The sequence below is a fragment of the Microbacterium sp. Marseille-Q6648 genome (assembly GCF_943181415.1).
In the GTDB taxonomy this organism is placed as follows: domain Bacteria; phylum Actinomycetota; class Actinomycetes; order Actinomycetales; family Microbacteriaceae; genus Microbacterium.
Genome location: NZ_CALPBZ010000006.1, coordinates 56,729 through 111,949, shown reverse-complemented (window position 1 = coordinate 111,949; position 55,221 = coordinate 56,729). Strand labels below are relative to the sequence as shown.

The following is a 55,221-nucleotide window of genomic DNA, read 5'->3' as shown; positions in this document are numbered from 1 at the left end:
GCGCCATCGCCGATCGCGACGACGCACTTGCCGTTCTCGCCCGCACCCTGATGCTGGGGATGCCGCAACCCCCGGCATCCGTCGATCGCGCCCTTCCCCGCACGCGCACCGCGGGCCTGGTCCGCCTGGGACTCGCGCGACGGGAGCACGACGAGTGCGTTCCCACCGCGCTCCTTCGGCCGCAGTCGTTCGCCGACGAGCGGGGCGCCGGACAGTGGTGGATCGCGAGCGACCTCGATGAGGCCGCGCTCGGCGGGCCGATCGCCGAGGACCATGTGCTCGGAGTGGGAGGGGCGTCGTTGACGCTCGCGGGGCTCCAACTGCCGACGGCGGCGCACCGCGCGCTGGATCTCGGCGCCGGCTGCGGCATCCAATCGCTGCGGGCGCGGCGCGACGTCGACGAGGTGATCGCCACCGACATCTCACGGCGCGCGCTGCGCTTCACGCGGCTGAACGCCCTGCTGAACGGTGTGGACGACATCGACGTGCGCGAGGGCAGTCTGTTCGAGCCGGTGGCGGGCGAGGTGTTCGACCGGATCGTGTCGAATCCGCCGTTCGTGATCACCCCGCGCGTGGCCGGCGTGCCGAGGTACGAATACCGTGACGGCGGCATGGACGGCGACGACCTGGTGGCCGCGGTCGTCCGCGGCGTCGGGGCGCACCTCGCGCCGGGCGGGGTGGCGCAGCTGCTCGGCAACTGGGAGTCGCGCGACGGGCGGGCCGGGCTCGACCGGGTGCGTGCGTGGGTCGAGTCCTCGGACGTGCCGCTGGACGCGTGGATCGTCGAGCGCGAGTCACTCGACCCGCTCGCGTACGCGCAGCTGTGGGTGCGCGACGGAGGCACCGTACCCGGCACGCCCGAACACGCCCGGATGCTGGATGCCTGGCTCGTGGATTTCGAGGAGCGCGGCGTCACCGCCATCGGCTTCGGCTACCTGCTGCTGCGCCGACCGGTGTCGGGTGTGCCGACGCTCGCGCGGTACGAGGCTCTGTCGCATCCCGTCGCCGACGGACTCGGCGCGCACCTCGCGGCTGCGCTGGCCGCACACGACCGGGCGGCGGCGATGTCGGACGAGGCGCTCGCCGCGGCGGTGCTGGCGGTCGCGCCCGAGGTGACCGAGGCGCGGCACCACATGCCCGGAGAGGCCGACCCCACCGTCATCGAACTCCGGCAGGGCGGCGGCTTCGCACGTACCCTGTCGGTCGACCCGGGTCTGGCCGCACTCGTCGGCGCCTGCGACGGCGACCTCGCTCTGGGCGTGCTGATCGACGCCATCGCGCAGCTGCTCGACGCCGATGCGCCGAGGCTGCGCCGCGAGCTGCTGCCACGCGTGCGCGACCTGCTGGTGACCGGCATCCTCACCTTCGCGCAGGACTGACCGCCCCGGCATCGGCAGGAGCCCTGCGCGGCGCCTCGGTAGGCTGGAAGCCATGCTCAACATGGCCGAGGGTGTCGCGCGCCTCGGCGCGCTCGCCGAGTCGCCGATCGTCGCGACGGTCGCTGCGGCCTTCGCCGATGCCGGCTTCGATCTTGCGATCGTCGGAGGACCGGTGCGTGACGCGCTGCTGGGCCGCGAGACGCACGACCTCGATTTCACCACCGACGCCCGCCCCGACGACATCCTGCGGATCGTCACGCCGATCTCGACCGCCCAGTGGGACATCGGCCGCGCGTTCGGAACGATCGGCGCTCGCGTGCGCTCGACCGGCGGACGCACCGAGCAGGTCGAGATCACGACGTTCCGCGCCGACAGCTACGACGGCACCACGCGCAAGCCGACCGTCGAGTTCGGCGACACCCTCGAGGGCGACCTCGTGCGGCGCGACTTCACCGTCAACGCGATGGCGCTGCGCGTGCCCGCCAAGGCGCTCGTCGACCCGACCGGCGGTGTCGAGGATCTCATCGCCCGACGGCTGCGGACCCCCGCCGACCCCGGCGTGAGCTTCGGCGACGACCCCCTGCGGATGCTGCGGGCCGCGCGTTTCGCGTCGCAGCTCGAGTTCGACGTCGACGATGCCACCGTCGAGGCCATGGCGCGGCTGCGTCAGACACTGTCGATCGTCAGCCCCGAGCGCATCCAGGGCGAGCTCGTGCGACTGCTGCAGACGGCCGATCCGGTCCGCGGCATCCGGCTCATGGTCGACACCGGCCTCATGGACGAGTTCCTCCCCGAGATCCCCGCGCTGCGGCTCGAGGTCGACGAGCACCACCACCACAAAGACGTGTACGATCACTCGCTCACGGTGCTGCGTCAGGCGATCGCGCTCGAGCAGACCCGGCATCCGGATGCCGCGCCCGACGTCCCCCTGCGCCTGGCGGCCCTGCTGCACGACATCGGCAAGCCGGCGACGCGGCGGCTCGAACCCGGGGGTGGGGTCACCTTCCACCACCACGACATCAAGGGCGCCCGGCTGGCGAAGAAGCGGCTGAACGCGCTGCGCTTCGACTCCGAGACGATCCGCGCCGTGTCGCACCTGATCGAGCTGCACCTGCGCTTCTTCGGCTACGCCGAGGGCGCGTGGACCGATTCGGCCGTGCGGCGCTACGTGCGGGATGCGGAGGGCGACCTGGAGCGCCTGCACATCCTCACGCGCGCCGACGTCACCACGCGCAACAAGCGCAAGGCGACCCGGTTGCGCACGGCTTACGACGACATCGAGCGCCGCATCGACGAGCTCGCCGCGCAGGAGGAGCTCGAGGCCATGCGGCCCGAGCTGGACGGCAACCGCATCCAGGAGGTGCTGGGCATCCGCCCCGGCCGCGAGGTCGGTGAGGCATACCGGTACCTGCTCGACATCCGGCTGGACGAGGGCATCATCGGGCCCGAGGCCGCCGAGGAGCGGCTGCGCGCCTGGTGGGCGGGCCGGAGCTCCGGGGACTGAGCGCGTTTCGTCTCGGTCGCTCCGCTCCCTCGCTCAACGTCCGGAACCCGCGCTGAGCGGGAAGCCGCCCCTCTTCGGAGCGGCCGCCGCCCTCGGACGTTGAGCGAGCGAAGCGAGACGAAATGCCGGCACGGCACGATGGCCGCCACCCCCGGGCGTTGAGCGAGCGAAGCGAGACGAAACGCGGTTACGGCACGATCACCGCGCGGCCGCGGACCGTTCCGTCGTGCAGCTTGCCGTACGCGGCGACGGCGTCGTCGATGCCGAACTGTTCCACGTGCACCGACACGGCACCCGACCGGGCGAGGTCGAGCACTTCCATCAGCTCCGAGCGCGTGCCCCAGTAGGGTGCGCGGGCCGAGGCCCCGAACGGCGTCGAGAAGAACCCGGTCGGCAGCAGTCCGCCGCCGATGCCGACGATCTCGATGTGTCCGTCCACCGCGACGACGGCGCGAGCAGTGTCGAGGGTGGGCTGTGCGCCCACGAAGTCGAACACGACGTCGGCGCCGAGGCCGTTCGTGAGGTCGCGCACCCGTTCCGCGGCATCCGGCCCCGACACGACGATGTCGTGGGCGCCGACTTCGCGGGCCAGGGCGAGCTTCTCGTCGCTGAGGTCCAGCGCGATCACGCGCGCCTGGCTGATGGCGCGGATGATCTGCACGCCGACGTGGCCGAGCCCGCCGACCCCGATCACGACGGCGGTGGATCCGGGGACGAGTTTCGGGAGCGCGTTCTTGATGGCGTGGTACGGCGTCAGTCCGGCATCCGTCAGCGACACCGTCTCGACCGGATCGAGGTCTCCTAGGGGGATGAGGTGGCGCTTGTCGTCGACGATCAGGTACTCGGCCATGGCTCCCGGCGCGCCGAGTCCCGGAGGGGCGATGCCCAGCTCCGCCGCGTGCGGGCAGTAGTTCTCGGCGCCGCGCGAGCAGGCGTGGCAGAGTCCGCAGCCCCAGGGTCCGTAGACGGCGTAGGAGCCGCCGACCTCGATGCCCTCGACGCCCTCGCCGAGCTTGTCGACGATGCCGGCGCCCTCGTGGCCGAGGGTGAGCGGCAGGCCGTAGATGTACTGCTCCTCGGGGAGGTCCATGACGAACCAGTCGGAGTGGCAGAGCCCTGCGGCGGTCACCTTGAGTCGGATCTGTCCCGGACCGGGTTCGGGCACGTCGACCTCGACGACCTCGGGTCCCTTGCCGATCTCTCGGTACTGCACAGCCTTCATGGCGACTCCTTTCGTGGGTGATCTCAGACTCACATTCCGCAGCCGGCGCGGACAGGGTCTTCCGTCCCGTCGTCCGGCCGCCTACCCTGCGGCATCCGCCCCCTACACTTGACGCACGCTCCACCGACGCCGATCGGAGCCGCATGTCATCGCCGTGGTCGCCCCGACGCGAGGTGTCGCCCGAGACCTCCCGTCTGCTCATCGAGCGTGCGCACGAAGAGATCCTCGCCGGCAACGACGCCGACCGGCGTCTGCTCGACGTCCGGCCCCTCGTGCGGGATTCGTGGCGTCGCGCGCTCGCGCAGCTGGTCGGCGCCGAGGCCCTTCCGCCGCTCGACCTCTCGGCCGACGAACTCGACGAGTACCGGCGGGCTCACCCGCTGGCCGGCGTGATCGACATGGTGCGCGGGCTGCTGCTGCCGGGCGAGGCGAGCCGGTCCGGCGTCGTGGTGGCCGTCGGCGACGCGGCCGGCCGGCTGCTGTGGGTCGAGGGCGACCACTCCATCCGCGCACTCACCGGGGACATGGGCTTCGTCGAGGGTGCCAACTGGTCGGAAGACGCCGTGGGCACCGCGGCTCCGGGCACCGCCCTGCGGCTCGACCGGTCGGTGCAGATCCACGGCGCCGAACACTTCAACCGGCTGGTCCAGCCCTGGTCGTGCACCGCGGCTCCCGTCCATGATCCCGAGACGCGCCGCATCCTCGGGGTCATCGATGTCACGGGCGGCACCGAGGCGGTCAGCCCCCAGGCGCAGCTGCTCGTCGACGCCACCGCTCGGGCGATCGAAGGGGAGCTCATGGTCGCCCGGCTGCGCGAACGTGCCCAGAGCCGCTCCCGCCCGCGCCGAAACGCACCGCGGGTCGAGACCGACCGTGCGACGCTGCGCGTGCTCGGGCGCGACCGGGGTCTGCTCGAACTCGCCGGCGCCGCCGACGGATCCCCCGCCACCACCATTGAACTGACCACCCGGCACGCCGAGATCCTGCTCATGCTCGCCACACATCGCCAGGGCCTGTCCGCCGAACGGCTCGGCGAGCTCGTCTACGGCGATCCGGATGCCGCGGACACGCTCCGCCCCGAGATGGTGCGGCTGCGCCGGGCACTGGCGAAGTCCGCGCCCGCGCTCGTCCCGGCATCCCGCCCCTACCGCCTCACCGCCGACCTCGAGACCGACGCGCAGCAGGTGCTGTCGCTGCTGGACCGCGGGGCCCATCGCGTCGCGCTCGCGGCCTACCGCGGCGACGTGCTGCCCGACTCGATCGCACCCGGGGTTGACGAGCTGCGCGACACCATGCGAACGACCCTGCGCGAGGCGCTGATGTCCGAGGCGTCGGTCGAGGTCCTCCTGGCGTATGCCGAGACGGATGCCGCGGCCGAGGACCCCGATCTCTGGCGGCTGTGCCTGCAGATGCTCCCGCCTCGGTCGCCGAGGCGCGCCGCTATCGTGGCGCGGCTCGAGCGGTGGGAAGCCGACGAGTCCGGCTGACGCGTCGTCTCCTCCGGGTCCGCACCGCCGCGGAGGGCGCAACGTTCTGCAACGTTGCGCCCTCTACCTTCGACCACACGCGACGAGGACCGTCGCGAGCACGTCGAAGGAGACAGCACATGACCATCGTCGAAGAAGGCGTCTCGAGCGTCTACGCAGCCCCGGGCCAGCGCGGATCGGTCGCGGACTACCGCCCCCGCTACGGCCACTACATCGGCGGCGAGTTCGTCGAGCCGATCAAAGGCCAGTACTTCGAGAACATCTCGCCGGTCAACGGCAAGCCGTTCTGCGAGGTCGGCCGCGGCACCGTCGAAGACGTCGACCGGGCCGTCGAGGTCGCATGGCAGGCGTTCGCGTCGTGGAAGCGGACGACCCCTGCCGAGCGCGCCGTCATCCTCAACAGGATCGCCGACCGCATCGAGCAGAACCTCGAGAAGATCGCGGTCGCCGAGACCTGGGAGAACGGCAAGCCGGTCCGCGAGACGCTCGCCGCCGACATCCCTCTGGCCGTCGACCACTTCCGGTACTTCGCCGGGGTGCTGCGGGCGCAGGAGGGCTCGCTCAGCCAGCTCGACGACGACACCGTCGCGTACCACTTCCACGAGCCGCTCGGCGTGGTCGGCCAGATCATCCCGTGGAACTTCCCGATCCTCATGGCCACATGGAAGCTCGCCCCGGCCCTCGCCGCCGGCAACTGCGTCGTTCTCAAGCCCGCAGAGCAGACGCCCGCGTCGATCCTGTTCCTCTTCGAGATCATCGGCGACCTGCTGCCGGCCGGTGTGGTGAACATCGTCAACGGGTTCGGCATCGAGGCCGGTGCCCCGCTCGCTCAGCACAAGCGCATCCGCAAGGTCGCGTTCACCGGCGAGACCACCACGGGCCGCCTCATCATGCAGTACGCCTCGCAGAACCTCATCCCCGTCACGCTCGAACTCGGCGGGAAGAGCGCCAACGTGTTCTTCGACGACGTCGCCCGTGACACGTCGGATGCGTACTACGACAAGGCGCTCGAGGGCTTCAGCTTCTTCGCGCTCAACCAGGGCGAGGTCTGCACGTGCCCGTCGCGCGCGCTCATCCAGCGCTCGATCTACGACCGGTTCCTCGGCGACGGCCTCGAGCGGGTGTCGAAGATCCGGCAGGGCAACCCGCTCGACCCCGAGACGATGATCGGCGCCCAGGCGTCCAACGACCAGCTCGAGAAGATCCTCAGCTACATCGACATCGGCAAGGCAGGCGGGGCGAAGCTGCTCACCGGAGGCGAGCGGGTCGACCTCGGCGGCGACCTGTCGGACGGCTTCTACGTCGCGCCCACGGTGTTCGAGGGCACGAACGACATGCGCATCTTCCAGGAGGAGATCTTCGGGCCGGTCGTCTCGGTGACGTCGTTCCAGGACTTCGACGACGGCATCTCGATCGCCAACGACACCCTCTACGGTCTGGGCGCGGGCGTCTGGAGCCGCTCCGGCGACACCGCCTACCGCGCCGGACGCGCCATCGAAGCCGGACGCGTGTGGACGAACACGTACCACCAGTACCCCGCGCATGCGGCGTTCGGCGGGTACAAGCAGTCGGGCATCGGCCGCGAGAATCACCTGAAGATGCTCGATCACTACCAGCAGACCAAGAACCTCCTGGTGTCGTACGCCGAGGGTTCGATGGGCTTCTTCTGATCCCCGATGTCCCACACCACGACGTACAGCAGGGTGGCCGTGACCGACGCTGCGGCCGCCCTGCTGCGCGACCTCGCCGCGCAGCACGGCCCGCTGATGTTCCACCAGTCGGGCGGATGCTGCGACGGCAGCGCGCCGATGTGCTTCCCCGTCGGCATGTTCCAGACCGGGCCCGGCGACGTCCACCTCGGCGTCGTCGACGCGGGCCTGCCCGAGCCGATCGACGTGTGGATGTCGGCAGCCCAGTTCGATTACTGGAAGTACACGCACCTCACCATCGACGTCGTCCCGGGCCGCGGCGCCGGGTTCAGTGTCGAGTCGCCGACGGGCCTGCGCTTCCTCATCCGCTCCCGGATGCTGGACGAGTCCGAGCTCGCGCACTTCGGTCTCGCGGCATCCCCCTGACAAATCCCTCCGCACCGTCGTCTGCATTTGCATCGCCCCCGGGCCCCCGACCTAGCGTGGAGGGCGACCGCAGTCGGTGAACGGAAGGGGCGCGGTGCAGACGGACGCGTGGGAGCAGTGGGGCGCATGGGCGATGGTGCTGGGGATCCTGCTGGGGGTCGTGGTGGCCGTCGCGGTCGTCGCCACCGTCGCGACCTCGCTGGTCGGCCGCCGCAAGCGCTGGCCGCAGACGCTGAGCGCCCGTACCCGGTGGCCCTTCCGGGTGACGCTGCTGCTGCTGGCGCTGCTGGGTTCGACCGGCGCGCTGCCGGTCGACGAGTCGTGGCGCGGCGGCATCCGGCATTCACTCGTCATCGCGGTCATCATCGCCGGCGCCTGGCTGCTGGCGAACCTGTTCCTCTTCTTCGTCGACACCGGCACACAGCGGTACCGCCTCGTCGAGAGCGACAGTTTCTCGGCGCGCAAGGTGCGCACGCAGCTGCAGATCGTCCGGCGGCTGGTGGTGGTGGTGATCGTGGTCATCGCCGCGGGCACGATCCTCATGACCTTCGACGGCGTCCGCGCGGTCGGCGCGAGCGTGCTCGCCTCAGCCGGCATCGCGTCGATCGTCGCCGGTCTCGCCGCGCAGTCGGTGCTCAGCAACCTGTTCGCGGGGGTGCAGCTGGCCTTCAGTGAGGCCATCCGGGTGGGCGACGTCGTGGTCGTGCAGGGCGAGTTCGGCCGCATCAACGAGATCACCTTGAGCTACGTCGTCCTCGAGCTGTGGGATCAGCGGACCCTCGTGCTGCCGTGCACGTACTTCACGACCAACCCCTTCGAGAACTGGACCAAGCTCGGCCGCGAGTTGCTGGGCACGGTGTACTTCGACCTGGACTGGCGGGTGCCCGTCGACGGGCTGCGCGGCGAACTGGCACGTGTGCTCGAGGGCACCGACCTGTGGGACGGGCAGACGCAGGGCGTGCAGGTCACCGACGCCGTCGGCGGCGTGCTGCAGGTGCGTGTGCTGGTGAGCGCGGCGGACTCGGGTCGCATGTGGGATCTGCGGTGCCTGGTGCGCGAGCAGCTCGCCGATTGGATTCGCCGCGAGCACCCCGAAGCGCTGCCGCTGCGACGCGTGCGCATCGACGGCCCGGTCGGCGAGCCGCCGGTAACGGACGGCGGGGCGGCCGCGGCGGCGGACCGCGCTGCCATCGGCTGACGTCCGCAGCAGATTGCCCCCACAGCAAGGCCGGGTTCGATGGCCTGACGCGCGTCCGTCCGAGCGTGGGAGCTCAGCGATTGAAGAGCATCCCGGCGAACCCGCCGAAGAACTGCAGCAGCCACACGCCCACCACCACGGCGCCGATGATGATCGCGACCCACGGGACGCCCTTCTGCAGGCGGCGTCCCTGCGGGGCGACGCCCGGCGGGGGCCGCAGCTGCTCGAGCGGCGGTGAGAAGGGCACCGACTCGTGCGCGGGTGCGGCTCCGGCGGACGCCGGGTTCGCGGTGCCGGATGCTGCGTCCACAGCCGGAGCGGCAGCGGCGGCATCCGTCGATCGGGCTTGCGCACGCAGGCGGTCGTCGCGCCAGCGCGCCCACTGGGCGAGCTTGTCGAGGAGGGCGCCGACTACCGAGAACAGCCACGCCCAGGTGCGCGGGTCGAGGGTCGAGAAGTCGCGTTTGGCGTAGAGGAACAGCCAGTCGTCGACGATCTCGACATCGAGGGCGGCGGCGTTGTCGATGAAGCGCGCCATGATGTCGGGGGTGAAGAGGTAGAGCGCGTCGCGTTCGTAGCCGGCGGGGCAGTACAGCGCGAAGTAGCGGTCGAAGTCGCCCTCGAGGCTGAGGCGCTGATCCTTGTCGAACCCGGTCGGCAGGTTCGAGCCGAAGAGGCCGTTGTTGCCCGTGGCGTCCAGGACGATGTGCGGCAGGGGCGCGTCGAGCTTGACCGCGACGTATCCCCACTTGTGGGTCGTGCGGTTCTTGCCCGACCCGGTCGTGTACTGATAGTTGCCGAACTCGACGAAGCGCGGGCGCTCGCCGCGGACGAGGTCCGACGAGCGGCGGCTGCTGCCGATGCTGAAGATCATGCCCGGCAGGCCGGGGTTCGTGAACGCCGGCACATACGACATCGCGTTCGCCCGCGCGAAGCGGTCCAGGCGGTACCAGCGCTCGCGCTGCCCGCCGAAGCCGCGCACGATCGCGACGACGACCATGGCGATGACGGCGAGGATGAGCACGAACGGGATGATCGCGAACATCGCGCGGGGTCCGCTGTCGCCGGCGACGAGGAACGCGCCGAAGATGGAACTGAAGACCGTCCCGAACACCGACAGGAAGAACAGTCCTGCGATCGAGATGATGACGATCGACAGCGGGCTGGTCGACGGCGCACGGCCGGATTGCTTCAGCTGGCGGGCGAAGGCGCGCACCGTCTCCTTGTCGACCGGCTCGGTCAGCGGGCGCGCGTCGAACGGTGCAGATGCAGCAGCCATGCCGCCAACCTACCTGCGGCCCGCGTGTGGTCTCTCGACCGGCGGCGCGGGTGTCGGGGATCCCCCAGAGCCTCGGATTCGGCGGCTGACCTGGCGTCCGGTACCATAGGAGGGTTGTCCGCACGCGCCCATGCGCGCGAGAAGTCGGATGACGTGCACCACACCCTCCTGCTTCCGGGAAATGCCCGGGAGCCGTTCTAGTCCGAAGGAGGTGGGTTAGTGACGCACCAGTACGAACTCATGGTCATTCTGAGCCCCGAGATCGACGAGCGCCAGGTCGCCCCGAACCTCGACAAGTTCTTGAAGGTCATCACGAATGATGGTGGCTCGATCGACAACGTCGACATCTGGGGTCGCCGCCGTCTCGCCTACGAGATCCAGAAGAAGACCGAGGGCATCTACGCCGTCGTCAACTTCACCGCGACCGCCGAGGCCACGCAGGAGCTCGACCGCCAGCTGAAGCTGAGCGAGCAGATCATGCGCACCAAGGTCCTCCGTGCCGAAGAGGCGCAGGCGATGGTCGCTGCTGAGGCGAAGCGCTCGGAAGAGAAGGCTGCTCGCAAGTCCGCCAAGGCTGCGAAGGCTTGAGCTGATGGCAGGCGAAACGATCATCACCGTCGTGGGCAACCTCACGGCTGATCCCGAACTGCGTTACACGCAGAACGGCCTGCCCGTCGCGAACTTCACGATCGCGTCGACGCCGCGCAACTTCGACCGTCAGGCGAACGAGTGGAAGGACGGCGAAGCGCTGTTCCTCCGCGCGAGCGTGTGGCGCGAGTTCGCCGAGCACGTGGCGGGTTCGCTGACCAAGGGCATGCGGGTCGTCGCGACCGGCCGCCTGAAGCAGCGCTCCTACCAGGACCGCGAGGGCAACAACCGCACCGCGATCGAGCTCGAGGTCGACGAGATCGGCCCGTCGCTGCGTTACGCGACCGCGCAGGTCACCCGTGCAGCGGGTGGCGGCGGCGGTGGCGGAGCGCCCCGTCAGCAGGCGCAGGTCGCCGACGAGCCGTGGTCGACCCCCGGTTCCTCGAACGCCAACGCCAACGCCGACGCGTGGAGCGCCCCCGGCGCCTACGGCGACGACACCCCGTTCTGAACACATCTTTTTAAGGAATCACCATGGCTGGAAAGTCGAGCGGCGACCGCCGCAAGCCGCGGAAGGGTGGCAAGCCCACCGCTCCCGCGAAGTCGATCCGGGTCGGCGTCATTGATTACAAGGACGTCGCCACGCTTCGCAAGTTCATCTCGGAGCGCGGGAAGATCCGCGCCCGTCGTATCACCGGAGTTTCGGTTCAGGAGCAGCGTCTGATCGCCAAGGCGATCAAGAACGCACGCGAGATGGCGCTCCTGCCCTACGCCGGCGCTGGCCGCTAAGGAGCACCGGAATGGCAAAGCTGATCCTCACGAACGAGGTCACCGGGCTCGGTAGCGCCGGTGACGTGGTCGAGGTCAAGAACGGGTACGCCCGTAACTACCTCATCCCCCAGGGCTTCGCAGTGGCGTGGAGCCGCGGCGGCGAGAAGCAGGTGGCGTCCATCCGCGCCGCTCGCGAGTCGCGCGCGATCCACGACCACGAAGAGGCCGTGGCCCTCAAGAACAAGCTCGAGTCGAACACCGTTCGTCTGTCGGTCAAGGCCGGCAACGAAGGACGCCTCTTCGGTTCGGTCAAGACCGTCGATGTGGCCGACGCCGTCAAGGCTGCCGGTCTGGGCGAGCTCGACAAGCGCAAGATCCACATCACGTCGCCGATCAAGTCGGTCGGCGAGCACGAGGCGACGGTCCGTCTGCGCGACGACCTCACCGCTGTGATCAACCTTCAGGTCGTCGCCGCCAAGTAAGGCCCGACACCCGCGGATGCCGCGTCCTCTGCTCCCTCGGGAGTAGGGGGCGCGGCATCCGTCGTTTCGGGTGGGTTCTCGGGCGACCGGACTCGGGTGCTCGAGTAGCCTCGCAGCGAGCGACTCGAGCGGTCGAGTGGCTCGCAATCACGAAGATGCCGACTTCCCCGCGCAGCGGCGGCACGGGTACGAGTTCCGCGCGGCGCCCGCGAACTTGACGCTGTCTGCGCTCATCATCCTCGGTCACCGCACATGGCGCCAACCGAGCCGCCGTTGCTCGCGCGAGCTCGTCGCAGTCTGCTGCTACCCGCGCAGATACCCGCATCCAGCGCCAAACAGGCATGCCGGATGCCGCGACCTCCCCTCCGGTGGAGCGGAAGGCCGCGGCATCCGTGAGTTCCCTCACGTGGTGGTCGGGCGTCCAGGCACGGTACGCCCGACGTCACGCGTCAGGCGGTGCGGCGGCGCGCGAAGAGCAGGCCTCCGATTCCCGCGAGGAGCATCAGCACACCGCTGAAGAGCGCTGCGAGACCGTCGTTGCCGCCGGTCATCGCCAGAGCCGTGGCGGTGGTGGCAGCCGGCGCACCGGTCATACCGTCAGTACCGGTGAAGCTGCCGCCGTTCGAGCCCGGTGTGGCGGGAATCGTAGGGTCGGTCGGGTTCACCGGGGTGGTGGGTTGGTCGGGTCCGTCGGGTTCACCGGGGTGGGGGGGTCCGTCGGGTCCGTGGGGTCGACCGGGTCCGTCGGGTCGACCGGGTCCGTCGGGTCGACCGGGTCCGTGGGGTCGACCGGGTCCGTGGGGTCGACCGGGTCGGTCGGGTCCGTCGGGACGGTGGGGTCGGTCGGCGTCACGATGACCGTCGAGTTCTCGGTCGTGCTGTCGCCGATCACCGAGATGGCGTTGCCGCCGATGGTGATCGGTGCCGTGATGGGGGCGAGGATCTGCGTGCCGCCGAGGATCCCGTCCTCGCCGTTCGTCGATCCGGTGGTGCCGCCGTTGCCGGTGGACACGACCGTGGTGGAGCCGGTGCTCGTGCTGTCGCCGATACCCGAGATGGCGTTGCCGCCGACGGTGACGGGTGCCTCCACGGGTGCGACGACCTGGGTGCCGCCGAGGATCCCGTCCTCGCCGGTGGTGGATCCGCTGGCGCCGTCGCCGTTGCCGGTGATGACGCCGGTCGTCGAGCCCTCGGTGTGGCTGTCGCCGATACCCGAGATGGCGTTGCCGCCGATGGTGATCGGTGCCGTGATGGGCGCCAAAACCTGGGTGCCGCCGAGAACGCCGTCCTCGCCGGTGGTGGATCCGCTGGCGCCGTCACCGTTGCCGGTGATGACGCCGGTCGTCGAGCCCTCGGTGTGGCTGTCGCCGATACCCGAGATGGCGTTGCCGCCGACGGTGACCGGTGCCTCCACGGGTGCGAGGACCTGGGTGCCGCCGAGGATCCCGTCCTCGCCCGTGGTGGATCCGCTGGCGCCGTCGCCGTTGCCGGTGATGACGCCGGTCGTCGAGCCCTCGGTGCGGCTGTCGCCGATGACCGAGACGGCGTTGCCGCCGACGGTGACCGGTGCCTCCACGGGTGCGATGATCTGGCTGCCGCCGAGGATCCCGTCCTCGCCGGTGGTCGAGCCCGAGGTCTCCCCCTCGCCGCTGCCGGAGGCTACCGCGGTGTCGGAGCCCTCGCTGTGGCTGTCGCCGACAACCGAGACGGCATTGCCGCTGACCGTCACCGGTGCGTTGACCGAGACGATGCCCTGGGTTCCGGAGAGGATCCCGTCCTCGCCGGAGGTCTCTGCCTGGCCGGCGTCGCCCGAGTCCGCCGGAGCGGTCTCGACGTGCGTCGCGCTGTCGGATGACGAGCTGTCGCCGACGACCGAGACGGAGTTGCCGCTGACGGTGACCGGCGCCTCGACGGTGACGATGGCCTGCGAGCCTGAGCCCGCGGCATCCTCACCGCTTGTCGTCGCGACTGGCTCGGCTACCGGAGCAGGAGCAGGAGCAGGAGCGGGCTGCGCCGCGGGTGCCACCTCGACAGTGGACGACTCGCTGCTCGAGTCGCCGATGCCCGACACGGCGTTGCCGCCGACGGTCACGGGCAGATCGACTTCGATGAGGGCCTGGGTGCCCGAGAGCAGACCGTCCTCCCCCGTGGTTTCGGCCGCGTTGGCGGCCGTTGCGCCGAACAGCGTTATGCCGCCGGCGACGAGCGTGCCCAACAGGGCTCGCGTGATGAACGTACGCATGATTGGTTCTCCCCAATGAATTGACTGATCGAAGGACGCGCGAGTGCGCGTCGATAAGCTTCTGTCGCCGAAGATCGGCGACGCAGCTGTCGTCAGTCGGGAGAGACGTCGGTGCCGAAGAAGGGCGCCGGCGGCACGTCGTCGTCCCCTGCCCCGTGTCGGCGCACCCAGGCACGGTGTGCGGCGAACGGGAAGAGGGCGAGGAACGCCCAGGCGCCGGGACCCGCACCGTTGGATCCCGCGGAAAGCTGTGCAGGGCAGAGCTCACCCATAGAAGGCAGGGTGAGCGTCGTACCGAGAAGGACCGAGAAGCCCGAGATCACGGCGGTGGCGCCGTTGACGGCTACGCCCGGCACCCCGGTGAAGCCTGAAAAGGATGCCTCATCGGCGGTCGCAGAAAGCTCCGCCGTACCGGCTTGCGAACTCAGGTCGGCGACCGCGTGGTTGACGGCGCCGACGTCGATGCCGGCGCCCTCACCGGTCACCGCGTCCACATCGAGGTCGGGGACGGTGGGAATGACGGGCGTCGACGGCGCTGCGGGTGCTGTCGGGAGGGGCGGAACATCGATGGTTCCGTCGATCACCTCGACGACCTCGGTGGTCGAGTCGGACACCGAGCCCAGTGCCTTGTCGGTGGATTCGGCGACGTCCTTCACGGCGTCGCCCGCGCCGGTCTGCTCGACGATTCCGCCGACGACCGGGACGCTCTCTACGACGTCGACGACAGGCGTGACGACGGCGGAGACGACGTCGTTCGACACGATCTCGTCCACCGGTGCGGTCACGGTCTCGGCGACCGTCTCGACGACCTTCACGACGTCCTTCACAGGCTCGGCCACCGGGGCCGGAGCCGTAGTCTTCACGGTCTCGACGACCTTCGCGACGGGCTCGGTCACGGTTGCGACGGCCGAGGTCACGGCATCCGTGGTCGTCGACACGGTCTCGTCGACGACCGACGTCACGCCGCCGAGAAGTCCGCCGGCACCCTCATCGTCATTCGCGAGGGCGTCCGATGATCCCAGTCCGAAGAAGACCGAGACCGCGACCCAGGCGAACGCGATGCCGACGCCCGTCAGGGCCAGAGTGCGCAGCCGCTCGATCGGGCTGTCTGCTGTCGATACCACGTTCACCTCCCACGACGAAGAGCGTCTTTCGATCCGCGAGGATCGTCCTTGAGGGTGCCTGGAACAGTGACGCTAGCGTACTGGTATATCGGGTGTCTACCCCTCGATCCGAAATGCCCGGGATTTCTTCGAGTTGCGCGGCGGGCTCATCTGTGCACAACTCGACCCCTCGTGCACAACCTTCAATGGGCACTTCAAGCCCGTGTTTGTCCACAGAGTGTGGAAACACAAAGAGCCGATCAAGTGCTATTTATGTGACGAAAACTCGCCGAACTAGGAAAGTTCTCCACAGGGGTTCTCCACATGCGCCACGGCGTTTCACGCAATCTCTCCACACACTTATCCACAGGCCGTGTTGCAGGTGTCGGAGGCCCTTCATAGCGTGTACTTCGTCTCATCGGGGGGATGAGGACTTCGTCTTGTCAGGAGGCTCCGTACGTCATGTCGATCGCTGACATCTCGCAAGAACGACTTGGCCCACCCCGCGAGCACGAGCGCACCCCTCCGCACGACATCCTCGCCGAGCAGAGCGCCCTCGGTGGAATGCTGCTGTCGAAGGATGCCGTCGCCGACGTCATCGAAGGCTTGCGCGGCTCGGACTTCTACATCCCCAAGCACGAGCTCATCTTCGAGGCGATCCTCTCGCTCTACTCGCACGGTGAGCCGACCGATGTCGTCGCCGTCACCGACGAGCTGATCAAGACCGGCGAGCTGCAGCGCGCCGGCGGCGCCGACTACCTGCACTCGCTCACGTCGATCGTGCCGACCGCTGCCAACGCCGGCTACTACGGGTCGATCGTCGCCGAGCGGGCGCTGCTTCGTCGCCTGGTCGACGCGGGAACGCGCATCGTGCAGATGGGGTACGCCGGTCAGGGTGACGCGGTCGACCTGGTCAACAACGCCCAGGCCGAGATCTACGGCGTCACCGGGGCCGAGACCGTCGAGGACTACGTCCCGCTCGAGGTCGCCGTCGGCGCCGCGATCGACGAGATCGAGGCAGCCCGCGGCCGCGACGGTCAGATGACCGGCATCCCCACCGGCTTCCAGCAGTTCGACGAACTCACCAACGGTCTGCACCCCGGTCAGATGATCGTCGTCGCCGCACGACCCGCGATGGGTAAGTCGACGCTCGCGCTCGACTTCGCCCGCGCCGCCGCCATCAAGCACAAGATGCCCACCATCTTCTTCTCGCTGGAGATGGGGCGCAGCGAGATCGCGATGCGCCTCATGAGCGCCGAGGGGTCCGTGCCGCTGCAGAACATGCGCAAGGGCACGCTCGACTCGCGCGACTGGACGACGATCGCGTCGACGCGCGGCCGCATCAACGACGCACCTCTCTATATCGACGACAGCCCGAACATGACGCTGGTCGAGATCCGGGCGAAGTGCCGTCGGCTCAAGCAGCGCGCCGGGCTGAAGATGGTCATCATCGACTACCTGCAGCTGATGACGAGCGGCAAGAAGGTCGAGTCTCGCCAGCAGGAGGTCAGCGAGTTCTCGCGTGCCCTCAAGCTGCTGGCGAAGGAACTGCAGGTGCCGGTCATCGCGCTGTCGCAGCTGAACCGTGGTCCTGAGCAGCGCACCGACAAGCGCCCCGCAGTCAGCGACCTGCGTGAGTCGGGCTCGATCGAGCAGGACGCCGACATGGTCGTGCTGCTGCACCGCGATTCGGTCTACGACAAGGACGTCCGCCCCGGCGAGGCCGACCTCATCGTGGCGAAGCACCGTAACGGTCCGACCGCGACGCTCGAGATCGCGTTCCAGGGCCACTTCTCGCGCTTCGCCGACATGGCCGTCGGCCTCTGATCCCACATGTAGGTTTTTCTTGAAGTTGTCCATTTCGCAGATGAAATGTCCACGGTGTGTCCATCTGGACATTTCGATCTCGCGGGCCGGCAAGAGCAACGAGGGCGGTCGTGCTGTTGCGGGGCCGAAAACGAAGCCGCTTCAATGCGTCATCGGAGCAGTCAGTTGTTACTCGCCCACTCGAAGGGTCGAGTGTGTCGTCCGCGGCGGGGCCGTGAGGTTTGAAAGGACTTTTCTGAAATGTCCTTTTCGCGGGTGAGATGTCCACGCGATGTCCATCCGGACATTTCTTGATGCGCCCGGTTGGTCGGGTCCTCGAGCGCCGCGACGAAACGAAACCGGCCGCTCGACTGGGGTCGAGCGGCCGGTGTGACGGAGGTCGCTCAGTCATGGACGCACGCGGTGCGCCGGAGCGGGCTTGGGTATTCGGGTTGTCAGCGGGGTGTGCGGTCGGGCGCCGCGGGGAGTTGCGGGAACGCCTTGTTGATATCCGTCTGGTACCAGTAGGCCGTGGTCGAGATGTCGTCGGATCGCTCAAAGAGTCCGTGCTGCCAGGTGCCGATCTGCTGGACGGTGACGCGGAGTCGTTCCTGGAAGTAGATGGGGTCGGGCAGGTGCCACCGGTAGAGGCCGTGCATGGGCATCATGGCGGTGGAGAATTCGGACGCCTTTGTGGTGTCGGTGGCGCTCGCGAACGGGTATCCGAAGTAGGGGGCGCTGAAGGTGAGGATGTTGGGTTCGGGGTCTGCGCGGAGCGCGTCTTGGAATGCCCACGCGCCGCCGGCATAGTCCTCGAGGCCGGTGCTGCAGAGTGTGGGCAGGGTGGTGTCGTCGTCGATGTAGAACTTCACTTCCCCTTCTCCCCACCAGTAGCGGTGCAGGGAGGCGAGAGCGACGTAGGTGCCGATGTATGTGCCGGAGCCTTCGACGCCGTCGAGGATGAGGTGGTCTTTTCCGAGCGCGGTGGTGCCGTTGCTGCGCCGCCATTGGGCGTGGAAGTAGCCGGGCCACTGGTCGAAGTCGTCACCGGTGGTGTAGTCGATCTGGAAGAACACGTGGCCGAGGTCGCCGCCGTGTTCGCTGGTGAGTTCGATGCGGGCGCCGGTGCGGAACGGCATGGGGAAGTAGGAGTTCATGCCGCCGGTGGGCGCGACCACGATCGGTTCTGAGGTGACGAGGGTGCGTTCGCCGAAGCCGTTGCAGAAGAAGTCGCCGAGGGGGACTTCGACGGATGGGTGCGGCGAGTTGTCCCAGTAGGCGCGGAGTACGAGGTCGCGGAGGACGAAGGGTCCGGCGGGGGTCTTGTCGGTGACGGTAATCCAGATGTGGCGGATCACGCCAGGGCCGGTGATCTCCGCGAGGGTGAGGGTCTCTCCGGCGGGAAGCTCGTACCAGGCGCTTCCTTTTCGGCCGGGGCCGAGGTGGGAGCTCGCGGTGCCGGCGGATCCGGGCGCGCCGGTGGGGTTCTCGGCGTTGATGGCGCGGCTGCGGAGGGTTCCGTTGTTGCGGAGGGTGTTCCACTGGGTGGGCATTGCGATTCTTTCGGTTCGGCGGAATGACTTACTTGACGGCGCCGGCGGTGACGCCGCGGCTGATGGTGCGCTGGAAGATGAGGAAGAACACCAGCGTGGGGATGAGGGACAGGAGCGAGCCGGCGTTGATGACCGTTATGTCGATGGAGTGCTGCCCGCGCAGTGTGGACAAGGCGATGGGCACGGTCTGGGAGGCGGGGTCGCCGAGCAGGATGAGCGGGATATAGAACTCATTCCATGACCAGATGAAGATGAACACGACGAGCACAGAGAGGGTGGGGCGGACGATGGGGAAGACGACCTGCCAAAGGATCCGCCATCGTCCGGCTCCGTCGATCGCAGCGGCTTCCAGCACTTCTCGCGGGAACGTGGACATCACGCTGGAGAGGATGTAGGTGCCGTACGCGGCCCAGAGGATGGTGAAGACGATGATGATGGACCAGATCGAGTTCAGCAGTCCGGTTGCCTGGGCGCCGTAGAACATCGGGTAGATCAGCGCCTCGTGCGGCACCATGGTGGCGATCAGGAGAAGCGCGGTGATCGCGGTGTTGGCCCGGATCCTGCCGATCCCGATCGCGTAGGAAGCGAGCAGTGCGAGGGCGGTCCCGGCGAACGCGATGATGGTGGAGCTGAGGATGGAGTTCCACAGCGCGCGGGGGAAGTCGACGCGGTTGAGGTAGCTCACGAACGCGTCGAGTGTGAAGGTTGTGGGCCAGGCGAGGGGTCCGTTAGTGGAGTAGTCCGCACCGGTCTTGAAGGCGTTGAGCACGAGCAGCAGGAACGGTGCGGCCATCACGACGGCGACGAGAATGGCCAGCCCGAGCATGAGCCAGTTCAGCGGGGTGCGCCTCGTCTTGTTGAGGGGCAGCGTGTGGGTGAGCGTTGCGGTCATCAGCGGTGCTCCTTCCGGGTCTCGCGGTGCTGCCAGGCGAGCATCACAGCGGCGACGACGAAGATGACGATGGACATCACGGTCGCGATGGTTGAGCCGTAGCCGACACGGGACAGCTCGAAGAAGTTGCGGTATGCGTAGTACGACGGCACCACGGTCGAGTTCTCCGGCCCGCCGCCGGTGAGGATCAGGATCGGAGCGAACACCTTCAGCGCAGCGATTGTCGCGGTGAGGACGACCACGAAGATCTCGGGCCGGATCTGGGGGATGGTGATTGCCTGGAATCGGCGCCACCATCCGGCGCCATCGAGTTCTGCGGCCTCGTACAGCTCCGGATCGACCCTCTGCAGCGCGGACATGAAGATCACGACCGGATACCCGATCTGGAGCCAGACCAGCATCAGCATGACCGAGTAGATGGCGATGTTCGGATCGCCCAGCCAGTCGGGTGGGGACTGGATCCCGATGCTCTTGAGCATCAAGGTGAGCGAGCCCTGCTGCGTGTTGAGGATGGTGGACCAGATGAACCCGGCGACAGCGATCGGCAGGATCTGCGGCAAGTAATAGGTCGCCCGGAGGGTGGCGATCGCCTTGTCGCCATAGCGGCGGCCGAGGTAGTCGAACAGGAGCGCGGCGAGAAGGATCCCGATGATGGTGGGGATGACGGTGATCGCGACGATCATCGCGATGCTGTTCTGGAAGGACCGCCAGAAGGTCTCATCGGTGAACAGCGTCAGGTAGTTCTCCAGCCCGGCCCACCGCATGGGTGCTTGCCCACCTTTCCAGTGGAACAGACTCGTGTAGACGTTCATCGCGAACGGCACGGCGACGACGGCGACGAATCCCGCGGCGAGCGGCAGCAGGTAGAGCCAGTAGGTGCCCCGACGTTCGAGGGTGCGACGGGTGGTTTTCAGAGGTATAGCCATGGTGGTTTCTCCGGGAGGTGGGGGCCCGCCCTAGGCGGGCCCCCACGGGTTTAGCCGGCGAGGGCGATCTCGCGGCCCTCGTCATAGAACTCTTGAAGGTCCGCGGTCCACTCCTCTGCGGTCATGTTGCCGTTGGACATGGCCTGCATGCCGGACTGGATGAAGTCCAAGAACCCTGGGACGGGGTAGTCGGGGTAGAAGCTCAGCGTGTCCGCCTCGAGCAGCTCGTTGAACCGTTCGGTGTACTCCCGGGTGAGGTCGTCCTCGATGGTGGACGCGTCACCGGCGAGGGGGAGGCCGCCGAGCTGACCGATCTTGTTCTGCACTTCTTCGCTCAGCGTGATGTCGATCCAGTCGTACGCGAGCTCCTTGTTGGTCGCGTTGGCGGGCACGCCCCACAGGTGGCCGCTGGAGCCCATCTGCATGTTGGCGCCGGGAAGGGTGAAGTAGCCCCACTCGAAAGGTGCCTGCTCGCGGATACGGGCGAACTCGCCCTGGTTCCAGATCAGCATCGCCTTCTCGCCGCTGAGGAAGTTCACGGTGGCCTGCTCGAAGTTCAGGCCACCGAGCTCGGTGCCGACGTAACCCTTGTCGATCCATTCCTGGAACTTCTCAGCGCCGTCTCCCCACGGGCTCGCCGAGAAGTCCACCGGTTCGCGCAGGAACATGAAGTCGTCGATCGATTCCCGGTTGGCACCGGCTGAGACCAGGGAGTACCACACCCACATCTGGTTGAACCCCTGGCTGGTCGCTGCGGACGACGAGATCGGGGTGATGCCCGCGGCTAGGAGTTTGTCCATCGCCGCTTCGAACTCGGCCAGATCTGTCGGCTCTTCGGTGATGCCCGCCTGCCCGAAGAGGTCCTTGTTGTAGTAGAACATCACGTACTCGCCGATGTTCGGGATCCCGTACCAGTCGCCGGAGCCCGCGAGGCCCTGCTCGTCGTACTTCGCGAAGGCTTGCATGCTGCCGGTGATCTTCTCGTCCCAGCCGTACTCTTCGACGGCGTCGGTGAGCGGGGCGAGCAAGCCCTGCGCGGCGAGCTGACCGCCGTCGGCGTTGCCCTTGTTGAACTCGATCACGTCCGGCACGTCATTGCCGGTGAGGGTGATCTTGGCGTTCTGGCGCATCGCGTCGAAGCTGGTGGTCTGGAAGTCAACTTCGACGTCCGGGTGCTTCTCTTTGAAGATCTCCAGGGCCAGCTGCCAGCCCTGACCCTGCGCGGTGTCGGGATTCTCGTACTGCAGGATGGTGAAGGTGTTGTCTCCTTCGGCGTCGCCGCCGGAGCCGGCGCAGCCGGCCAGGGAGATTGCCACGGTGGTTACGGCAGCGGCGCCGAAGGCCGTGCGCATGATGCTGCGCTTAGTCGATCTCATCTTTCTTCTCCTCGGTGGATGGGTGGCGCAGGAGCGCGCCGGGCACCGGTCTCTCGTGCTGTGAGACCGGACGATTCGGATGCTGTTGTCGTGCGCTAGGTGCTGGGTGGCGGTGCAACCGATGCGCGAACCACCAACGGGCAGGGGATCTTCTGGGTCTGCGGGGCGCCGGTCTCGTCTCCGTGAATGCGGTCGGTGACTCGTTTGGCCGCCCACGCGCCCAGGTCGTGATGGGGCAGCCGCACCGTGGTGAGCCCCGGTCGCAGCGCGTCTGCGATGAAGCGCTGATCGTCGAAGCCGATCACGGAGAGGTCTTCGGGGATGCGCAACCCGAGGTCATTGGCTGCCTGGTAGACGGCGAACGCGATCTGATCTGAGAAGCAGAACACCGCGGTGGGACGATCCGGACGCTCCAGCAGTGCCTTCATCGGTCCGTAGGCGGTAGCGGTCGCGGTGTCGTCAAGGAACAGGTGGAGGCCAGGGTCGGGCTCCACGCCGTGGTCTCGAAGCGCCGCCTCGTAACCGGCGTGGCGCAGCTTGGACGCCACGAACACGTCGCCGCCGATGTTGCAGAAGGCGATGCGGCGATGCCCTGCCTGGGCGAGGTGGTGTGTCGCGTCGTATGCGCCGCCCTGTTCGTCGGGGACGACACCGTCTGCGATGGCGTCGCCAGCGGGGAATCCGTCGAGGATCATCACAGGGATGGTGGGGGGGACGGCGGGGACTTCCACAGCGCGGTGATACTCCGCAGCGATGATGAGCGCGTCGATGTCGCGCTGGAGCAGAGACCGGGAAGACTGGTCGAGAAGCTCCGTTCGATTGGTGGTGTCGATGATCATCGCGAGGTACCCGGATTTCCAGGCCACGCTCTGAACGCCCTCGAGCATGCGGCCCGCAAACGGCACGCTGGCGACCTGATCGGTGAGGACGCCGATTGTGTGGGTCCGCTTCGTCTTCAGGCCCCGCGCGAGCTGATTGGGGATGTACCCCATGTCCTCCGCCGCGTGGCGGATCCGCTCGGCGGTCTCCACGTTCACACGACCGGTGTGGCGGTCATTAAGGACCAGTGACACCGCAGAGGGTGAAACCCCTACTGCGGCGGCGAGGTCCTTCAACGTGATCACAATGACTCCCTTGGCATCAATCGTTTAACTTGCGGTGCGGATGCCCGCGTCAAACGTTTGATGTGACGGTAAGGACGTCAAACGCGTTGACGCAAAAACCCGTTACTTAACCGTTACCTTTTGGTTGCGCCTAGGTCGCTCGTGCCGGGCGCTGTCCGCCCCCGTTGCGCCGGCGGCCCGAACCATTTGAATTCGAACGCGGGAGGAACTCAGGGCACGCGGCGGAGGAAGGTCAGTTCGCTGGCTGGTTCGACGATCAGGGGCGTCAGTTCAGTGTTGAACGCCTGTCCGGCGGGGGGCGTGGAGGTGCTCACGGAATGCTTCTTCGTCGAGGTAGGCCTCATAAACGAAGAAGCGCTCGGGAGTATCCCGCACCAGGTTGACTTCGAACATAAGGTTCCCGGGCTCTTGCTGGACAACCCGGGCATATTGACTGATGAGGCGTGCGACGCGATGCTCCTCGCCCGCTCGAGCGGTGAAGGTCGCGTGCAAGATGACGGGTTCGCTCATCGCAGGGTCTCCTTCGCCGTAACTCCTGATTGCGCTTGGAGCGCGGCGTGCACGTCCTTCGTCGTAGGGAGATCAGCTCCTGCTCGTTGCACGGTGATGGACGCTGCGATGACTGCAAAGTGAACCGCGCGGATCAACTCGGACTCAGACGTGCTGTGCAGGAGGTCTGGTTGGGTGACGAGACGGTGGATGAGCGCAGCCATGAACGTGTCGCCTGCACCCACGGTGTGCCTGTGCAAGGCGACAGACCGTCGACACAAGAGAGGCACTTCAATGAAGAGTGGAAAGTACGTAGCCGTCGGCGCCACCGTCGCCGTTGGTGCACTGCTGCTCGCCGGTTGCGCAGGCGGCAACAACGATGCGGCCGGCAACGGTGACGGTGATGTCGAACTTCGGTGGATCATGTCGGCCGAATCCCAGAAGGAGGTCGACGTGTGGAACCACCTCGCGGAGATGGTCCACGAGGAATACCCGAACATCACGGTGAAGTTCGAGAGCACGCCGTTCAAGGATCACTACAACAAGCTCACCGCGCAGGCCGCCAGCAACGATCTCGCCTGCATCGCGGGACTGCAGGCGCAGCGCGTGCCCGACGTCGGATCGCTGTTCACTGACCTAACCTCCTCGTTCGAGTCCACCGACGTCAACATCGACGACTACGCCCCCTCGATCGTGGAAGGTCTCCAAGAGGACGGGAAGCAGCTGGCGGTGCCAAACCCTGATGCTTAAAGACCCCGGCGGACGCCGTGAAGCTCGGGTGATCGGGTCGATCCTCGAGTACGTCTTCGCTCCGGCAGATCGTCGCGAGGCCGTGGAGCGTCTGACCGACCCGAACATCAGAATCGTGTCGCTGACCGTGACCGAGGGCGGGTACAACGTCGATCATGCCACCGGGACCTTCCTCGAAGGTCATCCCGGAGTGCAGCACGACGTCGCCCACCCGAACGAGCCCGAGAGCGTGTTCGGCCTCGTCGTGGAGACGCTGCGGCTGCGTCGCGAACGCGGCGTGGAGCCCTCCACGGTTATGAGCTGCGACAACATCCCGAGTAACGGCGAGATCACGCGTATCGCGTTCACGTCGTTCGCACGCCTGCGCAGCGCCGAGCTGGCCGATTGGATCGAGCGGTCCGTCGCCTTCCCGAGCTCCATGGTCGATCGCATCACTCCGGTCACCACCCCCGAGGACATCACCGAGGTTCGGGAACGCTTCGGCATCGACGACAGATGGCCGGTGGTCTCGGAGAGGTTCGAGCAGTGGGTCCTCGAAGATCGCTTTCCCACGGGGAGACCGCCTTTCGAGCAGGCCGGCGTCCAGATGGTCGACGACGTGGTGCCGTATGAGCTGATGAAGCTCCGCCTGCTCAATTGCACCCACCAAGCTATGTGCTACTTCGGAGCCTTGTCCGGATACACCTACGTGCACGAGGCGGTCGGCGATCCGCTGATCCGCGGGCTCATCCGCCGATACATGGACGATGAGGCCACGCCGACACTGCCGCCTCTTCCCGGTGTCGACTTGGACGTCTATAAGGACACGCTGTTGGAGAGGTACGCGAACCCCGACGTCAAAGACACGCTCGCCCGCCTGTGCGCCGACTCATCGAACCGCATCCCCAACTGGCTGGCGCCCGTCATCCGCGAGCAGCTCGCGGCGGGTCGTGACATCGGAATGAGCGCCGCGATCGTGGCCAGTTGGGCGCGGTACGCCGAGGGCGTCGACGAGCAGGGGGCTGCGATCGACGTGGTCGATCAGGATCGCGATCGGATGATGGGCGCGGCCCAGCGGGATCGTGATGAGCCGGGCACGTTCCTGACCGAGTCCGGCGTCTTCGGCGATCTCGCGCAGCATCCGGTGTTCGCGGAGGCCTATCGCGAAGCGGTCACCCTGTTGCGCGAAGGCGGCGCTCAGGGCGCGCTGCGGGGGATCATCCTCGGCGGCGCGCCCGACAACGTGGACATTTCTATTCGCTGACGGATCGTCGTCTCGTGGACATTTCGTCGTGGCACCCCCCAGGACGGCAGGAACGCGGCGGACATCTCTGAGCGATTCCTACACCACCACAGGCGCTCCAGCCGGAGGGGTGGATCGGCAAGGCGTGGCTAGCGCGTCCGCGGCGCGATAGAAACGCAACCGGACCTCACCGGAAGAAGACACCGTGATCGATCGCGCAGGGCTGGCCGCTTTCCTTCGACATCGACGAGAGTCGCTGCAACCCGAAGACGTGGGCATGCCCCGCGGCCCGCGGCGCCGCACGCAAGGCCTCCGCCGCGAAGAGGTGGCGGCGCTGTGCCACATGTCGACGGACTATTACGCCCGCCTCGAGCGCGGGACGGGGCCGCATCCTTCCGAGCAGATGATCGCCTCGATCGCCCAAGGGCTTCATCTCTCACTCGACGAACGCGATCACGTGTTTCGGCTCGCCGGTCAGCAGCCGCCCGTGCGGGGCGCCGCCAGCGACTTCATCAGTCCAGGACTCCTGCGCATCCTCGACCGCCTCGACGACACTCCGGCGGAGATCGTCACCGAGCTGGGCGAGACGCTCCGGCAGAGCCCGCTGGGCGTGGCGTTGACCGGCGACGCGTCCGTGCGCACGGGGCCGGAGCGCTGCGTGGGCTACCGCTGGTTCACCGACCCGGCCGTGCGGGAGCCCTACTCGGCCGCGGAGCGTGAAGAGCTGTCGCGCGTGTACGCGTCGGGACTGCGCCAACTGATGGCCCTGCGCGGACCCGAGTCGCGGGCTGCCCAGCTGGCGGCCCTCCTGCAGGAGAACGACGACTTCCGCCGGGTGTGGGACACCCAGGAGGTCGGGGTGCGTCCGACGAACCTCAAGCGCTTCCTGCATCCGTCGGTCGGCTCGCTGGAGCTGCACTGCCAGTCGCTGCTCGACCCCGATCAGTCGCACCGTCTGCTGGTCTACACCGCCGTGCCGGGCAGCGACAGCCACGAGAAGCTCCGGCTGCTCGCCGTCATCGGCGCGCAGCCCGTCGCGCCCTGAGCTGCGGAGCCAGGACCTCGCAAGCCGTGGATCAGCGGGCCCTGGATGTCATCCGGCTGCCCCTCGAGCATGGGTCGTACACCGACCACGACAACCGCAGCTCGCAGAAGGAGCCCCATGCCCCGCGCATCTTTCACCGTCCCCGACCTCACCGGCAAGCTCGCCGTCGTCACCGGCGCGAGCGACGGCATCGGCAGCGTCATCGCCACCCGACTGGCCGAGGCCGGAGCTGAGGTCATCATGCCCGTCCGCTCGCAGGCGAAGGGCGACCAGGCTGCCCAGCGCATCCGCGATGCCGTTCCCGGAGCCGCCGTCAGCACCCGCTCGCTCGACCTGTCGTCCCTCGGGTCCGTCTCGGCGCTCGTCGAGCAGCTCAGCGGCGAGGAGCGCCCGATCCACATCCTGATCAACAACGCCGGCGTCATGCGCCCGCCGCACCGTCAAGAGACCAAGGATGGGTTCGAGCTGCAGCTGGGCACCAACCACCTCGGCCACTTCGCCCTCACCCTCGGACTACTGCCGCTGCTCCGGGCCGGCCGAGCGCGGGTCACGCACCAGACCAGCGTCGCCGCACGCAGTGGCGAGGTCGACTTCGATGACATCAACGGCGAGAAGGACTACGACGTCATGGCTGCGTACTCCGCGTCAAAGATCGCCATCGCGCTGTTCGCCCGCGAGCTCGACCGCCGCAGCCGCGCCGAAGGATGGGGCATCACCAGCAACATCTCGCACCCCGGCATCTCGCCGACCAACCTGCTGGCTGCGCAGCCCGGCATGGGCCGCGCGACCGTCTCGCCCGCGCGTCGGGTCATCGGCTTCCTCTCGCGGATCGGCATCGCCGGCACCCCGCAGACAGCCGCCCTGCCCGCGCTGATGGCCGCCACCGCGCCGGACTCCGCAGGCGACGAGTTCTACGGCCCCAAGCGGATGGCCGCCGGCCCGCCGGCGAAGCAGGCGCTGTGGTCACCGATGACCGACATGGATGCCGCACGCCGAGTCTGGGAGGAGTCAGAGCGACTCGTTCGCGCCCGAACCTCCGCCTGAGAGCAAGGCCTACCTTCATCTGGCGCTGGCCACGAGGGACCTGGGCGGTGGCTGAGCGGTCGGAGTGACCCGCATTCTGCACCGAACGCAGTGACAAGCAGGCCAGCGTGGCGGCTGGTGTCAGCGGGTGGGTCTACGGTGCGAAGATGGTCGCCGCATCCGCCAAGCCCGAGCTGCATGTCGACACCGTCGGGGAGTGGGAGAGCTGGCTGGAGTCCGATCCCGATCCCGTCGGGGTGAGGCTGCGGCTTCGCAAGGCGCCGTCGAAGCGGCCCGGCATCACCTATGCGGATGCGTTGGACGTCGCCCTGTGCTTCGGATGGATCGACGGGCAGAGACTGTCGTTGGATGCCGACTATTTCCTGCAGGTGTTCACGCCGCGCCGGCCTCGCGGGCTGTGGTCGAAGGTCAACCGGGAGCACGTGGCCCGTCTCATCGAGGCGGGTCGGATGCGGCCCGCCGGACTTCGCGAGGTCGAACGGGCGAAAGCGGACGGGCGGTGGGATGCCGCATATCGTCAAAGCGACGGCGAGGTCCCGCCCGAACTGCAGGCGGCACTCGACGCCGACCCGGAACTCGCCGCCGCGTTCGCTGCGCAATCGGCGCAGAACCGCTTCGCAATGGCATTCCGGGTGAGCAGCTTGAAGCGACCGGAAACGCGTGCCGCGCGCGTCGACCAGTATGTCGCCATGCTTCGGCGCGGTGAAACGCTCCACTGAGCCGATTAGCGAAGGCCGCCTCTTCGCCAGACCACCGCGGAGCGTATCGGTGCCGCGCCCCGCGACGACTCCGTCACGCGTCGACGGCGGCCTGACTACCCGCCCCCGCGGGGTGCGACTGCCGCCTGCGCACCACGCTGACGACGGCGACACCCAGAAGAGCACCGAGCGCGTTGGCGACCAGGTCGCGCGGATGGGAGATTCGATCCAGAGGGATCTGCGCGAGCTCAATCATCAGGGTGAGTGCGATGGGCGCGAGGACTCGGCCTGGCCCGCGCAGGAAGTATCCCGTGATCATGCCGACAGGCAGGAACATCGCGACGTTGAACGCCACCTCGAGTGGCCGCCCTTCGGTCCAGGACGCCGCCTCGAGCCAAGCTGCCGGATCGAGGATCCCCCACTGCTCCTGATCGCCCTCGGTCGCCCACGGCAACGGGCGCAGCGTCACCCACAAGACGGCGCTGATGTAGAGCGCACCGGCGACGATCGCCCACGTCCTGGTGCCGCCACGCGGCGCGGAGCTCCCGCGTTCCGAAACAGTCATGTCCTGATGCAAGCCTTTTTGTGACGGAGTGTCAAATGCGATCTGACGCCTGTTTGCTTATCTCTCCCAACCCATCAAGCGCGTAAGCACGAACCCCTTGCCCAATCCGGAGAGCTCACGGACCCTCTGAGTTGGCTGTGAGGAGGACACAAGATGACAGCCTGTCGCCATAATTTAAACGACAACCTGTCAACTAACGTCAGAAGGGCACGCCATGACACACACGATCTCCGAGCCGCCAACTCAGACTTCTCCGCCACGCGGGGTCGGCAGCGGACGTATCCGCTGGTGGCTGGGATGGATCGCCGTCACTGCGGCGGCGCTGATCGCCGTGGTCTTCCCGCTTGCCGGCTTCGTCGGCGGGTCGCAGATCCTCGCTCAGTGCGCGGTCGCCCTCGCCTTCATCCAGGGGTCGCGGCGGTACGGGTGGCGGCTCCTGATCGCCTTCTTCGTGATCTGCTACGTCATCAGCAGCTTCTGGGAGAACTTGAGCGTGATGACCGGCTTTCCGTTCGGCAACTACACCTACACGTTGATGCCACAGCTGTTCAATGTGCCGGTCATCATCGGGGTGACATACTTCGGTATCGGCTGGGTGAGCTGGATGGTCACCAATGCGATCCTCGACCGACCTGACGAGCGGCTCGACTTGCGCACCCGCGCCGGCAGGATCAACGTCTTCGCGCTTCCGCTGCTGTCGGGCGCCCTGATGAGCATGTGGGATGTGGGGGCCGACTCCCTCATCTCGACCGTGCGCGGCGTGTGGATCTGGGAGGACGGCGGCGGGGTCTTCGGCGTTCCCTTCACCAACTACATCGGCTGGTGGTTCGTCACGTGGAGCTTCTTCCAGGTCTTCACCCTGGTGCTCGCTGCCCGCCAGACACGGCGCCCCGCCGGTGCGCTTCAGCCGCTCCCGCGAGTGTCGTATGTGCAGCCGGTGCTGGCGTACATGATGTTCGCCGTCTGCTCGGTGACGACCTTTATCGCAGCTCGCGGACCCGAGACCGCGACCGATCCGACCGGAGTGGTGTGGGATGCCGGCGCGATCAACGAGACGCTCATGGTGATCAATCTCTTCACCATCCTCCCGGTGGCATTCTTCGCGCTGACCAAGATCGCCCGCGGCGACGGCGTTCGCGCGTGAGGCCTGGCGAGCGGGCGGGTGCCGAGCCCGTCCGCTCCCCCGCGTCCGTATCATTCAGGGGGAGGGGATGCTGTGCCGAAGATCACTGCCGCGACCGTCGCCGAGCACAAGGTGCGCACGCGCGATCTCCTTCTCGACGCCGTCGAGTCACTCGTGATCGAGCGCCCGTTCGCGTCGGTCTCGATGCGCGACATCGCCGAGCGCGCCTCGGTGAGCCGCACCGTCATCTACAACTACGCGTCCGATCCGATCTCGCTTCTGGTCGAGGCAACCCACCGCGGCAGCGCCGAGGTGAGGGCGGCCGTCGCCGAACAGGCCGATCAGGTGACGGTGTCGCCCAGCATCCGGCTGCGGGAAATTGTGACCGTCCTGCTGCGGGACTACGCCCGATCGACCCACACGATGCTGACCGTCCTGGGTATGGAACGGCACTCGACGAACGAGCAGCTCACCGAAGCGCTGGTGTACTTTCGGACGCGGATCGGCCGCTCGATCATGGATGTCGTCCGCGACGGGGTCGAGGCCGGCGAATTCGCTCCTGTGGCTGACCCGCAACTGACCCTCGCCTTCATGGTGGGCGTGATGCAGTCGGCGGTTCACAAGATCATGGACCTGCCCGACGACCGCCGCGACAGCGTCGCCGATGCGGCCGCGGACTTTCTCCTCAACGCCCTCAGCGGGACGAGCACGCGCGGTCGAGAATGATGCCTCCCGCCCCGGCACCACTGTGGCGCCCTAGTGTTGCCCCTGTGCGAGAAAGCGACGCGGTCCGGCGAACAGCGACGCCACGTCGAAATCGGCCCAGCCCAGCGAGCGCAGCCCCTCGAGATGCTCGACGAGGGTGGAGCTGTCGCCGGGAAAACCGAGGATGGCGTCGATGACCACCACGATCCGGGAGTCCGCGATCGGCTTGCCGAGCAGATCGACGAGCGCATCGTGGATGAGGGGGTTCGCGATCCCGTTGGACGTGAGCAGCATCCGCATCGGCCAAGGCTAGAGGAGGCAGGCCCCTCTCGGCAGTCGGTCCACTTGATCGCATGCAGCCTTGTCGGCGGCCGATCCGTGGCTGGTTGGATCAGGGGCATGGTCCAGGATCTGATCTTCTCCGCCGACGCATCGGCCATGGATGTCGAGCGCGTGCATCGCTGGCTCGCAGAGGAGTCGTACTGGGCCCGCGGACGGACGCGCGAGGCCCATGAGGCTGCCATGGCCGGCTCTCGCAACTACGGCGTCTTCGACGCGTTCACCGGGCAGCAGCTCGCGTACGCCCGCGCCATCACCGACGGCGCGACGTTCGCGTGGATCGCCGATGTCTTCGTCGATCCGACTGCGCGGGGTCGAGGCGTCGGCAAGCGCATCATGGCGGGCATCATGGACGACCTCGAGCCGCTCGGGCTCAAGCGGACAGCCCTGTTCACCGAGGACGCCCACGGACTGTACGAGCAGTACGGCTTCGAGCGGCTGAAGGACCCGGATTCATGGATGCTGCGATGGGGCAAGGGCTACGCGCCGAACCCCTCTTCGCGTCTGACTAGCCAGCGCGTCATCCCCGGCGCTGCCGCGCTCGCGGCATCCGCTCTATAAACCCTGCCGAACTCGCGCACCAGCCTCTCGCACCAAACGGGTGGGGACCCTAGCGTTGAGGGATGGCGCGCGACGAGCAACCGGAAGATCTGTACACCGGCCCCATCGACCTGGCCGGCATCGAAGCGATCGAAGGTGAAGAGCCCGATCACGAGCTGCCCGAGATCAGCTACGACGAACAGCGCTATCCCGCGCGGCCGAGGCGCCTTCGCCCGCGAGACCACCTGCGCGGCAGCAGCGTGCGGCGCATCCGCACCGACCCGCGCACCGCCAACGGCACCAATCCCTCGTACGTCGAGTGGCTCGTGCGGCAATCGATGCTCAAAGACGCCGACGTGCTCGCGCGCCAGCTCTCGGGTCAGCCCACGATGTGGCGGAACGCCTACGCGCGACCCGACGCGCGCCGCGCGATCGCGACGAGCGACGTGTGGTTCACCGCCTATCCGATCTCGCTCATCACCCGACCCGGGCAGTCGTTCCTGGCGGCGCTCGGCGACGACGAGCTGTGGGCGGCGTTCGAGCGCATCGGCATCAGCGCGGTGCACACGGGTCCGGTCAAGCGCGCGGGCGGCATCGCCGGGTGGCTCGACACCCCGAGCGTCGACGGCCACTTCGACCGCATCAGCACCCAGATCGACCCCGCGTTCGGCACCGAGGACGAGTTCCGCGCCCTGTGCGACGTCGCCGACAACCATGGCGGCAGCATCATCGACGACATCGTGCCGGGTCACACCGGCAAGGGGGCCGACTTCCGGCTCGCCGAGATGGGGTTCAAGGACTACCCCGGCATCTATCACATGGTCGAGATCCCGCCCGAGGACTGGGCACTTCTGCCCGACGTGCCCGAGGGCGTCGACAGCATCAATCTCGACCCGACCACCGAGCACGAGCTCATGGAACGCGGGTACATCATCGGCGCCCTGCAGCGCGTCATCTTCTACACACCCGGGGTGAAAGAGACCAACTGGAGCGCGACCGCCCCCGTGCTCGGCCCCGACGGGGTCACGCGTCGTTGGGTTTACCTGCACTACTTCAAGCAGGGGCAGCCCTCGATCAACTGGCTCGACCCCACGTTCGCGGGCATGCGCCTGGTGATCGGCGACGCCCTGCACTCGCTCGGCGAGCTCGGCACCAGCGCCCTGCGCCTCGACGCGAACGGTTTCCTCGGGGTGGAGAAGAGCGCTGAGGGCCTGCCCGCCTGGTCAGAGGGGCATCCGCTCTCGCACGCGGCCAACCACATCATCGCCGGCATGGTGCGCAAGGTCGGCGGCTTCACCTTCCAAGAGCTCAACCTGACGATCGAAGACATCCGCGACACCGGCGCCGTCGGAGCCGACCTGTCGTACGACTTCATCGGCCGCCCGGGCTACCATCACGCGCTCGCCACCGGCCAGACCGAGTTCCTTCGACTCGCGCTCACCACGTCGCTGCGTCTCGGCGTCGAACCCGTGCACCTCGTCCACGGCCTGCAGAACCACGATGAGCTCACCTACGAGCTCGTCCACTGGGCGACGCGGCACGGCGACGAGACCTTCCGCTTCCGCGGCCGCGAGATCTCGGGCGGCCAGCTCGCCGAGGAGATCCGCGCCGACCTCACCGAGAGCCTCACCGGCACCGCCGACTTCAACCGCGTCTTCACGCAGAACGGCATCGCCTGCACGACGACGTCGCTCATCGCGGCCACGCGCGGCATCGCCCGCCTCGACGACGTGACCGACGACGACCTGCCCGCCATTCGCGATGCCCACCTGCTGCTCTGCGCCTACAACGCCTGGCAGCCCGGCGTCTTCGCCCTCTCGGGCTGGGACCTCACCGGCATGCTGACCGTTCCCGCGAGCGAGGTCTCCGACCTCATCTCGGCCGGCGACACCCGGTGGATCGAGCGCGGCGCCCACGACCTGCTCGACGTCGACCCCGATGCCCGGCGCTCGGCGGCGGGAATGCCGCGCGGCCGCGCCCTGTACGGCGCGCTGCCGGCGCAGCTGAAAGACCCGGCATCCTTCGCCTCGCGGCTGTCGGGCATTCTGCGCCTGCGCCAGCAGCACGGCATCGCGACGGCGTCCCAGGTCGACATTCCCGAGGTCGCGCATGCCGGGATGCTGGTGCTCGTCCACCGCCTCGACGACGGTGATCCCCACGCAGACGCGCCGATGCAGGTCACGGTGCTGAACTTCTCGCACGAGCCGACCGAGGGCACGGTGCGCTCCGAGCAGCTCGTGCCCGCGAGCGAGGTCATCGACGCTGCCACCGGAGACACCGTCGGGCACGTCGACGACCTGTGCAGCTTCTCGGTGTCGCTGCCTGCCTACGGCGCGATGTTCCTGCTGCTGGAGCCTGCGGAGCCCGAAGCCGAGTGAGCGAGGATCAGGCGAGAGCCGCGTCGATGCCCGCGAGCGGCACCGGCAGCCAGTCGGGGCGGTTGCGGGCTTCGTAGATCGACTCGTACACCGCCTTGTCGAGCACGAGGGCCCGCAGAAGCACCGGGTCGAGGGCGACGGATGCCGCGGCGCCCGCGTACGCGTCGACGAACGCGGTCTGGCAGGCAGACGCCCATGCGGCGCCATCCGGTCCCGCGGCGACGGCGGCCGCGTAGTCGAACGACCGCAGCATGCCGGCGACATCCCGGGGCGGAAGGTCGGGGATCGCGCGTTCCTCCATCGGCCGCAGCGGTTCGCCCTCGAAGTCGACGATGCGCCAGCCGCCGCCGTCGGGCACGGCGAGCACCTGGCCGAGGTGCAGGTCGCCGTGGATCCGCTGCAGTCGCGGCCACGTGCGTTCGAGCGCAGCTCGGTAGACGGCGTCGATCGCGTCGACCCGGTCGGCGACCGCGGGCACTTCATTTGCGGCGATGCCGAGTCTGCGCCGCCACGCGGTGGCGGTCGAGGCGACCTCGTCGGGTCCGGCATCCCGCGTCTCGAGTGCCTCGCCGAGGGCCGCATGCACGCCGGCGAGGGCGGTGCCGAGGTCGCGCGCGGCCGCAGTGAAGTCGCGCCCCTCGCGCGCGGCGTCGAGGGCCACCGCCCATCCGTCGCGCACGCCCGGCAGGAACTCCTGCGCGAAGCCCAGGGTGCCGTGCGCCGTGCCCTCTGCGCGCCCGACGTCGGGCCATTCGGCGTCGAGGCTGCCGAGGAAGCGGGGCACGTACGGCGAGCCGGCTTCGCTCAGCACGCGCTGCACGGTCACGTCGGGGTTCTCGCCGTGGTGCAGGGCGCGGAAGAGCTTGAGGATGATCGTCGGCTTGCCGTCTTCATCGAAGACGATCGACGTGTTCGATTGCTCCCCGGTGAGGATGCGCGAACCGGTCACGCGGCTGACGTCGACGCCCATTTCGGCGAGCAGTCCGGTGGCGAATTCCGGATGCCGGGCGGCATCCACCAGGTAGCCATCGTCTTCGCGGGTGACGACGGCCTGCGGCTCGGGGGCCTGCGTGACGCGCGCGAGGGGCACGTGGTAGAGCGTCGGCAGCCTGCCGGCGTCGTCCATGAGGAGGTACCGCGTCGCGCCGGGGGCGGGCTGAGCGTCGAGGATCCGGAACCGAGGTGCATGGCTCTTTCCCGCGTACCACCGCTGCTGCGCCACCCAAGCGCCGAGATCGTCCGTGAATCGCACACTCCACCTTGGCCGGTTTCGGGCTCGGGGTGAAAGGGGTGGACGCGCGTTGCGCTCGTGGCGTATGGGCGGGAGGCCCGCGGTGGCCTCACTCGGCGGTGTCGGGCCACGAGGCGATGTCGACGCCGTGGTTGTCGGGAGATGCGAGCGACCACCATGCGGGTGCGTGTGAGTCGTCGGCGAGCCTGCCTCCGGCTGCGATCGCGGCATCCACTCTCGCTTGAGCCTGATCGGCAGGAACGTACACGTCGACGTGTGTGCGTCCCCTGCCGGCGGTGTCGCCGGTGATCGGGTTGAACGCGAGCTGCGGTCCGCGGCGCAGGGGATCGATCGCGTCCGAGTCGCCGAGCGGGTCGTAGCCGAGCGCGGCCATGAAGAACGGCCGCGCATCGACCTCGGAGTGCTGGGCGACGTAGATGCCGACGAACTGTGCGAGCGACGGATCCGGGGTGAGCCCCAGTTCGCGAGCCGCCTGCGACACGATCGCGGCGAAGGGCGCCGCGGTCGACGGGATCCCCTCCCAATTGCGGTCCGTGACGCGGACGACTACGCCCTCGGGCCGCAGGTCGACATCGGGCAGGATGCCGTGGCTGTCGGCCGCGGCGACGATCGGCGCCACGAGGCTCGCCGCCTGCGCGAACGACGTCGCGGTGAAGACGGCCTCGGGACCGTTCGCGGTGACGCGCCAGTCCGCGACGCCGGGCGCGCGGTGGAACTCGGCTGCGGTGATGGTTCCGGATTCGTTCATGGTTCCCCCCTCTGCGGAGCCGGCGTCCCGGCCGCTCTACACCTTGCCGCGCGCCAGCCTCCGACGAAAGGGGGGCGCGTCGCGGCCTGGCGGATGCACCGCCGGGGCCCGTAGGTTGGGGGCGTGGGAGACGAGCAGAATCCGCTGACACGCGGTGCTGCCGCTCTTGTGGCGCTCGCCGCCGCGGTGTTGCTGCTCGCGGGATGCAGCGGGAGTGTCGCCCGGTCGAGCGAGCCCGGCATCCCCGACGGGCTGAGCATCGACCAGAGTGAGGATCTTGGGGCGGCGGCGGGTTGGATCGTCGAGGGAGAGATCTTCGCGGTCGTGACATGGGGCAGCTCGAGCTGTCCGCGCGCCCCGGTCGGGCTCGAGGCGGTGAGCGTTGACCAGCTCGACCTGACGTTCGACGCCCCGAGCGGGGTCGTGTGCACGGCCGACATGGCGGCGACGACTCACACGTTCGACCTGCCGACGGTCATCACGGAGCGACCCATCACCATCACGGTCAGCTATCGAGACTGGGACGGAACCGACACCCTCACCCTCGACTGATCCCGCCCTCAGGCGCCATTCGTCGCGGAGTCCTGCCCGCCGCGCTTCCGTGGCGTCATGTACCACTCGACGAACTTCTTCGCCCTGCCGTCGTCGGCGAACCACACCTCCCACATGTTCGAGTACTTCTCGTGGCCGGGGTAGTTCACCGTGCCGGTGATGATCGCGAGCGTGTCGTTCTCGATCAGCACCGACAGGTCGTGGTCGGGGTCGCTCGGCTCGGGGTCACCCCACATCTTGACGATGGCGTCGATGCCCGTCACGGGCCGATCGTCGTCGGGTCGGAACCAGTACTCCGCGTCGTCGGTGAAGATCGTGCGCACGTCGGACTCGTCCTTCGACGCCCACGCGGCGATGTAGCCGTCCAGCCAGTCGGATGCTCTCGTCATGACGACGTGTCTACCGGTCCGCGGGGCTCCACCGCTACGGTGACGACGTCTCGACCAGCGCGGCGAGCCGGTCGAGATCGGCGGCGACCAGCGCGACGTCGCGCTCGAACTCCTCGTCGGTGAGCTCGATCTGACGCACGGTGAAGATGATTTCGGCCCCCTCGGGGTGGGGCACGACGCGCAGCGGATTCGCGACGACCGTGCCGGACGGCAGGGTCACGTCGTGGTCGAGCACGCCCAGAGTGTTGCGTTCCACGAAGCGCACGCGCACCTGACCCATCGGCGAGTCGACCAGCAGCTCGTCGCCGTCGCGCTGCACGTCCGCCTCCGCCAGGCCCGCAGCCCAGCGCGGGAGGTTGTCGACGTCGGCCGCGAAGGCGTAGACGGCCTGCGGCGTCGCTGCGATGACGCGGCTCACATGCCGGCTCTTCATGGCGCCATCCTGCCAGCGCTCTCCGACGCGCCATCCAGGACGAGCTCGAAGCAGCGCGAGTTCGGCATCGTCTCTGCGTAGGGCTCGTAGACGGGGATGGGAGTGAAACCGGCTGACCTGTACATCGCGATCGACTCCGGCTGCGGGTCGCCGGTCTGCAGGATCACCCGCCGCGCACCCTCACTGCGTGCGCGGTCCACGACCGCCTGGGTCAGCGCCCTGCCGACCCCGCGGCGACGCGCGTGCGGGGCCACGACCAGCCGCTTCAGCTCCCACTCTGGGCCGAGCCGCCGCAGCATCACGTGGCCGAGAGGCTCACCCCCGGCATCCAGGGCGACCCAGGTCGCCGCCACCTGATCGTCGGGCGTGTGCAGCGCCGCACGCCGCTTCGTCCTGCGTTCGTCGGATTCCCCGGCGTTGAGCGGGGCGTAGCGGGCGTGCAGATCTTCGTCGAGCAGCTCGCGCATCGCGAGGGCTCTCGGGTCGTCGACGGCGACCTCCTCGAGGCGGATGCTCACATCGAGGGGCCGAGGTACAGCATCCCCAGCGGGACGAGCATCAGGATGCCGAGCACGACCCCGATGATCGACCACACGATCTTCGTGCCGCGCCGGACGCCCACGATGATGCCGATCACGCCGAGGATGAGCGCGATCACCCCGCCGATGCCGAGGATGGGAAGGGTCACGATCAGCAGCCAGAAGATCATCTGCATCTCGGGAGCGATCCCGATCAGGAAGATGATCAGCGACGGGAGCAGGCCGACGAGCGCGAGGATCACGGCGACGATGCCCAGCACGTCGGCCCGTCGACGCGGAGCGGCGGGCGCGGTTGCCCCAGGGGCAGGCGCGGCTGGGCCGGGGGCGGGGGCCGGCGTGCCGGGCGCCGTTCCGCCGGTGGAGGCGCCAGGGGTGGGGGCGTCGGGGTGCGGCATCCCAGTCATGGATCGACCGTACCGGCTGCGCCGCTCGCCGCCGGTTTAGGGTGACAGCATGCGTGCGCGCGTCGCGACGGAGCCCGCCGGTCGCCGGACCGGGCGCACCGACGTGCGCCTGACCGCCGCCGTTGTGGTGGCGGTGCCCCTTATCGCGGTCGTCGCGTGGGTGGCCGCGGTCGCCCCGCCCGCACCCGTGGCCGTCGCCGCGGTGGTCGTCGCCCTGATCGTGCCGGTCGTCACGGCGATCGCCCTGCTGCGCCGCCGGCCGCCCGTGGTCAGCCCCGCCGACCGGTTCACCCTCGGCCGCGTCGCGCTCACCGGCGTCGTCAGCGGGGCCACCGTGCTCGTGCTCGCGGGTGAACTCGCCCCGCGCACGTGGCTGGTCGCGGCGGTGGTCGGTCTCGCCCTCGCCCTCGATGCCGTCGACGGCTACGTCGCGCGTCGCACGGGCACGGCCAGCGCCGCCGGAGCCCGACTCGACATGGACTCGGATGCCGCGCTGCTGATGGTCCTCTCGGTGCTGGTCGCGCCGACGGTGGGCTGGTGGGTGCTCGCGATCGGCGCCCTGCGGTATGTGTTCGTCGCGGCATCCTGGATCAGGCCCCGCCTTCGCGGCGAACTCGCGTTCAGCCAGTTCCGGCGGGTGGTGGCGGCGCTGCAGGGGATCGGGCTGGTGTTCGCGCTCATCCCGATCGTGCCCGTGCCGCTCGCGATCGCGGTCGTCGCGGTCGTCCTGGCGCTGCTGCTCGTGTCGTTCGGACGCGACATCGTCACCCTCGAACGCCGGACGGAGCCATTGTGAACCCACCCCTGCATCCCCTCGTCGTGCACGCCGCTGTCGTCTTCGTGCCGGTCGCAATGCTGCTGGTCATCACCGCGGTGTCGTGGCGCCGCGTGCGCGTGCAGGTGGGGGCGGTCGGCGCCGGAATGGCGCTCGCCGGAGCGGTGGCGTTCTTCGTCGCCCACCGCACCGGCACCGCGCTCGCCGCTGTCGTCGGCACCCCGTACGAGCACATGGCGTGGGCCGACCCGGGCCTGGCCGCGGCGATCGTCTTCGGCGTCCTCGCCGGCGGGTGGTACGCGTTGCTGCTGCTCTCGCGGCGCCCGAACCCGCACCGCGCGCTGCGCCCGGCCGCGCGCTGGACCGGCGTACTCGCGGCGATCGCGGGTGTCGTCGGGACCGTGTTCACGGTGCTCCTCGGACACTCCGGAGCCTCCTCGGTCTGGACCGGCATCACGGCGGCGGGGCTGTGACCGCGGCTGACGGGGCTGCGGGCCCGGCTGGGCGCGCCCGGCCTGCCGGGGCGGCCGGGCCTGCGGGGGCAGCGGAGTTCGACGGGGCCGACGCGGCCGCCGGGGTCGAGGCGACGGCGTACTGGGCGACAGGCCCCGGTGCCGGAGAGCTGCGCCGCGAGACACTCCCCGCGCTCGGCGAAGGGGACGCGCTGGTCCGCACGCTCTACAGCGGCATCAGCCGCGGCACGGAACTGCTCGTGCGCCGCGGCGAGGTGCCGCCGTCGCAGCACGACCGCATGCGGGCGCCCCTCCAGGTCGGCGACTTCCCCTTCCCGGTCAAGTACGGCTACCTCGCGGTCGGCGTCGTCGAGGACGGCCCCGCGGCGCTGATCGGCGACCGCGTGTTCTGCCTGCATCCGCACCAGGACCGCTTCGTCGTGCCCGCCGACCGCCTCGTCCCGGTGCCCGACGATGTCCCGTCCCGCCGCGCGATCCTCACCGGCACCGTCGAGACGGCGCTGAACGCGATGTGGGATGCCGCCCCCTGCGCCGGCGACCGCATCGCCGTCGTGGGTGGGGGACTCGTCGGAGGCGCGGTCGCGCTGCTGCTGCGCCGCTTTCCGCTCGCCCGCCTGCAGGTGGTGGAACCCGACGCCGGCCGCCGGGCGCACCTGGCGGGGACCGGCCTGGACGCCGTCGCCCCCGACCAGGCGGAAAGCGACTGCGACCTGGTCTTCCACGCCTCGGCTACCGAGGCCGGTGCAGCGACCGCCCTGTCGCTGCTCGGCGACGAGGCGGACCTTGTCGAGCTGTCGTGGTTCGGGCAGAGGGCTCCGCGCCTGCCGCTGGGTGAAGACTTCCACTCCCGCCGCCTGCGGATCATCGCCAGCCAGGTGTCGCGTATCGGCGCCGCCCGCCGCCATCGCCGCGACCCCGCCGCGCGACTCGCATTCGCCCTGACGCTGCTCGCCGACGACGCGTTCGACGCGCTCATCGCCTCCGAGTCGTCGTTCGCCGACATCGGCACCGCGTTCGCCGACCTCGACAACGGCGCCGGATGCGTCGCCATCCGCTACGCGTAACCGCCTCGCCCCCCGCCCCGGCATCCGCCCCGCCCGCCCGGCCCCGGTTCGCCGAGGTTCGCCGAGGCCGGGATCGCGGCGAGACCGAGGGCGTCGCCCCCGGTCCGACGGCAGATCCCCGGTCTCGCCCGCTCGCGCCGCCACCCGACCGCCCCCGCCCGCCCCCGCCCTCGGCCCCGACCGGCAGCCGGCCCCTACGCTGGGACCACGACCGAGAGGACACCATGTTCGGCCTGACCGTCCGCGATCACATCATGATCGCCCACAGCCTTCCCGACGAGTTCTTCGGACCCGCCCAGGGCCTGCACGGCGCCACGCTCGTGGTCGAGGCGACCTGGCGGCGCCGCGACCTCGACGCCCACAGCGTCGTCATCGACATCGGCGAGGCGAGCGGTCACCTGTCCGAGGTGCTCGCCCCGCTGCGCTACGCCAACCTCGACGAGCACCCCTCCTTCGCCGGCACCCTGAGCACGACCGAGGCCATCGCCGCGCACATCGCCCACGCGCTCGCCGACCGAGTGGATGCCGCTACGATCGCCCGCATCGACGTCGTCGTCCGCGAGCATCCCGACGCCTGGGTGACGTATGAGCTCGACCTCGCCTCCCGCTGACGCTCCGCCCGCCCCCGCACCCGCACCCCCCGCGTGCTGATGGTCCCCGGCGACCTCGGCGGCCCGAGCGGCGGCTCCCTCTACAACGCGCACCTGCTCGAGGCCCTGCGCGCCGACGGCCTCGCCATCGCCGAAACCGCGGTGCCCGGGTCATGGCCGCGGCCGCGTCCGGAGGACCTCGAAGCGCTCGCGGCAGCGCTGCGCACCGCCCCAGACGTGCTCGTCGACGGCATCGTCGCCTGCGCCGCGCCCGACGAGATCGCGGATGCCGTGGCTGACGGCATCCGGATATCGATCCTCGTGCACCTGCCCCTCCCTGCCGAAACCGGACTCGGCGACGACGAGGCCGCCGACCTCGCGCGCCGTGAGCGCGCCGCCGTGACCGTCGCCGACGCCGTGGTGTGCACGAGCGCGTGGGCGCGCGACGACCTGCGCCGCCGGTACGGAGTCGAGGCCGCGGTCGTCGCGCCCGGCGTCACCGCCGCACCGATCGCCGCCGGCAGCATCCCGCCACGGATGCTGATCCTGGGCTCGCTCACCCCGCGCAAGAACGCCGTCGGGGCGCTCGAGGCGCTGCTCCCCCTCACCGACCTGGCGTGGAGCGTGTCCGTCGCCGGACCCCGTCACGCCGACCCCGGGTATGCGGGGCAGGTCGACCGCGCCGCCGGCGACCTCGGCCCGGGCCGCGCCGATGTGACCGGGGCGGTGACCGGAGACGACCTCGAACGCCTGTGGCGCCGGGTCGACCTGCTGCTCCTGCCGTCGTTGACCGAGACCTACGGCATGGTCGTGACCGAGGCTTTGGCGCGCGGCATCCCGGCCCTCGTCCCCTCGGGAACCGGAGCCGTCGAAGCCCTGTCGGCCGGGCGCGGACCGGATGGGCTGCCCGGCGCCGTGCTCGACCCGCGCGACCCCGAGGCGTGGTCGGCGCTGCTCTCGCGATGGCTCGCCGACCCCGAACTGCGTGATGCCTGGCGGAGCCGGGCCCGTCTGGCGCGATCTAGACTCCGGACATGGCCCGACGCAGCGAAGGAGCTCAGGGGGGCGCTGGCATGGTGACCCGCCCCGTCGCCGCCGACTGGCTGACCCTGCGCCGCGCCGCCGACCACCGCGCGCGAGAGGCCAGTGCGCCGCTGCTCGCCGACCTCGCCCCCGCCCTCGCGGCGGAAGGCCGGGTCGTGCAGATCGTGGACGTGGGCGCCGGCACCGGGTCCAACCTGGCGTGGCTGGCGTCGCGGCTGCCGTTCGCACAGCGGTGGGTGCTCGTCGATCACGACGCCGCGCTCATCGACGCCGTCGATGCCGACGTCCCCCGTGAGGTGGTCGAGGTGACCCGCCGGGTGGCGCCGCTGGGCGAGCTGGGCGAGGTGGTCTCGGGCGACGAGTCCGCGCTCATCACGTGCGCCGCTCTGCTCGATCTGCTGACCCCAGAGGATGCCGCGGTCCTGACCGACGCGATCGTCCGCGCCGGCGGCGTCGCCCTGTTGAGCCTGAGCGTCACCGGCGAGGTGGCGATCGACCCGTCGCACCCCGGCGATGCCGCGATCACCGACGCCTTCGACGCCCACCAGCGCCGCGACGGCATCCTCGGGCCCGACGCCGCCGCGCACATGGCCGACCTTCTGCGGGGCCGGGGGTGTCGAGTCGATGTGGTCGAGACGCCGTGGCGGCTCGCGGCGACGGGTGAGGCCCCGCTCGTGCGCCGCTACCTCGCCGACCGCGCCGCCGCGGCCGTCGAGCACGATGCCGCGCTCGCCACCCTCGCGGCCGAGTGGCTGGCGGCTCGGGAGTCCGACGTCGACGCCGGCGCCCTCACCGTGCGCGTCGGGCACGCCGACATCCGGTGCCTGCCCGGTACAGCGGTGACCGGCGCGAGCTCAGGGACGACAGCGCCGTGACGGAGACCTCCCCACGCACGAGCCGCCATCGACGGTCCGACGGCACCGCCGCGCCCGCCGAACGGCCGCCCCGGCTCCGCCGCCGACCCGGCACGGGCCGGACCGACGACACCACCGCGCGCCCCGGCCGGCGGCGCCTCATCGTCGTGTCGCTCGCGCAGGTCGCGGTGACGGTCGGGCTGCTCGCCTTCGTCATCTGGCGCTGGGGACCCGACCCCATCGTGCACGCCGTGTCGGCGCTGCCGTGGTGGGCGTTCCCGATCGGCATCGCGCTCGGCGGCGCCGGCGTCGTCGCGCAGGCGCTGCGGTGGCGCACGGTCGCCCGCCACCACGCGATCCGCATCGACACCGGACCCGCCATCGCCCGCTGCTGGCAGGCTGCGTTCCTCAACAGCGTGCTGCCCGGGGGCCTCGCCGGCGACCTCGTCCGCGGAGCGGACGACAGCAGCGACGCGACGGTGAGCGCCGGCCGCCGCGCGCTGGCCAGCGCCTTCGCCGCGATCGCGGCCGAGCGACTCGTCGGCACCGCCGTGGTCTTTGCCGCCGCCACCGTCGCCCTCGTGCCGCTGTCTCTTCCGGGCGCCGCGGTCTGCCTCGCGATCGCGCTCGCCGCGGTCGGGGTCGCCTGGCGGTGGCTGCGGCCGCTGTCCGCCGGCGAACTTCTGCGCGTCGTGCTGCTCTCGATCGCGGGCTGGGCCGCTTTCGCGGGGATCTTCGTCGTCGCGATGATCGCGCTCGCGCCGGCCGCGCCGCTGGGTCAGGCCCCTGCTCTGGCGTCGATCGCGATCGCGGGCATGTCGGTGCCGATCGGCGTCGGCGGCTGGGGCACGCGCGAGGCCGCGGCGGCGTGGGCGTTCGGCTTGGCGGGTCTGGCTCCCGGGCTCGGTGTCACCGTGTCGGTCGGGTACGGCATCCTGGCCCTGTGCTCGACGCTTCCCGGAGCGGTCGTCGTCGCCGCGCGCTTCGCCCCGCGCGTGCGCGAGCTGCGACGGGCGCGGTCACGCCGTCGTGCTCGCCGAGCCGAAATCGAACTCCGTGCAGATGTCGTCGCCGAGCGTGAAGCGGCGGACCCGGCCACGTAGGGCGTCGGCCAGGCGGTCTTCGCCGTCGAATCGGATGCCGGGGATGCCGTCTCCGATGAGCATCGGCGCGGTGGTGAGGTAGAGCCAGTCCAGCGCGCGGGCCTGCACGAATCGCGAGATGGTCACGCCTCCGCCCTCGATGAGCACGCGCTCGAGTCCGCGCGCCGCGAGAAGGTCGAGCAGATCGCTCGGCGGCCGCTCGCGCAGGTCGTCGACGCGGATGACCTGCACGTGGTCGGCGATCGGCTCGTCGACGGCGGTGCCGGCATCCACGACCCACAGGGTCGGCGCGGCGCCGTCGTGGAGGATTCCCGACGTGCGCGGCATCCGCGCCTCGGGGTCGAGCACGACGCGGGCCGGGTTTCCGCCCTCGACGGCGCGGACGGTCAGCCGCGGGTCGTCGTTGCGGACGGTCCGCCACCCGATCACCACGGCGTCGACGAGGGCACGCAGCCGGTGCAGATGCCGGCGGTCCGCTTCGCCTGTGACGAAGCACGCGTCGCCGGTGCGCGCGGCGATGAAACCGTCGAGGCTCTGCCCGAGCTGGCCGATCGCGACGCGGCCCGGAGCGCCCACGAGCGGCCCGTAGAGGGTGCAGATCTCGTCGCTTCCCGACTGCTCGCCGGCGAGGAATCGTCTCCAGGCGGCGTCGTTCGGGTCGGTGGGCGTCGCAGACTCCGATGATCCTCCATCGGTGGTCGGCGCCATCGTTCCAGCGTAGACGAGCGCGCTTCTCACCGGGCAGGAGCGGCGAGCCGCGGCATCCGTGCCCGCGTCACGTGTCGCCCGTCAGCGTCGCCGTCGGGGTCACCGCCGGCGCAGGCGAACGGTGCGGGTGTCGTCCACCGTCACCCGCGAGGGGCCGTCGACGGCGAACCCCGACCCGGGTCGAAGCGTCACCTCGCCGGTCGGATTCAGCCACCGCGCCTCGGGCAGCATCCGAAGCTCGACCTCGGCGCCGACGTCGTCCCAGGTCAGGCGGTCGACGATGATTCCACCCCGCGCACGGAGCCCGGTCACCTCGCCCCGCGGCCATTCGTCGAGCAGCGCGGGCAGAAGACGCAGCTCGCCGATAGACGAGCCGAGCAGCATCGCCGCCACAACTGCCGGCAGCGCCCCCGACGCGTCGAGGTTGAAGATGCGCCCGTTGTCGTGGGTCGTCGTCAGCGCGGGCTGCCAGTGATCGAGCACGAGCGTGCGCACACACGAATGAGCGGATGCCGCATCCCCGAGCGCGGCGGCGGCCAACCCGAGCTGCGCCAGACCGAACGCCATCTCACCCCTGCCGGGAGGCGGCCCGGGGTCCTCCGCCCGCCACGCGAGCTTGCGGCGGATGGTCTCGCCCGCAGCATCCCTAAGCGCACGGGCGGAAGCGGAGTCGCCGAGGAACGCGGCATCAGGGTCGTACCAGAGCGGGTACAGCTGCGAGACATGGCGATGGGCGAGCTGTTCGTCGTACCCGGGTGCGATCCACTCGGCCAGCGTGCCGTCACCGGCAACGCGATACTCCGGCAGCAGCTCGACGACGCGCGCCCATCGATCGTCGAGCGCGTCGTCGCCGCGGGCCCTCCCGAGCAGTGCGGTGGCGCGCGCGGCGTCGCGCAGCACCGCGACGTCCATCGTGCTGTCGGCCGCGAGCGGTGCGCCGGCGCCGCCGGGGGTGTTCTCGGGAGAGTAGTTCGGCACCAGCCGCGCATGATCGCCGTCGCGGATGAGCGCCGTCTCGGCGAAGCGCAGCACCCCTTCGGCCAGCGCCCACAGGCGGTCGTCGACCAGCGAGCGGTCGCCGGTGGTGGCGACCAGGTCCGCGGCGATCCGCAGGATCCAGCCCCCGCAGCCGGTCCAGAACACGTGGGGGAAGTCGCCGTTCGCGTGGTTCGCGGCACCGTGGGTCGACATCCTGCTCGGCAGCAGCATCCCGTCGGCGTCGAAGACGCGGGCGGCGTTCGCGCGGAAGTCCGCCAGGTGGGGAAGCACCAGATTCAGGATGCCGCGGGCGAGGTCGGGTGTGCCGGTCGGGATCAGCGGGGCCAGCGTGCCGTTCTGCACGTTCCCGTTCAAGGTGTAGTCGGCCGACCACGCCGGGGTGAAGGTTCCCTGCCAGACGCCCTGCAGCGTCGCGGGCAGCTCGCCCGTCGCCGCGATCGTGTGCGCGCGTCCGCTGAGATACGCGATGTCGGTCGCACGGCGCAGCGCCCGCGCATCGCCGGTCCGCGCACGGTTCCACAGGTCTTCGACCGGCTCGGGCGCGCTCGGTGCCTCGAGGGCGAGCCCGGACGCCGCGACGAGTTCACGGTGCGGAAGGGTCTGGCTCGCCCGCACGTCGGCCCACGCGGCATCCGGAGCCGGACGCGCGGCATGCCCGGCGACCGTGACGTCCAGGCGCAGCAGCGCGGGCGCATCGGGAGTGACGCGGACGGTCGACCGGATCGCTGCGTCGTGCTCGCCCTCGCGGTGCCACCCGCCCGACGCCCGGGTGGTCGCGATCACCGTGTCGTCGGGACCGACGACGTCGAGGCGCCCGGGGTCGCCCGCACGCGGGCGGGCCGAGACCGCACCGGTGTAGTCCGGCGCGAACGACGCGGCGGGGGTGCCGTCGACCTCGAGCGAGAGCGTCAGGTCCCACGTCAGCTCGACCTCGGCCGACAGCGACACCCACACCGTGTCGTAGCCGCGCGGCGCGACCACCCGCACGTGGACCCCGGCCCCCTCGGCGGTGCGGGCGTCCACTCCGACCACACCGGCGGCGGGGTCCATGCTCCGCCGGGTCTGATCGAGCGGGATGCCGGGGCGCAGCGCCAGCGCCGCGCACATCCCGAGCGGGTCGGTCCAGACCAGGTGTTCGAACCCGGCGTCGCCGAGCGCTCGCGAGAATCCGGCGGCGGCATCCGGGTCTCCGGCGAGAAGAGCCGCGCGGATCGCGGGGAGCGCCGGTCGCAGATCCGGTGCGGCCGGCCGGGGGTTGGCGGGGATGAAGAAGCGCTCGTGGGCGAGGGTCACCGTCAGGCGGTCGGGCGGCCCGTAGACCAGCGCGCCGACGCGGCCGCTGCCCGTGAGCAGGCCGTCCTCCCAGGTCGGCGCCGCCGTGCGCGTCTCGAACGCGGTATCGGATGCCGGGGGGCCCGCCGTCCGGGCACCGCCCGTCCGGGTGTCGCCGGACGGCATGGCGTGTGTCTGCATGTCGCCGGTCATCGGCCCTCGTCGCCGCGGCCGAACGCCCGCAGCTTGGCGAACATGTCCTCGATGAGCCAGCGGGTGTCGACGGCCTCGCACACGCGGATGCGACGTGACGTGTCGATCGTGCCGATCACCTCGCTGTCCGTGTTGAACCGCGGCGGCGGACGCAGGCTCCACCGCGCGCCGAGCGGGTTGAGCAACGCGCCGATGGCCGGGCTGTCGCCGAGCGAGCGGTGGTCCATGGGCCCGTAATCGACCTGCGCGTTGAAGGCGATGACGCGCTCGACCAAGTAGTCCGCGAGCTCTCCTGTGCCGCCGAGGCGTTCGACGAGCTCGGCGTGACCGACCCCGATCATCGTGTAGACGGGCATCGGAACCTGCCAGACGTCGACCCCCGAGGCCATCACCGCGTTGGCCGCGGCGACGTCGTTCGACAGATTGAACTCGGGCGAGTACCCGACCACGCCCTCATACGGCGGGCCGCCGATCCACACGACCAGCGGGTCGGCGTCGACGAGTGCCGGGTCCTCGAGGAGTGCTGATGCGACGTCGGTGAGGGGGCCCAGCACCGCAATGCGCAGGCGCCGGTCGTCGGACCGCGCTTCGCGCCGGATCAGGGCCGAGGCCTCCGACGGGCGCGGCGTCCGCTCGTCCGGCAGTGCCGCGTCCGCGCCGTCGGCGACGACAGCGCGCCCGGCGGCTCCGAGCAGGGAGTGCAGGAGGTCGACCTCGGCACGGGATTCGGCGCGGCTGCCCTCTCGTCCGAAGTGGGCGGGCAGGATCCCCCGTACGTCGAGGACGGGCGAGAGCAGAGCATGCACGACGGCGAACTGGTCGTCGACCTCGTTCGCGGCATCCGTACTGATGAGCACCTTGTGCGGGGGAAGCGGCATGTCAGAGCGACTCGCGACGGACGAGCGACGTGGGCAGCAGCTGCTCCTTCTCGGCAGGCAGTCCGCGGATCGTGGCCAGAAGCGTGTCGGCCGCCGCGCGGCCCATCTCTTCCAGCGGCTGCCGGACGGTGGTGAGCGGTGGGTCGGATGTGCTGGCGATGAGCACGTCGTCGAAGCCGACGACCGACACGTCCGCGGGCACGCGGCGCCCGGCGGCCTGGAGGACGCGGATCGCCCCGGCGGCCATGAGGTCGGACGACGCGAAGACCCCGTCGAGGTCGGGGGCTCGTTGCAGCAGGCGCGCCATCGCCGCGGTGCCGCTGTCGAGGGTGAAGTCGCCGTGGACGATAGGGCCGGGCTCGATGCCGTGGCGGGCCAGCTCGTCGGTCCATCCGCGGGTTCGCTCGCGGGCCTGCTCGAGATCGAGCGGACCGGTGATGATCCCGATCGAACGCCGCCCCCGCTCGATGAGCGCGCGGGCGGCCTGGACACCACCCCCATAGTTGTCGGAGTCGATCACGATCGGGTCGGGGCCGATGTCGGCGTGCGGCCTGCCCACCCAGGCCACCGGGATGGGGGAGTCGGCGAGGCTCTCGACGAGATGGGTGATCTCGTGCTGCAGGATGACGATCACGCCGTCGAGGGCTCCCGAGCGCAGGAACCGGGGGATGCGGTCGAGGTCCTCGTGGTCGGCGGGAAGCAGAACCGGCTGCACCTCGCCGGCGGACAGTCCCTTCGCGGCACCCTTGAGCACGGCGGTGAAGAAGGTGCCGCTGAGGCTGCCGAGCTCGTCGAAGGCGATGACCAGTCCGATCGACCCGGCTTTTCCGCCACGCAGCACGCGCGCGGCGAAGTTGGTCTCGTACCCCAGCCGTCGGGCCTCGCGCGCCACGGCCTCCGTCATCGCGGGGTCGACGTTCGTGGCCCCGGCGAGCACGCGCGCGGCCGTGGCGCGTGAGACGCCCGCAGCCTGGGCGACGTCGACGATGGTGGGTCGGGCCATGGCTCCCCTCCGAAGAATGCACATCGGCCGTAGATCGATCTCACGACCACCTCGATCATTGCACGGTCCCCGCGATCGTCGTCGGCCTCGTCGTGTTCTCGCTACCCTAAGCGGCTCGGCGACGTCGGCGACAAGCGTTTTCCGACACGGGGCTTGTGCTCTTCAACGTTGCATGGCTACTCTGGCTCGCGGGTGAGAGAACGATCTCTCACATCGGCGAGATCCCGTCATCTCCCGCACTCACATGTCCCCGAAGAAGAGGAGCAGTTGTGAATCGTCGCAAACTGGCCCTGCCCATCGCCGCTGTCGGCGCACTCGCGCTGCTGATCTCCGGATGCTCGGGAGGCTCCGGCTCCGGCTCCGAAGGCGGAGACCCGAACGCCGAGTTCGAGTTCTGGTCGTTCACCGGAATCGGCCAGAAGGACTCGGTCGACCGGTACCTGGAGAAGAACCCCGACGCGAAGGTGAAGCTCTCCGAGGTCGGCAGCACCACCGAGACGGCCACCGCCCTGACGGCCGCCCTGGCCGGGGGGCGGGTGCCCGACCTCGTCATGATCCAGAACGACGACCTGCCCAAGTTCGTCGAGAACGCCGGCAACTTCGTCGACCTCCGCACGCTCGGCGGCGACGACATCGGCGACGGCTACCTGGATTGGGCCATCGACGGGGCCACCGCCGAGGACGGATCGATCATCGGCATCCCCACCGATGTCGGCGGCCTGGCCTTCGCCTACCGTGCCGACCTGTTCGAAGAGGCGGGCCTGCCCACCGACCCGGCCGAGGTGGCCGAGATGTGGTCCACGTGGGACGACTTCATCGCCATGGGCGAGCAGTACACCGAAGCGACCGGCGAGCCCTTCGTCGACAACGTCGAGACGTCGATCTTCTTCTCGACGGTCAACCAGGTGAGCCAGAAGTACTACACCCCCGAGGGTGAGCTCATCTACGACACCAACCCCGAGGTCGAGGAAGCCTTCGACGTCGCGGTGCGCACCTACGAGGCCGGCCTGAGCGCCGACATCCCGGCATGGTCGTCGGGCTGGGCGCCCGGCAAGGCCAACGGCGCGTTCGCCGTCACCACGGCGCCGTCGTGGATCCTCTCGGGTCTCAAGAACGACGCCCCCGACACCGAGGGCAAGTGGCGCATCGCCTCGATCCCGGGTGTCGGCGGCAACTGGGGCGGCAGCGTCATCGCCATCCCCGCCCGCGCCGAGAACAAAGAGGCGGCGTGGCAGTACATCGAGACGATGCTGTCGCCCGAGGGCCAGACCGAGCACTTCGCCACGACGGGCACCTTCCCCGCGGCCGAGGCGGCGCTCGAGAGCGACGAGGTCAAGAGCTACACCGACCCGTTCTACGGCGACTCGCCGATCGGGCAGATCATGAGCGACTCGGTGATGAACTTCCAGTCCTTCTACAACGGTCCCGACACCAGTGCGATCGGCGGTGCGCTGCTGAACGCGCTCGTCGACATGCAGGCGGGCAACGTCGCGCCCGAGGACGCCTGGCAGACAGGCCTCGACAGCGCGAAAGCAGCCATCGGGGGCTGACCCCCTTCGACAGACGGTGGCCCGGGCGCGCCCGGGCCACCGTCCCGACCGAGGCAGAGGAACATGACAGTCACCGCTCCCGCGACCGCCACCCTGATCTCCGTGCGCAAGACGCGCCGACGCGACCGACCGCCGTCGCGCATCCGACAGAGCTTCGGCGAACGCATCGCGCCCTACGTCTACATCGCGCCGTTCTTCGTCATCTTCGCGATCTTCGGGCTGTTCCCGCTCGTGTTCACCTTCTACGTGGCGCTGTTCGACTGGAACCCCATCGGTGAGCAGACCTTCGTGGGACTCGCCAACTTCGAGCGGCTGTTCCAGGATCCCCGGTTCTGGAACGCATTCGTGAACACGTTCGGCATCTTCCTCATCTCCACGATCCCGCAGCTTCTGCTGGCGCTGGGGCTCGCCCACCTGCTCAACCACGCCACTCTGAAGTGGGCGAACTTCTTCCGCATGGCGCTGCTGGTGCCCTACATCACGTCGGTGGCGGCCACCGCCCTCGTCTTCGCGCAGATCTTCGACCGCAACTTCGGCCTCATCAACTGGGTGCTCAACATCTTCGGCATCCCCGACGTCAACTTCCTGTCCTCCCAGGTCGGGTCGTGGATCGTCATCTCGTCGATGGTGATGTGGCGCTGGTTCGGCTACAACACGCTCCTCTACCTGGCGGGGCTGCAGGCGCTGCCCCGGGAGATGTACGAGGCGGCCTCGGTCGACGGCGCATCCGGGTGGCAGCAGTTCATCCACCTCACGATCCCGTCCCTGCGCCCGATCATCATCTTCACCGTCATCATGTCGACCATCGGCGGGCTGCAGATCTTCACCGAGCCGCTGCTGGTGGCGCCCGAGTCCGGCCTCACGTGCGGTGGCGGACGACAGTGCCAGACCCTCGCACTGTTCCTCTACGAGCAGGGCTTCGGGCAGTTCGAGTTCGGATACGGCTCGGCGATCGGCGTGGCGCTGTTCCTCATCGTCGTCGTCGTCTCGCTCATCAACTTCTACCTGACCACTCGCACCCGGAAGGCGCGCTGATGTCCGACGTCATCGATCAGGCGGTCCCGCAGGCGGGCCAGGAGGCGCTCACGCGTCCGCAGAAGCGTCGTCCCGGGCGCGGTGCCCGAGCGGGCCGCGTCGGGTGGCCGGTCTACCTGATGCTCATCATCGCGGTGCTCATCAGCGTCTTCCCGCTGTACTACATGTTCGTCATCGCCTCGGTGGGCGCGACGGCGGTCACCTCGATCCCCCCGCGCCTCTATCCCGGGTTCAACTTCTTCGACATCGCGGGCAAGGTCTTCGACACCGTGCCGTTCTTCCAGTCGCTGCTCAACAGCACCATCGTGTCGCTGTCGATCGCGGTCATCGCCTCGCTGCTGTGCGCGCTGGCCGGCTTCGCCTTCGCCAAGCTGCAGTTCCCGGGTCGCAACGCCCTGTTCCTCATCGTGCTGCTCACCATGACAGTGCCCGCGCAGCTCAGTGTGATCCCGCAGTACCTGATCATCTCGTGGCTCGACTGGGTCGACACCCTCCAGGCGATCATCGTCCCGGGACTCGCGAGCGCCTTCGGCATCTTCTGGATGCGTCAGCACATGGCCACGACGCTGAACGACGAGCTCATGCAGGCAGCCCGCATCGACGGTGCCAACAGTTGGCAGATCTTCTGGCGCATCGGCTTCCCCGTCGTGCGTCCGGCGGCGTTCGTCCTCGGGCTCATCACCTTCACGGCGGTGTGGAACGACTTCATGTGGCCGTTCATCGTGCTGAAGTCGCCCGAGCTGTTCACCGTGCAGATCGCGCTGAAGCAGCTGCAGGCCAACCGCACAATCGACCTGGCGCTGACGATGGGCGGGTCCTTCATGGCCACCCTCCCGTTGCTGATCGTCTTCTTCTTCGTCGGCCGTCGCATGGTCGCGGGAATCATGGACGGAGCGTTCAAGGGCTGATGAGCGCGAACGCGGGCGTCGTCGACGAGGGTCGGTGGCGCGATACGACGCTGAGCGCGCGCGAGCGCGCCCAGGCACTGGTCGACGAACTGACCTTGGAGGAGAAAGTCGCTCAGCTGGGGTCGGTGTGGCTCACCGATTCCGCCGACGCCTTCGCCCCGAAGCTCGAGGGCGACACGGACGCGGAGGCCGGCGACCCGTTCGCCCACGGCCTGGGACAGCTGACCCGGGTGTTCGGCACGGCGCCGGTGACCGTGGCCGAAGGCGTCGCCCGGCTTCGCGAGCTGCAGCGGAAGGTGACCGCCCACCAGCGCCTCGGCATCCCGGCGCTGGTGCACGAAGAATGCCTCACCGGTCTCGCCGCGTTCGGCGCCACCGCCTTCCCCACCCCACTGGCGTGGGCCGCCAGCTTCGACGAAGACCTCGTGCGCGAGATGGCCCGCGCCATCGGCGAGGACATGCGGGCGATCGGCGTGCACCAGGGACTCGCCCCGGTCCTCGACGTCGTCCGGGACTACCGCTGGGGCCGGGTCGAAGAGACCCTCGGCGAGGATCCGTATGTCGTGGGCCAGCTCGGGGCGGCCTACGTCGCCGGGCTCGAGAGCGCAGGCGTCATCGCCACCCTCAAGCACTTCGCCGGGTACGCCGCGTCGCGCGGTGCCCGCAACCATGCTCCGGTCAGCATGGGCCCGCGCGAATTCGCCGACACGGTGCTGCCGCCGTTCGAGACAGCCCTCCGGCAGGGCGGGGCCCGCAGCGTCATGACCTCGTACACCGACGTCGACGGCATCCCGAGCACCGCCAACCGGGAACTGCTGGACGGTGTGCTGCGCACCGAGTGGGGCTTCGACGGCACGGTCGTCGCCGACTACTGGGCGGTGCCGTTCCTGGTGTCCATGCACCGCGTGGCCGTGGACGCCGCCGCCGCCGGTGCGCTCGCGCTGCGGGCGGGCGTGGACGTCGAACTGCCCTCGACGGTGGCATACGCCGCCTTGCCGCGTCTGGTGCGCGAGGGGCTGGTGGACGAGAGCGACATCGATCGTGCCGCTGTCCGGCACCTGCGCCACAAGATCGAGGCGGGACTGCTCGACGGCGGGGCGATCGTCCCGGACGGTGCGGAGCAGGTGTGCCTGGACGGCGAGCGCAATCGTGCGCTGTCTTCTCGGCTGGCCGAGGAATCCATCGTCCTGCTCAAGGACGACGGCACGATGCCGCTGGGACCGGGGGCGCGGATCGGCCTCATCGGGCCGGCGGCCGCCGAGTATCGCAGTCTGCTGGGCTGCTACGCCTTCCCGAACCACGTCCTCACCAAGTACCCCGGACACGACCCCGGCATCGCGATCCCGACGATCGACCAGGCGGTGCGCGCCGAGTTCGAGGCCTCCGTCGTCCGCGCCGAGCCCGGATGCGCGATCGCGGGCGAAGAGAACGCCCGGATCGCGGAGGCCGTGGATGTGGCGCGGGACAGCGACGCGGTGATCCTCGTCGTCGGCGACGTCGCGGGCCTCTTCGGCGCCGGCACCTCGGGCGAGGGCTGCGACGCCGACGATCTGCGACTGCCCGGTCGCCAGGACGAACTCGTGCGGGCGGTCCTCGCCACCGGCACCCCCACGGCGCTCGTCGTCGTGTCGGGGCGGCCGTACGCCCTGGGCGCCTATGGCGCTGCCGCCATGATCGTGCAGGCGTTCTTCCCCGGAGCCGAGGGAGCCGCCGCCGTCGCCGGGATCCTCTCGGGGCGCGTGGCCCCGAGCGGAAGACTGCCGGTGCAGATCCCGCGGACGCCCGCTGCCGCCGGCACCTACCTGCAGCCGCCCCTGGGCCGGCACAATGCCGGCATCACCGTGGCCGACCCCACCCCGCTGTATCCGTTCGGCTTCGGCCTCACGCGCGGGCGGATCGCCTACAAGGATCTCTCCACGCCGCTCATCGTCCCCACGACCGGGGCCGCCGAGGTGACGGTGACGGTCGGCAACAGCGGCGCCGACTGCATCGAGGTCGTCCAGCTCTACGCATCCTTCCCCTCGTCGTCCGTGGTGCGTCCCGAGGTGCAGCTGGTCGGCTTCGCCCGCATCCACGTGCCCGCGGGGCAACGGCGCACCGTGCGCTTCACGCTCGAGGCGGCGAGGCTGGCCGCCACCGGCGCCGATGGGCGGCTGGCCGTCGACCCCGGTGTCGTCGTGCTCTCGGCCGGGCCGTCGGCCGCGGACCGTCCCGTCGAGGCGCGGGTGCGACTGTCCGGAGACCGGCGCGTCCTCCTGGCCCGAGCCGGCCGGACCGCGTGGGATGAAGACGAGACGGAAGGGACGCCGACCCAGTGACATCAGCACAGACCCCGGGAATCCGCGTGCTCGTGTGGGGCGAGAACCACCACGAGAAGCATGACGAGACGACGCAACGGCTGTATCCCGACAGCATGCACGGCACGATCGCGGCGGGACTCCGCCGGCTTCTGCCCGAGGATGCGTCCGTCGAGACCGCCACGCTCGACGATCCCGAGCACGGCTTGACCGAGGACCGGCTCGCCGCGACC

General features: G+C 69.5%; 57 protein-coding genes (2 of these 57 only partly in view). 33 read left to right on the top strand and 24 right to left on the bottom strand.

Annotated features, from left to right (window positions below):
• Window positions 1–1,379, top strand: partial view of a DUF7059 domain-containing protein gene (locus NFR93_RS14835; protein WP_251455035.1) — the 3' portion only. It extends 145 nt beyond the left edge of the window; the window shows 1,379 of its 1,524 coding nt (coding positions 146–1,524); its start codon lies beyond the left edge, outside the window; the stop codon is at window positions 1,377–1,379.
• Window positions 1,380–1,431: 52 nt separating this feature from the next.
• Window positions 1,432–2,883, top strand: a complete 1,452-nt coding sequence (locus NFR93_RS14830) for a CCA tRNA nucleotidyltransferase (RefSeq protein WP_251455033.1) — start codon at window positions 1,432–1,434, stop codon at window positions 2,881–2,883.
• Between the two features lie 187 nt (window positions 2,884–3,070).
• Here the strand turns inward: NFR93_RS14830 and NFR93_RS14825 are convergent, their stop codons facing one another.
• The gene (locus NFR93_RS14825) at window positions 3,071–4,105 is read right to left on the bottom strand and encodes an NAD(P)-dependent alcohol dehydrogenase (RefSeq protein WP_251455031.1); all 1,035 of its coding nucleotides are present in this window, start codon (window positions 4,103–4,105) and stop codon (window positions 3,071–3,073) included.
• A gap of 143 nt (window positions 4,106–4,248) precedes the next feature.
• Between NFR93_RS14825 and NFR93_RS14820 the strand changes: the two genes are divergently transcribed.
• The 4 genes from NFR93_RS14820 to NFR93_RS14805 all read left to right on the top strand — a co-directional run bounded on the left by NFR93_RS14820 (window position 4,249) and on the right by NFR93_RS14805 (window position 8,865).
• Window positions 4,249–5,592 (top strand): GAF domain-containing protein, encoded by a 1,344-nt coding sequence (locus NFR93_RS14820; protein ID WP_251455028.1) that lies wholly within the window; start codon window positions 4,249–4,251, stop codon window positions 5,590–5,592.
• A 119-nt stretch (window positions 5,593–5,711) separates the two neighbouring features.
• Window positions 5,712–7,262: an acetaldehyde dehydrogenase ExaC gene (exaC, locus tag NFR93_RS14815; protein ID WP_251455025.1), complete on the top strand. Its 1,551-nt coding sequence runs from the start codon at window positions 5,712–5,714 to the stop codon at window positions 7,260–7,262.
• 6 nt (window positions 7,263–7,268) lie between these two features.
• Window positions 7,269–7,667: a DUF779 domain-containing protein gene (locus tag NFR93_RS14810; protein WP_251455022.1), complete on the top strand. Its 399-nt coding sequence runs from the start codon at window positions 7,269–7,271 to the stop codon at window positions 7,665–7,667.
• 94 nt (window positions 7,668–7,761) lie between these two features.
• Entirely contained in the window at window positions 7,762–8,865 is a 1,104-nt protein-coding gene (locus tag NFR93_RS14805; RefSeq protein ID WP_251455018.1) for a mechanosensitive ion channel family protein, read from the top strand.
• 73 nt (window positions 8,866–8,938) lie between these two features.
• Here NFR93_RS14805 and NFR93_RS14800 read toward each other — a convergent pair whose 3' ends face one another.
• Window positions 8,939–10,144, bottom strand: coding sequence for a hypothetical protein (locus tag NFR93_RS14800; protein ID WP_251455015.1), 1,206 nt, complete (start codon window positions 10,142–10,144; stop codon window positions 8,939–8,941).
• A 219-nt stretch (window positions 10,145–10,363) separates the two neighbouring features.
• On the opposite strand from NFR93_RS14800, the gene rpsF reads away from it, so the two are divergent.
• Genes rpsF through rplI form a run of 4 tightly spaced genes read left to right on the top strand, consistent with a single transcriptional unit; the run spans window position 10,364 to window position 11,985 of the window.
• A complete protein-coding gene (gene rpsF, locus NFR93_RS14795) occupies window positions 10,364–10,732 on the top strand; it encodes a 30S ribosomal protein S6 (RefSeq protein WP_251455012.1) in 369 nt (122 codons plus the stop codon).
• Window positions 10,733–10,736: 4 nt separating this feature from the next.
• Window positions 10,737–11,243 carry a single-stranded DNA-binding protein gene (locus NFR93_RS14790; RefSeq protein WP_251455010.1) on the top strand — a complete coding sequence of 169 codons (507 nt, stop codon included), beginning with the start codon at window positions 10,737–10,739 and terminating at the stop codon, window positions 11,241–11,243.
• Between the two features lie 23 nt (window positions 11,244–11,266).
• A complete protein-coding gene (rpsR, locus tag NFR93_RS14785; protein WP_071641238.1) occupies window positions 11,267–11,521 on the top strand; it encodes a 30S ribosomal protein S18 in 255 nt (84 codons plus the stop codon).
• 11 nt (window positions 11,522–11,532) lie between these two features.
• Window positions 11,533–11,985: a 50S ribosomal protein L9 gene (gene rplI, locus NFR93_RS14780; RefSeq protein WP_251455008.1), complete on the top strand. Its 453-nt coding sequence runs from the start codon at window positions 11,533–11,535 to the stop codon at window positions 11,983–11,985.
• A 449-nt stretch (window positions 11,986–12,434) separates the two neighbouring features.
• Here the strand turns inward: rplI and NFR93_RS14775 are convergent, their stop codons facing one another.
• From NFR93_RS14775 to NFR93_RS14765, 3 genes are all read right to left on the bottom strand, one after another.
• Window positions 12,435–12,578 carry an LPXTG cell wall anchor domain-containing protein gene (locus NFR93_RS14775; protein ID WP_251455006.1) on the bottom strand — a complete coding sequence of 48 codons (144 nt, stop codon included), beginning with the start codon at window positions 12,576–12,578 and terminating at the stop codon, window positions 12,435–12,437.
• Between the two features lie 68 nt (window positions 12,579–12,646).
• Entirely contained in the window at window positions 12,647–14,227 is a 1,581-nt protein-coding gene (locus NFR93_RS14770; RefSeq protein WP_251455005.1) for a chaplin family protein, read from the bottom strand.
• Between the two features lie 92 nt (window positions 14,228–14,319).
• Complete coding sequence (locus NFR93_RS14765) at window positions 14,320–15,351, bottom strand: hypothetical protein (RefSeq protein ID WP_251454990.1); 1,032 nt, start codon at window positions 15,349–15,351, stop codon at window positions 14,320–14,322.
• 441 nt (window positions 15,352–15,792) lie between these two features.
• On the opposite strand from NFR93_RS14765, the gene dnaB reads away from it, so the two are divergent.
• A complete protein-coding gene (dnaB, locus tag NFR93_RS14760; protein ID WP_251454989.1) occupies window positions 15,793–17,157 on the top strand; it encodes a replicative DNA helicase in 1,365 nt (454 codons plus the stop codon).
• 434 nt (window positions 17,158–17,591) lie between these two features.
• Here the strand turns inward: dnaB and NFR93_RS14755 are convergent, their stop codons facing one another.
• The 7 genes from NFR93_RS14755 to NFR93_RS16080 form a co-directional block, all read right to left on the bottom strand.
• Window positions 17,592–18,689, bottom strand: coding sequence for a glycoside hydrolase family 172 protein (locus tag NFR93_RS14755; RefSeq protein ID WP_251454987.1), 1,098 nt, complete (start codon window positions 18,687–18,689; stop codon window positions 17,592–17,594).
• Window positions 18,690–18,717: 28 nt separating this feature from the next.
• Window positions 18,718–19,581, bottom strand: coding sequence for a carbohydrate ABC transporter permease (locus NFR93_RS14750; protein WP_251454956.1), 864 nt, complete (start codon window positions 19,579–19,581; stop codon window positions 18,718–18,720).
• On the bottom strand, window positions 19,581–20,507 hold the full coding sequence (locus tag NFR93_RS14745) for a carbohydrate ABC transporter permease (protein WP_251454953.1): 927 nt from the start codon (window positions 20,505–20,507) through the stop codon (window positions 19,581–19,583). The genes NFR93_RS14750 and NFR93_RS14745 overlap by 1 nt, the downstream gene beginning before the upstream one ends.
• Window positions 20,508–20,557: 50 nt before the next feature.
• Window positions 20,558–21,883, bottom strand: coding sequence for an ABC transporter substrate-binding protein (locus tag NFR93_RS14740; RefSeq protein ID WP_251454949.1), 1,326 nt, complete (start codon window positions 21,881–21,883; stop codon window positions 20,558–20,560).
• Window positions 21,884–21,978: 95 nt separating this feature from the next.
• Window positions 21,979–23,007, bottom strand: coding sequence for a LacI family DNA-binding transcriptional regulator (locus NFR93_RS14735; protein WP_285814610.1), 1,029 nt, complete (start codon window positions 23,005–23,007; stop codon window positions 21,979–21,981).
• Window positions 23,008–23,277: 270 nt separating this feature from the next.
• Window positions 23,278–23,517 (bottom strand): putative quinol monooxygenase, encoded by a 240-nt coding sequence (locus NFR93_RS14730; protein WP_251454944.1) that lies wholly within the window; start codon window positions 23,515–23,517, stop codon window positions 23,278–23,280.
• Window positions 23,514–23,720: a hypothetical protein gene (locus NFR93_RS16080; RefSeq protein WP_353049921.1), complete on the bottom strand. Its 207-nt coding sequence runs from the start codon at window positions 23,718–23,720 to the stop codon at window positions 23,514–23,516. Before NFR93_RS16080 ends, NFR93_RS14730 begins: the two co-directional genes overlap by 4 nt.
• On the opposite strand from NFR93_RS16080, the gene NFR93_RS14725 reads away from it, so the two are divergent.
• From NFR93_RS14725 to NFR93_RS14705, 5 genes are all read left to right on the top strand, one after another.
• On the top strand, window positions 23,707–24,246 hold the full coding sequence (locus NFR93_RS14725) for an ABC transporter substrate-binding protein (protein ID WP_251454941.1): 540 nt from the start codon (window positions 23,707–23,709) through the stop codon (window positions 24,244–24,246). The two genes, NFR93_RS16080 and NFR93_RS14725, sit on opposite strands and share 14 nt — an antisense overlap.
• Window positions 24,239–25,489, top strand: coding sequence for a mannitol dehydrogenase family protein (locus tag NFR93_RS14720; RefSeq protein WP_251454939.1), 1,251 nt, complete (start codon window positions 24,239–24,241; stop codon window positions 25,487–25,489). Before NFR93_RS14725 ends, NFR93_RS14720 begins: the two co-directional genes overlap by 8 nt.
• 184 nt (window positions 25,490–25,673) lie before the next feature.
• Window positions 25,674–26,513, top strand: coding sequence for a helix-turn-helix transcriptional regulator (locus tag NFR93_RS14715; RefSeq protein ID WP_251454930.1), 840 nt, complete (start codon window positions 25,674–25,676; stop codon window positions 26,511–26,513).
• A 117-nt stretch (window positions 26,514–26,630) separates the two neighbouring features.
• Window positions 26,631–27,557, top strand: coding sequence for an SDR family oxidoreductase (locus NFR93_RS14710; protein WP_251454927.1), 927 nt, complete (start codon window positions 26,631–26,633; stop codon window positions 27,555–27,557).
• A 146-nt stretch (window positions 27,558–27,703) separates the two neighbouring features.
• A complete protein-coding gene (locus NFR93_RS14705) occupies window positions 27,704–28,276 on the top strand; it encodes a YdeI/OmpD-associated family protein (protein ID WP_251454924.1) in 573 nt (190 codons plus the stop codon).
• A 73-nt stretch (window positions 28,277–28,349) separates the two neighbouring features.
• Here the strand turns inward: NFR93_RS14705 and NFR93_RS14700 are convergent, their stop codons facing one another.
• Entirely contained in the window at window positions 28,350–28,820 is a 471-nt protein-coding gene (locus NFR93_RS14700) for a VanZ family protein (protein ID WP_251454921.1), read from the bottom strand.
• Between the two features lie 214 nt (window positions 28,821–29,034).
• On the opposite strand from NFR93_RS14700, the gene NFR93_RS14695 reads away from it, so the two are divergent.
• Together NFR93_RS14695 and NFR93_RS14690 are read left to right on the top strand one after the other, a co-directional pair.
• On the top strand, window positions 29,035–29,964 hold the full coding sequence (locus NFR93_RS14695) for a carotenoid biosynthesis protein (RefSeq protein ID WP_251454918.1): 930 nt from the start codon (window positions 29,035–29,037) through the stop codon (window positions 29,962–29,964).
• 72 nt (window positions 29,965–30,036) lie between these two features.
• A complete protein-coding gene (locus NFR93_RS14690) occupies window positions 30,037–30,669 on the top strand; it encodes a TetR/AcrR family transcriptional regulator (protein ID WP_251454902.1) in 633 nt (210 codons plus the stop codon).
• Window positions 30,670–30,699: 30 nt separating this feature from the next.
• Here the strand turns inward: NFR93_RS14690 and NFR93_RS14685 are convergent, their stop codons facing one another.
• The gene (locus NFR93_RS14685; RefSeq protein WP_251454899.1) at window positions 30,700–30,948 is read right to left on the bottom strand and encodes a hypothetical protein; all 249 of its coding nucleotides are present in this window, start codon (window positions 30,946–30,948) and stop codon (window positions 30,700–30,702) included.
• Window positions 30,949–31,047: 99 nt separating this feature from the next.
• Here NFR93_RS14685 and NFR93_RS14680 point away from each other — a divergent pair, with 99 nt between their 5' ends.
• Window positions 31,048–31,548 (top strand): GNAT family N-acetyltransferase, encoded by a 501-nt coding sequence (locus tag NFR93_RS14680; RefSeq protein WP_251454896.1) that lies wholly within the window; start codon window positions 31,048–31,050, stop codon window positions 31,546–31,548.
• Window positions 31,549–31,610: 62 nt separating this feature from the next.
• Window positions 31,611–33,905 (top strand): maltose alpha-D-glucosyltransferase, encoded by a 2,295-nt coding sequence (gene treS / locus NFR93_RS14675; RefSeq protein WP_251454893.1) that lies wholly within the window; start codon window positions 31,611–31,613, stop codon window positions 33,903–33,905.
• A 7-nt stretch (window positions 33,906–33,912) separates the two neighbouring features.
• On the opposite strand, the gene NFR93_RS14670 is transcribed toward treS, so the two are convergent.
• Both NFR93_RS14670 and NFR93_RS14665 read right to left on the bottom strand, forming a co-directional pair.
• Window positions 33,913–35,157 (bottom strand): phosphotransferase, encoded by a 1,245-nt coding sequence (locus NFR93_RS14670; RefSeq protein ID WP_251454890.1) that lies wholly within the window; start codon window positions 35,155–35,157, stop codon window positions 33,913–33,915.
• Window positions 35,158–35,245: 88 nt separating this feature from the next.
• Window positions 35,246–35,905: a VOC family protein gene (locus tag NFR93_RS14665; RefSeq protein ID WP_251454887.1), complete on the bottom strand. Its 660-nt coding sequence runs from the start codon at window positions 35,903–35,905 to the stop codon at window positions 35,246–35,248.
• A gap of 123 nt (window positions 35,906–36,028) precedes the next feature.
• On the opposite strand from NFR93_RS14665, the gene NFR93_RS14660 reads away from it, so the two are divergent.
• Window positions 36,029–36,457: a hypothetical protein gene (locus NFR93_RS14660; RefSeq protein ID WP_251454884.1), complete on the top strand. Its 429-nt coding sequence runs from the start codon at window positions 36,029–36,031 to the stop codon at window positions 36,455–36,457.
• Between the two features lie 8 nt (window positions 36,458–36,465).
• Here NFR93_RS14660 and NFR93_RS14655 read toward each other — a convergent pair whose 3' ends face one another.
• The 4 genes from NFR93_RS14655 to NFR93_RS14640 are packed head-to-tail and all read right to left on the bottom strand — an operon-like array spanning window position 36,466 to window position 38,222.
• Window positions 36,466–36,846, bottom strand: a complete 381-nt coding sequence (locus NFR93_RS14655) for a nuclear transport factor 2 family protein (protein ID WP_251454881.1) — start codon at window positions 36,844–36,846, stop codon at window positions 36,466–36,468.
• Between the two features lie 34 nt (window positions 36,847–36,880).
• Complete coding sequence (locus tag NFR93_RS14650; protein ID WP_251454878.1) at window positions 36,881–37,279, bottom strand: SRPBCC family protein; 399 nt, start codon at window positions 37,277–37,279, stop codon at window positions 36,881–36,883.
• Complete coding sequence (locus NFR93_RS14645; protein ID WP_251454875.1) at window positions 37,276–37,797, bottom strand: GNAT family N-acetyltransferase; 522 nt, start codon at window positions 37,795–37,797, stop codon at window positions 37,276–37,278. The genes NFR93_RS14650 and NFR93_RS14645 overlap by 4 nt, the downstream gene beginning before the upstream one ends.
• The gene (locus NFR93_RS14640) at window positions 37,794–38,222 is read right to left on the bottom strand and encodes an NfeD family protein (RefSeq protein ID WP_251454873.1); all 429 of its coding nucleotides are present in this window, start codon (window positions 38,220–38,222) and stop codon (window positions 37,794–37,796) included. Before NFR93_RS14640 ends, NFR93_RS14645 begins: the two co-directional genes overlap by 4 nt.
• A gap of 49 nt (window positions 38,223–38,271) precedes the next feature.
• Between NFR93_RS14640 and NFR93_RS14635 the strand changes: the two genes are divergently transcribed.
• The 7 genes from NFR93_RS14635 to NFR93_RS14605 all read left to right on the top strand — a co-directional run bounded on the left by NFR93_RS14635 (window position 38,272) and on the right by NFR93_RS14605 (window position 44,125).
• Window positions 38,272–39,018 carry a CDP-alcohol phosphatidyltransferase family protein gene (locus NFR93_RS14635; RefSeq protein ID WP_251454871.1) on the top strand — a complete coding sequence of 249 codons (747 nt, stop codon included), beginning with the start codon at window positions 38,272–38,274 and terminating at the stop codon, window positions 39,016–39,018.
• Window positions 39,015–39,470, top strand: coding sequence for a DUF2231 domain-containing protein (locus NFR93_RS14630; RefSeq protein ID WP_251454869.1), 456 nt, complete (start codon window positions 39,015–39,017; stop codon window positions 39,468–39,470). Before NFR93_RS14635 ends, NFR93_RS14630 begins: the two co-directional genes overlap by 4 nt.
• Window positions 39,467–40,534, top strand: coding sequence for a zinc-dependent alcohol dehydrogenase (locus NFR93_RS14625; protein ID WP_251454867.1), 1,068 nt, complete (start codon window positions 39,467–39,469; stop codon window positions 40,532–40,534). Before NFR93_RS14630 ends, NFR93_RS14625 begins: the two co-directional genes overlap by 4 nt.
• Window positions 40,535–40,758: 224 nt before the next feature.
• On the top strand, window positions 40,759–41,145 hold the full coding sequence (locus NFR93_RS14620) for a 6-pyruvoyl trahydropterin synthase family protein (RefSeq protein WP_251454865.1): 387 nt from the start codon (window positions 40,759–40,761) through the stop codon (window positions 41,143–41,145).
• 39 nt (window positions 41,146–41,184) lie between these two features.
• The gene (locus tag NFR93_RS14615) at window positions 41,185–42,204 is read left to right on the top strand and encodes a glycosyltransferase family 4 protein (protein WP_251455393.1); all 1,020 of its coding nucleotides are present in this window, start codon (window positions 41,185–41,187) and stop codon (window positions 42,202–42,204) included.
• Window positions 42,159–43,043 carry a class I SAM-dependent methyltransferase gene (locus NFR93_RS14610; RefSeq protein ID WP_251454861.1) on the top strand — a complete coding sequence of 295 codons (885 nt, stop codon included), beginning with the start codon at window positions 42,159–42,161 and terminating at the stop codon, window positions 43,041–43,043. The genes NFR93_RS14615 and NFR93_RS14610 overlap by 46 nt, the downstream gene beginning before the upstream one ends.
• Window positions 43,040–44,125 (top strand): lysylphosphatidylglycerol synthase transmembrane domain-containing protein, encoded by a 1,086-nt coding sequence (locus tag NFR93_RS14605; RefSeq protein ID WP_251454858.1) that lies wholly within the window; start codon window positions 43,040–43,042, stop codon window positions 44,123–44,125. The genes NFR93_RS14610 and NFR93_RS14605 overlap by 4 nt, the downstream gene beginning before the upstream one ends.
• On the opposite strand, the gene NFR93_RS14600 is transcribed toward NFR93_RS14605, so the two are convergent.
• From NFR93_RS14600 to NFR93_RS14585, 4 genes are all read right to left on the bottom strand, one after another.
• Complete coding sequence (locus NFR93_RS14600; RefSeq protein ID WP_251454855.1) at window positions 44,042–44,833, bottom strand: RibD family protein; 792 nt, start codon at window positions 44,831–44,833, stop codon at window positions 44,042–44,044. The genes NFR93_RS14605 and NFR93_RS14600 overlap by 84 nt on opposite strands.
• A gap of 99 nt (window positions 44,834–44,932) precedes the next feature.
• Window positions 44,933–47,317, bottom strand: coding sequence for a glycosyl hydrolase family 95 catalytic domain-containing protein (locus tag NFR93_RS14595; protein WP_251454852.1), 2,385 nt, complete (start codon window positions 47,315–47,317; stop codon window positions 44,933–44,935).
• Window positions 47,314–48,195, bottom strand: coding sequence for a nucleoside hydrolase (locus NFR93_RS14590; RefSeq protein ID WP_251454849.1), 882 nt, complete (start codon window positions 48,193–48,195; stop codon window positions 47,314–47,316). The genes NFR93_RS14595 and NFR93_RS14590 overlap by 4 nt, the downstream gene beginning before the upstream one ends.
• A gap of 1 nt (window position 48,196) precedes the next feature.
• Window positions 48,197–49,198, bottom strand: coding sequence for a LacI family DNA-binding transcriptional regulator (locus NFR93_RS14585; RefSeq protein WP_251454846.1), 1,002 nt, complete (start codon window positions 49,196–49,198; stop codon window positions 48,197–48,199).
• 269 nt (window positions 49,199–49,467) lie between these two features.
• Between NFR93_RS14585 and NFR93_RS14580 the strand changes: the two genes are divergently transcribed.
• The 5 genes from NFR93_RS14580 to NFR93_RS14560 form a co-directional block, all read left to right on the top strand.
• Window positions 49,468–50,748, top strand: coding sequence for an ABC transporter substrate-binding protein (locus NFR93_RS14580; protein WP_251454844.1), 1,281 nt, complete (start codon window positions 49,468–49,470; stop codon window positions 50,746–50,748).
• 63 nt (window positions 50,749–50,811) lie between these two features.
• Entirely contained in the window at window positions 50,812–51,783 is a 972-nt protein-coding gene (locus NFR93_RS14575) for a carbohydrate ABC transporter permease (protein WP_251454840.1), read from the top strand.
• Window positions 51,783–52,691, top strand: coding sequence for a carbohydrate ABC transporter permease (locus tag NFR93_RS14570; protein WP_251454837.1), 909 nt, complete (start codon window positions 51,783–51,785; stop codon window positions 52,689–52,691). Before NFR93_RS14575 ends, NFR93_RS14570 begins: the two co-directional genes overlap by 1 nt.
• Entirely contained in the window at window positions 52,691–55,009 is a 2,319-nt protein-coding gene (locus NFR93_RS14565; protein ID WP_251454833.1) for a beta-glucosidase family protein, read from the top strand. The genes NFR93_RS14570 and NFR93_RS14565 overlap by 1 nt, the downstream gene beginning before the upstream one ends.
• Window positions 55,006–55,221, top strand: partial view of a ThuA domain-containing protein gene (locus tag NFR93_RS14560; RefSeq protein WP_251454830.1) — the 5' end (the start) only. Its footprint extends 564 nt past the window's final position; only the first 216 of its 780 coding nucleotides appear in the window; the start codon lies at window positions 55,006–55,008; its stop codon lies beyond the right edge, outside the window. The genes NFR93_RS14565 and NFR93_RS14560 overlap by 4 nt, the downstream gene beginning before the upstream one ends.

What these genes read in the sequence shown, in the direction of transcription:
- NFR93_RS14830 (WP_251455033.1), top strand. Translation starts at nt 1,432, where the DNA reads ATGCTCAACATGGCCGAGGGTGTCGCGCGCCTCGGCGCGCTCGCCGAG.
- NFR93_RS14825 (WP_251455031.1), bottom strand. Translation starts at nt 4,105, where the DNA reads ATGAAGGCTGTGCAGTACCGAGAGATCGGCAAGGGACCCGAGGTCGTC.
- NFR93_RS14820 (WP_251455028.1), top strand. Translation starts at nt 4,249, where the DNA reads ATGTCATCGCCGTGGTCGCCCCGACGCGAGGTGTCGCCCGAGACCTCC.
- exaC (WP_251455025.1), top strand. Translation starts at nt 5,712, where the DNA reads ATGACCATCGTCGAAGAAGGCGTCTCGAGCGTCTACGCAGCCCCGGGC.
- NFR93_RS14810 (WP_251455022.1), top strand. Translation starts at nt 7,269, where the DNA reads ATGTCCCACACCACGACGTACAGCAGGGTGGCCGTGACCGACGCTGCG.
- NFR93_RS14800 (WP_251455015.1), bottom strand. Translation starts at nt 10,144, where the DNA reads ATGGCTGCTGCATCTGCACCGTTCGACGCGCGCCCGCTGACCGAGCCG.
- NFR93_RS14790 (WP_251455010.1), top strand. Translation starts at nt 10,737, where the DNA reads ATGGCAGGCGAAACGATCATCACCGTCGTGGGCAACCTCACGGCTGAT.
- rpsR (WP_071641238.1), top strand. Translation starts at nt 11,267, where the DNA reads ATGGCTGGAAAGTCGAGCGGCGACCGCCGCAAGCCGCGGAAGGGTGGC.
- rplI (WP_251455008.1), top strand. Translation starts at nt 11,533, where the DNA reads ATGGCAAAGCTGATCCTCACGAACGAGGTCACCGGGCTCGGTAGCGCC.
- NFR93_RS14775 (WP_251455006.1), bottom strand. Translation starts at nt 12,578, where the DNA reads ATGACCGGTGCGCCGGCTGCCACCACCGCCACGGCTCTGGCGATGACC.
- NFR93_RS14770 (WP_251455005.1), bottom strand. Translation starts at nt 14,227, where the DNA reads ATGCGTACGTTCATCACGCGAGCCCTGTTGGGCACGCTCGTCGCCGGC.
- dnaB (WP_251454989.1), top strand. Translation starts at nt 15,793, where the DNA reads ATGTCGATCGCTGACATCTCGCAAGAACGACTTGGCCCACCCCGCGAG.
- NFR93_RS14755 (WP_251454987.1), bottom strand. Translation starts at nt 18,689, where the DNA reads ATGCCCACCCAGTGGAACACCCTCCGCAACAACGGAACCCTCCGCAGC.
- NFR93_RS14750 (WP_251454956.1), bottom strand. Translation starts at nt 19,581, where the DNA reads ATGACCGCAACGCTCACCCACACGCTGCCCCTCAACAAGACGAGGCGC.
- NFR93_RS14745 (WP_251454953.1), bottom strand. Translation starts at nt 20,507, where the DNA reads ATGGCTATACCTCTGAAAACCACCCGTCGCACCCTCGAACGTCGGGGC.
- NFR93_RS14740 (WP_251454949.1), bottom strand. Translation starts at nt 21,883, where the DNA reads ATGAGATCGACTAAGCGCAGCATCATGCGCACGGCCTTCGGCGCCGCT.
- NFR93_RS14730 (WP_251454944.1), bottom strand. Translation starts at nt 23,517, where the DNA reads ATGAGCGAACCCGTCATCTTGCACGCGACCTTCACCGCTCGAGCGGGC.
- NFR93_RS14725 (WP_251454941.1), top strand. Translation starts at nt 23,707, where the DNA reads ATGAGCGCAGCCATGAACGTGTCGCCTGCACCCACGGTGTGCCTGTGC.
- NFR93_RS16080 (WP_353049921.1), bottom strand. Translation starts at nt 23,720, where the DNA reads ATGGCTGCGCTCATCCACCGTCTCGTCACCCAACCAGACCTCCTGCAC.
- NFR93_RS14720 (WP_251454939.1), top strand. Translation starts at nt 24,239, where the DNA reads ATGCTTAAAGACCCCGGCGGACGCCGTGAAGCTCGGGTGATCGGGTCG.
- NFR93_RS14710 (WP_251454927.1), top strand. Translation starts at nt 26,631, where the DNA reads ATGCCCCGCGCATCTTTCACCGTCCCCGACCTCACCGGCAAGCTCGCC.
- NFR93_RS14705 (WP_251454924.1), top strand. Translation starts at nt 27,704, where the DNA reads ATGGTCGCCGCATCCGCCAAGCCCGAGCTGCATGTCGACACCGTCGGG.
- NFR93_RS14700 (WP_251454921.1), bottom strand. Translation starts at nt 28,820, where the DNA reads ATGACTGTTTCGGAACGCGGGAGCTCCGCGCCGCGTGGCGGCACCAGG.
- NFR93_RS14695 (WP_251454918.1), top strand. Translation starts at nt 29,035, where the DNA reads ATGACACACACGATCTCCGAGCCGCCAACTCAGACTTCTCCGCCACGC.
- NFR93_RS14685 (WP_251454899.1), bottom strand. Translation starts at nt 30,948, where the DNA reads ATGCGGATGCTGCTCACGTCCAACGGGATCGCGAACCCCCTCATCCAC.
- NFR93_RS14680 (WP_251454896.1), top strand. Translation starts at nt 31,048, where the DNA reads ATGGTCCAGGATCTGATCTTCTCCGCCGACGCATCGGCCATGGATGTC.
- treS (WP_251454893.1), top strand. Translation starts at nt 31,611, where the DNA reads ATGGCGCGCGACGAGCAACCGGAAGATCTGTACACCGGCCCCATCGAC.
- NFR93_RS14665 (WP_251454887.1), bottom strand. Translation starts at nt 35,905, where the DNA reads ATGAACGAATCCGGAACCATCACCGCAGCCGAGTTCCACCGCGCGCCC.
- NFR93_RS14655 (WP_251454881.1), bottom strand. Translation starts at nt 36,846, where the DNA reads ATGACGAGAGCATCCGACTGGCTGGACGGCTACATCGCCGCGTGGGCG.
- NFR93_RS14650 (WP_251454878.1), bottom strand. Translation starts at nt 37,279, where the DNA reads ATGAAGAGCCGGCATGTGAGCCGCGTCATCGCAGCGACGCCGCAGGCC.
- NFR93_RS14640 (WP_251454873.1), bottom strand. Translation starts at nt 38,222, where the DNA reads ATGACTGGGATGCCGCACCCCGACGCCCCCACCCCTGGCGCCTCCACC.
- NFR93_RS14635 (WP_251454871.1), top strand. Translation starts at nt 38,272, where the DNA reads ATGCGTGCGCGCGTCGCGACGGAGCCCGCCGGTCGCCGGACCGGGCGC.
- NFR93_RS14620 (WP_251454865.1), top strand. Translation starts at nt 40,759, where the DNA reads ATGTTCGGCCTGACCGTCCGCGATCACATCATGATCGCCCACAGCCTT.
- NFR93_RS14615 (WP_251455393.1), top strand. Translation starts at nt 41,185, where the DNA reads ATGGTCCCCGGCGACCTCGGCGGCCCGAGCGGCGGCTCCCTCTACAAC.
- NFR93_RS14610 (WP_251454861.1), top strand. Translation starts at nt 42,159, where the DNA reads ATGGCCCGACGCAGCGAAGGAGCTCAGGGGGGCGCTGGCATGGTGACC.
- NFR93_RS14600 (WP_251454855.1), bottom strand. Translation starts at nt 44,833, where the DNA reads ATGGCGCCGACCACCGATGGAGGATCATCGGAGTCTGCGACGCCCACC.
- NFR93_RS14595 (WP_251454852.1), bottom strand. Translation starts at nt 47,317, where the DNA reads ATGACCGGCGACATGCAGACACACGCCATGCCGTCCGGCGACACCCGG.
- NFR93_RS14590 (WP_251454849.1), bottom strand. Translation starts at nt 48,195, where the DNA reads ATGCCGCTTCCCCCGCACAAGGTGCTCATCAGTACGGATGCCGCGAAC.
- NFR93_RS14585 (WP_251454846.1), bottom strand. Translation starts at nt 49,198, where the DNA reads ATGGCCCGACCCACCATCGTCGACGTCGCCCAGGCTGCGGGCGTCTCA.
- NFR93_RS14575 (WP_251454840.1), top strand. Translation starts at nt 50,812, where the DNA reads ATGACAGTCACCGCTCCCGCGACCGCCACCCTGATCTCCGTGCGCAAG.
- NFR93_RS14570 (WP_251454837.1), top strand. Translation starts at nt 51,783, where the DNA reads ATGTCCGACGTCATCGATCAGGCGGTCCCGCAGGCGGGCCAGGAGGCG.
- NFR93_RS14565 (WP_251454833.1), top strand. Translation starts at nt 52,691, where the DNA reads ATGAGCGCGAACGCGGGCGTCGTCGACGAGGGTCGGTGGCGCGATACG.